32 protein-coding genes are annotated in these 41,490 nt (G+C 63.7%); 18 read left to right on the plus strand and 14 right to left on the minus strand.

The genetic code is table 11. The features are described 5' to 3' along the window. Positions 1 to 297, minus strand: a 297-nt coding sequence (locus VSR34_RS33350) for a hypothetical protein (RefSeq protein ID WP_342964659.1), incomplete at its 3' end; no start/stop codon positions are given. 85 nt (positions 298 to 382) lie between these two features. On the opposite strand from VSR34_RS33350, the gene VSR34_RS33355 reads away from it, so the two are divergent. Further along, positions 383 to 1,387 (plus strand): glycosyltransferase family A protein, encoded by a 1,005-nt coding sequence (locus VSR34_RS33355; RefSeq protein ID WP_154671266.1) that lies wholly within the window; start codon positions 383 to 385, stop codon positions 1,385 to 1,387. A gap of 244 nt (positions 1,388 to 1,631) precedes the next feature. Next, the gene (gene argG / locus VSR34_RS33360) at positions 1,632 to 2,966 is read left to right on the plus strand and encodes an argininosuccinate synthase (protein WP_028231156.1); all 1,335 of its coding nucleotides are present in this window, start codon (positions 1,632 to 1,634) and stop codon (positions 2,964 to 2,966) included. Positions 2,967 to 3,216: 250 nt separating this feature from the next. Here the strand turns inward: argG and VSR34_RS33365 are convergent, their stop codons facing one another. Beyond that, on the minus strand, positions 3,217 to 4,599 hold the full coding sequence (locus VSR34_RS33365) for a replication initiation protein (protein WP_028231155.1): 1,383 nt from the start codon (positions 4,597 to 4,599) through the stop codon (positions 3,217 to 3,219). A gap of 1,339 nt (positions 4,600 to 5,938) precedes the next feature. Between VSR34_RS33365 and VSR34_RS33370 the strand changes: the two genes are divergently transcribed. Both VSR34_RS33370 and VSR34_RS33375 read left to right on the plus strand, forming a co-directional pair. After that, complete coding sequence (locus VSR34_RS33370; RefSeq protein WP_028212302.1) at positions 5,939 to 7,147, plus strand: AAA family ATPase; 1,209 nt, start codon at positions 5,939 to 5,941, stop codon at positions 7,145 to 7,147. Then, entirely contained in the window at positions 7,144 to 8,139 is a 996-nt protein-coding gene (locus VSR34_RS33375; RefSeq protein WP_028231154.1) for a ParB/RepB/Spo0J family partition protein, read from the plus strand. Before VSR34_RS33370 ends, VSR34_RS33375 begins: the two co-directional genes overlap by 4 nt. 1,760 nt (positions 8,140 to 9,899) lie before the next feature. Here VSR34_RS33375 and VSR34_RS33380 read toward each other — a convergent pair. Continuing rightward, positions 9,900 to 10,556: a TetR/AcrR family transcriptional regulator gene (locus VSR34_RS33380; protein WP_342964660.1), complete on the minus strand. Its 657-nt coding sequence runs from the start codon at positions 10,554 to 10,556 to the stop codon at positions 9,900 to 9,902. Between the two features lie 15 nt (positions 10,557 to 10,571). Next, on the minus strand, positions 10,572 to 11,573 hold the full coding sequence (locus VSR34_RS33385) for a LysR family transcriptional regulator (RefSeq protein ID WP_051390918.1): 1,002 nt from the start codon (positions 11,571 to 11,573) through the stop codon (positions 10,572 to 10,574). 220 nt (positions 11,574 to 11,793) lie between these two features. Here VSR34_RS33385 and VSR34_RS33390 point away from each other — a divergent pair, with 220 nt between their 5' ends. The 4 genes from VSR34_RS33390 (at position 11,794) to VSR34_RS33405 (ending at position 18,219) form a co-directional block, all read left to right on the plus strand. Next, positions 11,794 to 13,044, plus strand: coding sequence for a DNA repair exonuclease (locus VSR34_RS33390; RefSeq protein WP_342964661.1), 1,251 nt, complete (start codon positions 11,794 to 11,796; stop codon positions 13,042 to 13,044). 3 nt (positions 13,045 to 13,047) lie between these two features. Beyond that, complete coding sequence (locus VSR34_RS33395; protein WP_342964662.1) at positions 13,048 to 16,518, plus strand: AAA family ATPase; 3,471 nt, start codon at positions 13,048 to 13,050, stop codon at positions 16,516 to 16,518. A gap of 248 nt (positions 16,519 to 16,766) precedes the next feature. Next, positions 16,767 to 17,288: an H-NS histone family protein gene (locus tag VSR34_RS33400; protein ID WP_051390917.1), complete on the plus strand. Its 522-nt coding sequence runs from the start codon at positions 16,767 to 16,769 to the stop codon at positions 17,286 to 17,288. Between the two features lie 133 nt (positions 17,289 to 17,421). After that, positions 17,422 to 18,219, plus strand: a complete 798-nt coding sequence (locus tag VSR34_RS33405) for a sulfite exporter TauE/SafE family protein (protein WP_028231152.1) — start codon at positions 17,422 to 17,424, stop codon at positions 18,217 to 18,219. Between the two features lie 34 nt (positions 18,220 to 18,253). Here the strand turns inward: VSR34_RS33405 and VSR34_RS33410 are convergent, their stop codons facing one another. Both VSR34_RS33410 and VSR34_RS33415 read right to left on the minus strand, forming a co-directional pair. After that, positions 18,254 to 19,579 carry an MFS transporter gene (locus VSR34_RS33410; RefSeq protein ID WP_342964670.1) on the minus strand — a complete coding sequence of 442 codons (1,326 nt, stop codon included), beginning with the start codon at positions 19,577 to 19,579 and terminating at the stop codon, positions 18,254 to 18,256. Positions 19,580 to 20,028: 449 nt separating this feature from the next. Beyond that, entirely contained in the window at positions 20,029 to 20,937 is a 909-nt protein-coding gene (locus tag VSR34_RS33415; protein ID WP_028231150.1) for a LysR family transcriptional regulator, read from the minus strand. A gap of 106 nt (positions 20,938 to 21,043) precedes the next feature. On the opposite strand from VSR34_RS33415, the gene mdlC reads away from it, so the two are divergent. From mdlC to VSR34_RS33440, 5 genes are all read left to right on the plus strand, one after another. After that, entirely contained in the window at positions 21,044 to 22,681 is a 1,638-nt protein-coding gene (gene mdlC / locus VSR34_RS33420; protein WP_028231149.1) for a benzoylformate decarboxylase, read from the plus strand. 47 nt (positions 22,682 to 22,728) lie between these two features. Next, entirely contained in the window at positions 22,729 to 24,180 is a 1,452-nt protein-coding gene (locus tag VSR34_RS33425; RefSeq protein WP_028231148.1) for an aldehyde dehydrogenase, read from the plus strand. 9 nt (positions 24,181 to 24,189) lie between these two features. Beyond that, complete coding sequence (locus tag VSR34_RS33430; protein ID WP_028231147.1) at positions 24,190 to 25,113, plus strand: 2-dehydropantoate 2-reductase; 924 nt, start codon at positions 24,190 to 24,192, stop codon at positions 25,111 to 25,113. A gap of 135 nt (positions 25,114 to 25,248) precedes the next feature. Continuing rightward, a complete protein-coding gene (locus VSR34_RS33435; protein ID WP_342964663.1) occupies positions 25,249 to 26,646 on the plus strand; it encodes an MFS transporter in 1,398 nt (465 codons plus the stop codon). Positions 26,647 to 26,896: 250 nt separating this feature from the next. Then, positions 26,897 to 28,033 carry a porin gene (locus tag VSR34_RS33440; protein WP_028231145.1) on the plus strand — a complete coding sequence of 379 codons (1,137 nt, stop codon included), beginning with the start codon at positions 26,897 to 26,899 and terminating at the stop codon, positions 28,031 to 28,033. 126 nt (positions 28,034 to 28,159) lie between these two features. Here VSR34_RS33440 and VSR34_RS33445 read toward each other — a convergent pair whose 3' ends face one another. Further along, a complete protein-coding gene (locus VSR34_RS33445; RefSeq protein WP_342964664.1) occupies positions 28,160 to 29,380 on the minus strand; it encodes a polysaccharide pyruvyl transferase family protein in 1,221 nt (406 codons plus the stop codon). 173 nt (positions 29,381 to 29,553) lie between these two features. On the opposite strand from VSR34_RS33445, the gene VSR34_RS33450 reads away from it, so the two are divergent. Next, positions 29,554 to 29,979 carry a transcriptional repressor gene (locus VSR34_RS33450; RefSeq protein ID WP_342964665.1) on the plus strand — a complete coding sequence of 142 codons (426 nt, stop codon included), beginning with the start codon at positions 29,554 to 29,556 and terminating at the stop codon, positions 29,977 to 29,979. A gap of 325 nt (positions 29,980 to 30,304) precedes the next feature. Here VSR34_RS33450 and VSR34_RS33455 read toward each other — a convergent pair whose 3' ends face one another. Then, a complete protein-coding gene (locus VSR34_RS33455) occupies positions 30,305 to 30,589 on the minus strand; it encodes a DUF3303 family protein (RefSeq protein ID WP_028212285.1) in 285 nt (94 codons plus the stop codon). A 383-nt stretch (positions 30,590 to 30,972) separates the two neighbouring features. Here VSR34_RS33455 and VSR34_RS33460 point away from each other — a divergent pair, with 383 nt between their 5' ends. Next, on the plus strand, positions 30,973 to 31,203 hold the full coding sequence (locus tag VSR34_RS33460; RefSeq protein WP_154671265.1) for a hypothetical protein: 231 nt from the start codon (positions 30,973 to 30,975) through the stop codon (positions 31,201 to 31,203). Positions 31,204 to 31,710: 507 nt separating this feature from the next. Next, positions 31,711 to 32,145 (plus strand): PRC-barrel domain-containing protein, encoded by a 435-nt coding sequence (locus VSR34_RS33465; RefSeq protein ID WP_028212284.1) that lies wholly within the window; start codon positions 31,711 to 31,713, stop codon positions 32,143 to 32,145. Positions 32,146 to 32,261: 116 nt separating this feature from the next. Here the strand turns inward: VSR34_RS33465 and VSR34_RS33470 are convergent, their stop codons facing one another. The 6 genes from VSR34_RS33470 to VSR34_RS33495 form a co-directional block, all read right to left on the minus strand. Then, positions 32,262 to 33,116: a DUF1989 domain-containing protein gene (locus VSR34_RS33470; protein ID WP_028212283.1), complete on the minus strand. Its 855-nt coding sequence runs from the start codon at positions 33,114 to 33,116 to the stop codon at positions 32,262 to 32,264. A 35-nt stretch (positions 33,117 to 33,151) separates the two neighbouring features. Then, positions 33,152 to 34,255 (minus strand): TAXI family TRAP transporter solute-binding subunit, encoded by a 1,104-nt coding sequence (locus VSR34_RS33475; RefSeq protein ID WP_028212282.1) that lies wholly within the window; start codon positions 34,253 to 34,255, stop codon positions 33,152 to 33,154. A 60-nt stretch (positions 34,256 to 34,315) separates the two neighbouring features. Next, positions 34,316 to 35,110, minus strand: a complete 795-nt coding sequence (locus tag VSR34_RS33480; protein ID WP_342964666.1) for a hypothetical protein — start codon at positions 35,108 to 35,110, stop codon at positions 34,316 to 34,318. A 691-nt stretch (positions 35,111 to 35,801) separates the two neighbouring features. Continuing rightward, positions 35,802 to 36,563, minus strand: coding sequence for a YoaK family protein (locus VSR34_RS33485; protein WP_028212280.1), 762 nt, complete (start codon positions 36,561 to 36,563; stop codon positions 35,802 to 35,804). Positions 36,564 to 36,690: 127 nt separating this feature from the next. Then, positions 36,691 to 37,182, minus strand: a complete 492-nt coding sequence (locus VSR34_RS33490; protein WP_342964667.1) for an LEA type 2 family protein — start codon at positions 37,180 to 37,182, stop codon at positions 36,691 to 36,693. 163 nt (positions 37,183 to 37,345) lie between these two features. After that, a complete protein-coding gene (locus VSR34_RS33495) occupies positions 37,346 to 38,224 on the minus strand; it encodes a LysR family transcriptional regulator (RefSeq protein WP_342964668.1) in 879 nt (292 codons plus the stop codon). A gap of 97 nt (positions 38,225 to 38,321) precedes the next feature. On the opposite strand from VSR34_RS33495, the gene bla reads away from it, so the two are divergent. Next, complete coding sequence (bla, locus tag VSR34_RS33500; protein WP_342964669.1) at positions 38,322 to 39,203, plus strand: class A beta-lactamase; 882 nt, start codon at positions 38,322 to 38,324, stop codon at positions 39,201 to 39,203. Positions 39,204 to 39,403: 200 nt separating this feature from the next. Continuing rightward, positions 39,404 to 41,146, plus strand: coding sequence for a methyl-accepting chemotaxis protein (locus VSR34_RS33505; RefSeq protein WP_028231141.1), 1,743 nt, complete (start codon positions 39,404 to 39,406; stop codon positions 41,144 to 41,146). Positions 41,147 to 41,490: the final 344 nt, after the last annotated feature.

A 41,490-nucleotide genomic window follows, 5' to 3' on the forward strand; every position in this document is an offset into this window, starting at 1 on the left:
GCATCTATATGGCTGGATGCTTTGCTCTTCTCTGATCTGTGCGTTATTAATCAGTGATCCAAAATGAATGCTTGCTGATGGCCCAACCCTCGCGGCGCGTCGCGACACGAACTCCGCGCCGACACGCTCGCCACCGCTCACCCGGCTGAGACGGGCCGCCGCCGGATTTTCTTTCCGATTCCTCAGAGGAAAACCGGGCGTTTTTGCGCGATGCCCGACAGGGCGGGCGTTGCGGGCTGCCGTGCGCAAGCCGCGTTCCTTGCGATTTATTTTCGATTTCTTTCGGGTTTTTTTCATTTACCGTCGGTGGCCAACGGATGAAGTCGCCAGCGTGAACCTGCTTGCGCCGACTTCTTCGCCTACTCAAGACCGGGGCTCGCTCATGACGACAACAACGAAAGTCTCCATTTGTTTGCCGACGTGCAACCGGCCCGAGTTGCTCGTTCGCTGCATCGAATCGTGCCTGATGCAAACGCACACGAACATCGAGATCGTGATCGGCGACGATTCGCACGACGATCGAACGGCGCAACTGGTCACCTCCCGTTATGGCGACGACCCGCGCATCGCCTACCGGCGCAACGTGCCCGCACTCGGACAGGCGCCCAATGTGGCCAGCCTCTTCGAGCGCGCGAGTGGAGACAAGATCCTGCTGATCCACGACGACGATTACCTGCTCGTCCACTGCATCGAGACACTGCTTGCGCAGTGGTCCCGCCACCCGGATCTGGAAGTCGCGTTCGGCGATCAATACGAAACCGATCATGACGGGCGCATCATGCACGCGGCGAGCGAGCGCATGAACCGCGCCTATCACCGCACGCCGAGTGCTGCGGGGCTGCAAGATCCACCGGGTCGCGCGGGCATCGTGCAGATGTTCCCCAACAACGGCTGGCTCGCCAACGCGGCGCTCGTCAAGCGCATCGGCTACGACGACCGCTACGGCACCTGCTGCGATTACGTGTTCGGCACGCGGCTTTGTCTCGCGGCAAAGCGCGTGTGCTACGTGAACGAATACGTCTCGTGCTACCGCATGACAGATGCTTCGGTCTCCCAGGCAACGCGGCGCAGCATCAATGCCTCGTCGATTTCGGCATGGCAGTTTCTCGAGGGCCTCGCGCTGCCGCCCGACCTCGAACCGGCGCGCAGGCTCGCCAGGCGCCGGCTGGTGCCGATCGTGGTGTCCCTGCTCGCGCGCAATCGCGAGGCGCGCGCCGGGCTGCAACTCGCGCTCGGCAATCTCTATGCTTACCGGTTCGGCTTGAGCCCGCGGCTCTACTACCACTTGCTGATGATCTGGAAAGCCACGCGCCGGCCCCGCGAGGAACCGGTCGCGCCGAGGGGCATCGACCATGGCGTCGATGCGTCGAGAACGCGGATGCCGTAGCGCGAACGTCGGACGAGGCGCAAGCGCTCCCATCGTTGAGAGCGTTCTGTGCGCGATCGAGGCTGCCCGGGAGAGGCTGTGCCGAAGCCGCCGCCCCAAATCGGGGCTAGCGGCCGTGGCCCTTTTATTTGCGTAGAAATCGCGGCGAAAGCCGCCAGGCTTGCCGAATGGCCGGGGATACAAGATACTTGACGATTCGACCGAATTCCCTCCGCATTCTCGTTCTACCGGGTCCTTTCTCATCATGAGCACAATTCTTGAAAGCCTTCCGACCGGCCAAAAGGTCGGTATCGCGTTCTCCGGCGGCCTCGACACCAGCGCCGCGCTGCACTGGATGAAGCTGAAGGGCGCCGTGCCCTACGCCTACACCGCGAACCTCGGCCAGCCCGACGAAGACGACTACGATTCGATCCCGCGCCGCGCGACCGAATACGGCGCCGCGGGCGCGCGCCTGATCGACTGCCGCGCGCAACTCGTGGCGGAAGGCATTGCCGCCCTGCAATGCGGCGCGTTCCACATCTCGACGGCCGGCGTCACGTACTTCAACACCACCCCGATCGGCCGCGCCGTGACGGGCACGATGCTCGTGGCCGCGATGAAGGAAGACGGCGTCAACATCTGGGGCGACGGCTCGACCTACAAGGGCAACGACATCGAGCGCTTCTACCGCTATGGGCTGCTCGTCAACCCTGAACTGAAGATCTACAAGCCGTGGCTGGACCAGCAGTTCATCGACGAACTCGGCGGCCGCGCGGAAATGTCGGAATTCATGCGCCAGTCGGGTTTCGCATACAAGATGTCGGCCGAGAAGGCCTACTCGACCGATTCGAACCTGCTCGGCGCGACGCACGAAGCGAAGGACCTGGAAAGCCTGGAAAGCGGCATCAAGATCGTGAACCCGATCATGGGCGTGGCGTTCTGGCGCGACGACGTCAAGATCGACAGGGAAGAAGTCACGATCCGCTTCGAGGAAGGCCAGCCGGTCGCGCTGAACGGCCAGACTTTCCCGAATGCCGTCGAACTGCTGCTCGAAGCGAACCGCATTGGCGGCCGTCACGGTCTGGGCATGAGCGACCAGATCGAGAACCGTATCATCGAGGCGAAGAGCCGCGGCATTTACGAAGCCCCGGGTCTGGCTCTGCTCTACATCGCGTATGAGCGCCTCGTCACGGGCATTCACAACGAAGACACCATCGAGCAGTACCGCGAAAACGGCCGCCGCCTCGGCCGCCTGCTGTACCAGGGCCGCTGGTTCGACCCGCAGGCGATCATGCTGCGCGAGACGGCCCAGCACTGGGTCGCGCGCGCCGTGACGGGCGAAGTGAAGGTGGAGCTGCGCCGCGGCAACGACTACTCGATCCTCAGCACGAAGTCGGACAACCTCACGTACCAGCCGGAGCGTCTGTCGATGGAGAAGGTCGCTTCGACCTTCTCGCCGCGTGACCGCATCGGCCAGCTCACGATGCGCAACCTCGATATCGCCGACACGCGCGATAAGCTGCGCGTCTACTCCCAGGTGGGCCTGCTTGCGCCTGGCGCGGCTTATACGCTGCCGCAACTGAACGACGACAAGAAGTAAGGCGTCGTCGCTCCGCGAACAAAGGGAAGGCTCTGTGCCTTCCCTTTTTTCATGGATACGCGGGGATGCAATGGTGGTCCGGGTTACCCACAGATTCTGTTGGCAAGCTTGTGGAGAACGCTTGGGACGACTACCTCAAGCCCTTGATCCATCGGGTGTTTCCCGCCGGGTGATCGCTGGAGGCAGCGCGTGCCCGGCCTGCGCATAACACGCCTGCCGCCAGATCAGGCGCGAGGTGTATTGAACACACTCACCCGGTGGCAAGCTGCTTCATCTTCCCGTAGACGAATTGTCCGAAATACCACGACAAATCGGAATGGTTGAGGATGTTGGCATCGGAGAGCGCGCCCGCCTCGAGCTTCAGGCGGCGCAGCATGAGCTTGCCGGCCTGCGAGGCGATGTAGAGCCGCACCAGCTCCTTGCGGGTCTTGTCGTCGGCCGATTCGAAGTGATCCCGGCCTTGCCTGACCTCCTCGTTGCGCTGCGACCTCGCCTCTTCGTCGCGGGCCGCGATGCTCTGCTTCACGGCCGTGGTCGCCTCGGTTCTCGCGATCTCCTTCGCCGTCGCCGCGACGGCCTGCTCGCTCTGGATCGCCACCATCTTGCGCTCGGCCTCCGAGACCTGCCAGTTGTGGCTGAGCGCCTTCATCAGATACCCCGCCGGGCTCTTGGTCACCTTGCCCTGATTAAGCCGGAAACGCGTGTACTCGATGGCCTGCTGGATGCGCTCGTCGGTCCAGCTCATGCGGTGCTCCGCGATCACGTCGAACTGCTTGTTCGAGAGGCCGAACTCCTCCTTGAGCGTGAGCAGCAGGTCGTGCGCATCGGGCTGCCGGCTCAGGAGCGCCGCAACCGTGTCCTTGCGCTTCATCCGGAAGCGGATCTTGTTGATCTTGCGTGAGGTTTCCGAGTCGGCCCGGGTCTCGTAGCTGAGGTCGATATCGGAAAGCTCGTTGATCTGGCGGACTGCCGGATCGAGGTACTTGGGCCGGAAATGCTTGAACTCCGACGCGCTCGTGCCGAGTTTGCCCGGCCAGCGCCGCATGACGTCGAGTTCGATCCAGTCGGTCAGCCCGGCCGCCACGAAGGGCAGCACGTAGTCGTAGATCGCCCGCGCGTAGGTCTGCGAAAAGGACGCCGTGATGCACAGGTTGAGCCAGTGATGTTTGTCGGGACCGGTGATGTGGCGCAGCATGAGCGGCGGAATGCGGAACTGGATGCGCCCCTTGCCGATCTTCACGCTACCCATCAGCTGCTCGGAAATCCACTGGTCGTCTTCGCTGGGTGCGCGGTCGGGCGGCGTGTCGGTCACCTCGATCAACACGCGCTGGGCTTCCTTGATGACGCTCTGCAAATGACGCACGTTGCGGCTCTCATAACGCATGAGCCACTTGAAGTAGTTGAGGTCGACGTCGTAGATGTCGCGCGGCGCGGGCTCCTGGGCGGCAATGAAATAGGCGGCGTCGATGAATCGGCGCGACGACAGCCCAAGCCCATTGATGGCGACGAACACATTGTTGCGCTGAAAGCCGATCTCACGCGTACTCTCATTGATCGGCTGGCCGGACATCTCCTCGAAGAGTCCCAGCGACATCTGCTGTGTAGTTGTCCTGCGCCCGCTCTCCTCCGACATACGCCCGCTCTCCCGTCGACATTGGCGGGCACTCTATCATTCCCTAAACACAAGTCAACACAATAAACGTTACCTCAAACAGGCGCCTAAACCAGCGTGCGCACAACAAACGTACCTTGCTGCACAAATATCTCCACACCCCCGCACACAAAACGGGACGTGCAAGCACATAAACCGCTGCTTCGAGCACATAGAACGGTGCTTTTGCGGGCTAAGTATCTGAGCGGAAAGAGTTTGGCTCTGTACGTTAGTTGGTTGGTGGGTTTTTTATGTTTAAGTAAACAAACAAACCGCGCGGCAGAAAGAACGGCTCTGCGCTCAATTTGGCGCGAGGCGTTTCGGCTCTGTGGCCGAAAAGACGGGCGCTTATTTCCCGGAACCCCTATGGCTACAGGCTTGCAACGAGGCGGCCTGCCGAGCCCACGGCGTTGTCTACCAGACGGAGCGCTCAAACAGGTAACGATTTCTGTGCAGCTGTGAGGGCGAAGGTAGTGGTTTATGTGCGCACCGGCTTCGGGTGGCAACGCAAAGACGCGTGACAGGTCGAAAGCCGCCGGAGAGGAATGCCGAGGGCGCTCTTTTCAATCAGCACTTTGCAGGGTAACGGTTTTTGTGAAATATCGGCCGCTCGGCAAGGCAACGGTTTTTGTGCGCGTGCTACGGGAGGCCCGGGGTAACGGTTTTTGTGCGCGCGGATCGCCACAAGCCCCCGGGCGCCTCGTTTATCGAGGTAACGGAAATTGTGCAGGCGCGTGACGTCGCGGTTCCGATTCCCCGGAACAAGCGAAACCGGCTACCGCTGCAGCACCAGAGGACGCGAAAGTAACGGTTTTTGTGCATTGTGGGTGTACGAGCGCACACGCCGGCCTTTCGCGCGGGCAGGTGGTAACGGTTTTTGTGCACTTCTGAAGCGACAGGGAGCCGGTAAAACATTGGGAGCACAAAAACCGTTACTGTTTCGCGGGCGGCTGATCCTTTTGAAGAACCGCGCCGTGAAAACCGCACAAAAACCGTGACCCTCGCAGGCGCACGTGACCCCTCAATACCTGGGCGACGCCGCAGCCGGATCTGCACAAAAAACGGGACCTGTGACAGGTTTGATGAAAGGCCCTTCGAAGAGGCGGCGTACGCTCAAAAAGCACGCAAGCCGGGCGCACCATGGATCATGGTCGCAATGCCGGTGCTAACGCCGCTGGCCCTGCTGGCCTGCCCAGTGGCCTACGGGACCTTCCAAGGCCTTTTGAGAGGGTATTTGTTTCATATCGCCCTCAATTAGTGTGTTTTCATACACTTTTGCTGTATTCTACGCTTTATCCAAATTCTGATAAAAAGCGTATTAATGGCAAAGACTATCGAGTTACCGTCGATCGATCGACGCGTGGATCTTTCCGCGATCACCGAGTTCGCCGAAGAGGCCGGCCGTCTTTCTGAGGAGCTCAGGGAGATGATGCTCGCACCGCGGCCGCGAAAGGCGGCGCCCACCTTCACGTCCGCGCAGGTCGCAGAGCTCTGCGGCATAGATCGCATCAAACTGAACAACTTGCTCGCCACCCGGGAGGGGCTCCCACAAGGTGTGGCGCAAGGCTCGGGGCGAAGCCGGGTCTTCACCCTGGCAGAAGCGCGAACCTGGGTCCAGCAGGTTTCCGATATCTACCAGACGCCGCTCCATACCGGCGTGCGCGATGCAGACGGCAAGGTGCTTCTCGTCGCGAACTTCAAGGGCGGGTCGACGAAAACGACCACGACCATGTGTCTCGCCCAAGGCCTGACCTTGCGTGGGCGCAAGGTGCTGCTCATCGATCTGGATCCTCAGGCGTCGCTGACGGAACTCTGCGGTCTCTATGCCGAAAAGGAAGTGACGGAGGACAGCACGGTCCTGCCGTTCATCTATGACCCGCACATGGAAGGCGGCCTGACGAATTTCGTGCAGGAAACCTACTGGGACGGCCTCGACGTCATTCCCGCGCACCCTACGCTCTTCTCCGCGGAATTCCACATTCCTGGCACCGTGATCAAGAACCCGGGGTTCAAGTTCTGGGACCTGTTGCGCCAAGGGGTGGAGTCGCTGCGCAAGCAATACGACTACATCATTCTGGACACGGCACCGTCGCTGTCTTATCTGACGATCAACGCGCTCATGGCCGCGGATGCAATGGTCATGCCGCTCGTCCCGGAAAGCCTGGATTTCATCAGCTCGGTTTCGTTCTGGAGTCTCTTTTCCGACCTCGCGCATACCATCATGGAGCGCGGCGACGAAAAGACCTACGACTTCGTTTCTGTGCTGCTTTCCAAAGTGGACTATGGTAAGACGTCGTCGGCGCCAGTCGTGCGTTCGTGGGTGCAGCGGACTTACAAGGACTGGGTGAATGCGCTCGAAGTGCCGGCGAGTTCGGCAATGAGCAACGGCGCGTTGGCAATGGCGACGGTGTTCGATATCAGCAAAGGCGACCTCGCCGACAAGACGGTTGCACGCGTGCGTCAGCCGCTCTCGGATTACGTGCGGTGGATCGACGATCTTTACGTAGAACAATGGAGGGCGGGCAAGTGAGTTCATTCCGCGACAAGATGGCGGCGAAGACCGCTGAACTCGGCTCTTCTTCGGAGCGGCCGGCCCCCGAACGCCCGGCTGCCGTCGCACCGGCCGAGCCGCGCCGCAGCAGCGCGTTCAAGACTGGACCCGGAATGCTCGGCGCATTGGCCGTTGCTCAGCAACGCATTCAGGAACTCGAGAGTACGAGCGATAAGCTCATGTTGCCGGTGAGCGCGATTCAGCCGAATCCGTGGCAACCGCGCAAGATTTTCAGCGACGAGGGCCTCGCATCGCTCGCGGAATCGATACGCGAAGTCGGGCTCGTCGAGCCGGTGGTCGTTCGCCGGGCGGAGAACGGCTATCAGCTGATCGCGGGCGAGCGACGTCTGCGCGCGCACGCGCTGATTCAGGCGCAGGAGATTCGTGCCTCCGTTATCGAGTGTTCGGACCAGGACATGGCGGTGTTGGCGCTCGTGGAAAACGTCGGTCGCGAAGACCTCACCGATTACGAGATCGGACAGTCGCTGCGACGGGCCGAGCGGGAGTTCCCCACTCGCAAGCGCATGGCCGAGGCGCTCGGTATGTCGCGCAAAGGCCTGTACCGCTTTCTGGCGTTCGAGAACCTCCCGGATTTCATGCGAAAGGATCTTGATTTGAATCCGCGATTGCTCGGCGGCTCGGCAGCGGACGAGGTCGTTTCGGCGATCAAAAAATACGGGTCGGCGGGTCTCGCAGCAGCACGTGAGTTGTGGCCGGCCGTTGTCGCTCGGACACTGGACCAAGGGAAGCTGGCCGCGGCGATCGGGGCACAAGCGAGCCGGGGCGGTTCGACCGAACGCGTCTCAGAGCGCAGCATCGAGAAGATTTTTTCGGGGAAGAGCCACGCCGGGAGCATTACCAAGGATGCCAACAGCTTTACGGTGAAGCTGAAGACCGGCGTGCTGTCCGACGCGCAGGAAACGCAGATTCGGGAACTGATTAGTCAGTTGTTCAATGTGAAACCCGGCTGAACCCCAGTGGGGTTGTCGGTTGAATGGGGAGCCCGCTTCGGCGGGCTTTCTTTTTGGCTGTGCGTGTGTCGAGTTGACACACCGTGCCGGGGGCTGCGGGACGTTGTTATCGTCCAGCGGATCGAGTTCGCGTCTTGAGATCGACATCGACATATCCCGTGCCAGCCAATACGTCTGTTGCTCATGGGCCACCGGCTGGTGTGTCGAGTCGACACACTATGATCGGAATGCCCCGACTCGCATGACCATGAGCCATGCATGCCGCGTGTGGACATCCGACTCCTTCGAGTTGAGAAAAACAGTCGGCTGAACGCTTTCCTGTCCCAAACCGCTTACGGTGAGCAGCTGCCGGCGTTACCCCTTAGCCGCTTCCCTATCTGATGACGGACCTCGAAGACATAGACGTCCGGGCAAGTGTGTCGAGTCGACACACGGTAGGCCGACCGCGTTCTCGCCGGACGGAGACGACTCCCGTTGACGTGCCCAGCGCGTAGGGCGTCGCGCAGAACTGCCGGTGCACAAGGGCTTCGCGCGCAAGGGCCGACTAACGTGCGTGAGGAGGCTAAGTCGACAGGAAAGGGATGCACAAGGGCAACCCTGAACTGCGCGTTAGTCGCTGCCTGCAGTGTGTCACGTTGAAGCTATCAACTCTCGGCCTGTGTGGGGACCTCGCGCTAGTTGCACCTGCACCGCCCATACGGAACGATGCCGCGACGCACGGCAATCCACCGGTCTGTGCGATCGAATGGTTCGGCGATGTGTGTCGAGTCGACACACATCTGTGCAACCCAAAGTTTCATGGTTTGTGGACAGCGAACCCGGCAACGACGCCCGATCGCTGTCCACTGGCGGACCTCCAGCAGCAGGCGAAAAAGGCTGGTGCCGCAGGCTCAACGCTTCACCCCTTCTTCGAGCCAAGGATTCACGAATGCTGGTCCCAGGAGATCGCATGCGTCGTCCCCTCTGCATCCGTTGCCGTCCAGAGGGAACCGGTAACCCAGCCGGCCGCAATTCCTACGCCGACTCGCGAACGTTGGCTTGATATTAGTCGCGGCGTGAAGCGTGTATGGGGTCGATGAGTTTGTCTACGCGCTCATCGCTACGTGAGCGTAACGTACGCGATTTTTCCGCAGGGGCCGGAAGTAGCAGCTCCTGAATTGTCTCATTGCCAGGGCAGGGCAGACCCCAAGCTCACCGGCGGGAAACCGCAGTGGCGATGGCGAACTGCAAGAGCGCAGGGTAAACCCCCGGAATCGCTTGACAAAAGCAATGCAACTAACAGAATGAATGCCAATGTGAGCGCACTTTCGGCCGGACAAGGCATATGGCCATGCCGGCGAGGCTCCCGGACCATCTCTGACGAACGGCACTGGCGAATACTGTCACGCGGGAACCCAGGAACAAGACGGACCTGAACGTACGCATGCCGCGACCCCCGCGTCCGAAGAGCTGGGAAAACAGGGGAGTGGAAAAAATGGCGCCGATGTGATGAGCACCGACATCCGCAGTAGGGCCGCGCTAGCCGTGGAACATTTTTCTAAAAAGACCAAAACGGCCCCAAGCCTTATCGTGCAACCCCTACGAGCCAGAAACCAACCAAATTCTCGTAGTTGTTTCACGACACTACCGACTCTCCGACCCCCAAATGCCGGAGAAACTATCGCCGGCAGGCTAAAACCCGCACAACCCTCGATCGTTCGTATATTTCCATACGTATTTTGTAGTTCAATCGATATCTTCGGAAGACGCGGCGGCCCGGTTCACCCGAGCATATTCAAAGCCGTTTGCAGCACGACGCGCTTGTACTTCGCCTGCTGTTTCGGCAACGCAGAGAACACCTGCAGGAGATGCCCGTAGGCAACCGTTTTACTAATGCCGTTCATCAGCATAAAGAACAGCACGTTTGCATCGACCACTTTGAGTGCCCCGCACTTTCCGGCATCGGCGAGCAAAGGAACCAGCACGCGATGATAGGGGCGCACCAGGCGCTCGACGAGCAGCCCGAAGCGCATACCTTCCTCAGTGGCGGCCGTCGCAAAGAAAAGGCCGATGTCCGGCTCGTCGAAAACTTTGTCGATGTAGATTTCGAGCGCGCGCTCCACGCGCTCACGCGCCCCAAACGGCGACATGCGTAATGCCGCCGTCGCCGCGATCATGGGCGAGGCGTGTTCGGCGATCTGTTCGACCACCGCGGCCCAGAGCGCTTCCTTGGAGCCAAAGTGATGCGCGAGCAACGCCGCATCGACGCCGGATTCGCGCGCGATCTCACGCACGCTCGTAGCGTCGTAGCCACGCTTCGCGAACATGCTGCGCGCGTTGCGCAATAGCGCGTCCGGCCCGACGGAGCTGCCATGCGCGGGGCGTCCGCGCGCTCGTTTCTTCGCTGGCGTCGTGTGCGAGGTGGCCGCGCTCTTCATGCGTCTCAACGGTATCTATCTGGAAGGAGGGTCAATCGAGCGCAATGCGCGGTTCACGCCAAATAGCCCATCGCGCGGCTGCCGCGCTTGCGCAGCCTGGAGCGCCTCTTCGTGCCCGGCGATCTTTTGCGGCACAGTGTCTCGCAGGAATTCGACCAGCGTCTTGATCTTCGCATCGAGATACTGGCGCGACGCGTAAAGCGCGTAGATGTTGTGCGGCACGGCGCGTACGCTGGGCAGCACGTGCGTCAGGCTGCCTTCGCGAATGCCCTGCAACGCGGTGGGCACTGGCAGCATGGCCAGACCCATGCCCGCCTGCACAGCCTGGGCGAGCGCTTCGGGCATGTTCACCGTGAGCGGCGCCGGCTTGGGCGTGCGCAACGATTCGCTTCCGGCATCCTCGAACAGCCACTGTGTCGCCGGCATGTCCGGCAGATTCAGTTGCAGGCAGATGTGATGTTCGAGGTCCGCGAGCGTGCGTGGCGTGCCGTGCCGCATCAGGTAGCTGGGCGACGCGCACAGCACCGGGCGCGCGAGTCCCACGCGTTGCGAAACGAGCGAGGAGTCTTTCAGGGTCTGCGCGACGACGATCGCGACGTCGAACTTCTCTTCGAGCAGATCGGGCGTGCGCTGCGAGAGCACGAGATCGACCGGGACGTCTTCGAACTGCGCCGTGTATTGCGCGAGCAAAGGCGTGAGGTAGTGCTGGCCGAAACTCGACGTGGCGTGAATACGCAGCCTGCCTGTGGGTTGCGCGCTCGCGCCCATGGCTTCGGCGTCGGCCAGTTCGAGCTGGTTGAGAATGCGCTCGCAATGCGAGAGATAACGGCGACCCGCGTCGGTCAGCGAGATCTGCCGCGTGGTGCGGTTAAAGAGCCGCGTCTGCAGGCTCGACTCCAGTTCCATGATGGCGCGCGACACGGCGGCGGTGCTCAGCGACGCGCGCGCCGCGGCTTTGGCGAACCCTCCCGCCTGAGCGACCCTCACAAACATTTTCAGGCTGCCGAGCTTGTCCATCTGATCCGTGTGGCTTGCGGACAATGCGCCGCGCTGGTTACACGCTGGTCACACATATTCAACGGTCGATGAAATAATTCTACCTCGCGGCCAGCCGCCGTGTCAAAGCAGCGCGCGTCGCCGAAGCTGACCGATCGCGTCGATTAGAATTGGCCCGCACCGATGGGCGGGAATCGCCCTTTCACCATACTGCGCCCGGAATCACCAGAGAGGACACGTCGTGAAGTTCATCCACGCGGCAGACATACACCTCGACAGCCCCCTGCATGGGCTAAGCGCCTACCCCGACGCACCGGCCGGCCATTTGCGCAACGCCACGCGCGAGGCGTTGCGCCTGCTCGTCGATCGCGCGATCGACGAAGAAGTCGCCTTCGTCGTGATCGCCGGCGATCTCTACGATGGCGACTGGAAGGACCACAACACGGGCATCTTCTTCGGTCAGCAAATGGGCCGCCTGCGCAAGGCGGGCATTCGCGTATTCGCGCTGTGGGGCAACCACGACGCGGAAAGCGAAATGACAAAAAAGCTCACGTTACCCGACAACGTCGTGGTGTTCAGCCATCGCAAACCGGAAACGCATGTGCTGGACGAATTGAAGGTGGCGCTGCACGGCCAGAGCTTCAAGGACAAGGCCGTGGTCGACAACCTCGCCGTGCGCTATCCTTCGCCGCTTTCCGGCTACTACAACATCGGCGTGCTGCATACCGCGCTCGAAGGCTATGCGGCGCACGCGAGCTACGCGCCATGCACGCGTTCCGAATTGCATGCGAAGGGCTACGACTACTGGGCGCTTGGTCACGTGCACGAATTCCAGCAGTGGTCCGAGCAATCGACGATCGTGTTTCCGGGCAATCTGCAGGGTCGGCACATACGCGAGACTGGCCGCCGCGGCGCGGTGCTCGTGACGGTGGAGGCAGGCCGTACGCATGTCGAACGTCTCTATCTCGACGTGCTGCGCTGGGAATCGGTGCTCGTCGACGCAAGCGACTGCCTGAGCGTTGCTGATCTCTCGCGCAAAATCGGCGCGTCGCTCGAAGCGCTGCTGTCCACCGACCCGCACGTGCCGCGCGCGGTGCGCGTGACGGTGACCGGCAAGTCGCCGGCGCACGGGCTCTTTTTCGGACGCGCCACGCAATTGCGCGCCGAGGTGCTCAACCAGATCGGCATCATCGGCAACGACAGACTATGGCTGGAAAAGGTCAAGCTCGAAACCCGCGCTGCGGACATGGCAGCCGCGCAGAACGAGCAGTTCGAAGCGCTCGCTGATCTCAAGCAGATTCTCGAGGCCGCTACGCAAGACCCCGATTTTCTCGCGATGCTCGAACGCGATTTGCGCGCCTTCGTCGGCAAGGTACGCAGCGAGGTGAAAGAAGACGCGCCGCTGCTGGAACTCGCACGCGACGGCAAACTCGCGGCGCTGGTGGAGCAGGTCGGACCTGCGCTGCTTGCGCGCCTTTCCACGGGAGAATGACCAGTGCGTCTCAAGCAACTCGAATTGATCAAATATGGGAAGTTCACCGAAACGATCTTGAGCTTTCCGCATGCGGTGCACGATTTCCATGTCATCGTGGGACCGAACGAGGCGGGCAAGTCCACGGTGCGCACGGCCGTGTCGGAGTTGCTGTTCGGCATGCGCCTGCAAACCCCGCTTGATTTTCTGCATGGCACGCCCGAGCTTCGGCTTGGTGGCGTGCTGGAAAACGGCGCGGCCGAGCAACGGTTTCATCGCGCACGCGGGCGCAATTCGCTGCGCACGCCGCAGGACGACAAATTGCCCGATGACTTTCTCGCGGCATTTCTCGATGGCGCAAGCAAGGAATTCTTCGAACAGATGTTCGGTCTCGATCATGCGCGGCTCATCGAGGGCGGCCGCAGCATTCTCGACGCATCGGACAAGCTCGGCCAGGTGCTGTTCGAATCCGCCGCTGGCGTGGGGAGCCTCGGGCCCGTGCGCGAGGAACTGGAAAATCGCTCTTTGGAACTCTGGGCGCCGCGACGCAGCAGCAGTGCCTATGCGCAGGCCGAAACGGCGTTTACCGAAGCGACGGGCGAACTGAAAGCCGCGCAGGTACGCACACGCGACTGGGTCGAGAAAAAGGAGGCGCTCGAAACGGCCGAAAAGGCGATCGAGCGTTTGCGCGCCGAACAGCGCAGTCTCGAATCGCAGCGCTCGAAGCTCGAGCGGGTGCGCCGCCTCGCGCCCTATATGGAAGAGCTTTCGCTCAAGCGGAACGCACTGGCTGCGTTGGGCGAAGTCGTCGATCTGCCGCCCACGGCGTATGCCGAGCTGTTGAAGGCGCAAGCCGACATCGCCGCCGAGCGCAAGGTACTGGAAGCGCGCCAGGCCGATCTCGCAGGCAAGGAAGCCTCACGCCGCGCGATCGAGCCCGATCGCGCGGCACTCGCGCTGGCTGCGGAAATCGATGCGCTCGACGCGCTTCGCGGCGAATGCATCAACTATCCGCGCGAGCTTCTGGTGTGCGAAACGGAGATCCAGAGCCATCTCGACGTCGCGTTCGCAGCCGCCGCTCAACTGGGCTGGCCTGCCGAAGAAACTGCCTTGCGCGCTGCATTGCCGGGTGCGCTCGCGCTCAAGACGGTGACGAACCTGCTGCGCGAACACGCGCTGCGCGACCAGGCGCTCGCAACGGCACGCGAGGCGCGCGACGAACAGGCGCGCAAGCGTGCTCAGGTACAGGACCTGCTGGCGAGCCTGCCTTGCATCGACGTGCCGTTCGCGCTGCAGGCGGCGCTCGACACGGCGCGCGAGTTCCGCAATAGCGCGGCGCACGAAAACACGCTCGAGCACGAAGTCGCGCAGGCGCAACGTGCACTCGAGGAAAAGCTCGCGCTGCTCGGGCAATGGCGCAAGCCTGTGCCGGTGCTGCGCGCGCTGGACCTGCCTTCGGCCACGCGCCTCGCCGCGCTTCAAAAGGAAGAAAGCGAGCACGCGAGCGCGTTGGCCGCCGCGCGGGAAACGGTGGCGGCGGCGCGGGAGGAAGTCGCGCGCCTCGAATTGCAGGAAAAGCATTTCACGCAGGGCAACAGAATCGTGATGACCGCGGAAGTGCAGGCGGCGCGCACGCGCCGCGACAGCGCGTGGGACGAGGTCAGGCAGGCACGCGTGAGTCTCGCCGACGGTGCGCCCATCGTGGACGATGCCATCCGGCTTGCCGACGAACTGGTCGACGCGCAACTCGGAACCTCGCAGGCGGCGGCTACGTTACTCAATCTGCGCCAGCAACTCGAAGCATCGCGTGCGAACTTGCAGCGCAAGCTCGCGGCCTTGAATGAGCGCGAGCGCGATCTCGACAACTTTCACGCGGCCTGGACGCAGAGCGCGAACGCCGCGCAACTGCCTGGCATGCGGCTTGCCGATATGGGCGCGTGGCTCGCGAATCGCGAAACGGCGCTTGCCGCGCACAGCGAACGCGAGCGCCGCGCAAGCGAACTGGAAACGCGCCGTGCCGCACGCGTGGCCGCGCACCGGACGTTGCTCGAAGCGCTGCGACCCGTTGCGTTGGCGAACGAAGGCGACGCACTGGCGACTTTGATCGGCGCGGCCGAAGCCTTCGTTCAGTCGGCGCAAAAGAGCGCCGTGCAGCGCGAAAGTCTGGAAGCGCAGTTGCGCGAGGTCGAACGTGCGAACGAATCCGCGCAATCCCGGCTGGCGATCGAGCAGGACGCCTACGAAAAGTGGCAGACGCAATGGCGCGAGGCGCTCGCACAAGCGAATCTCGGCGCCCGGGCGGCGACACTCGCGGCAGCCGAAGGCGCAGTCGAACTCGCAAATGCCATTGCGGTCGCCTTTTCGGATGCCGAAGCACCGCGCAATCGCATTCGCGCAATTCGCGCGCAACTAAAGACGCTCGAATCCGACGCGCGGCGCCTCGCCGGGTTGCTCACACCGGAGCAACCCGCTTCGAATGACGGCATCGAAGTGGCTCGCCAACTGGCCACGAGACTCGCGAAAGCGCGCGAGACGGCGAAAGCGCTCGCCGAGGCCGACGCGGAGGTACAGGTCGCGCGCACACGCGTGGCCGACGCCGTTGCGGCAGTAGCAGGCGCGCAGGCGCGCATCGAGCCCATCCTGAGCCTCGCGGGGGTCAGCGAAATCGACGCGGCACTACCGCTTGCCCAGCGCTCGGATGAGCGCCGCGCGTTGTCGAACGCGATTTCCGCCGCGCAAGACATGATCGTGCGCGAAGGCGACGGTCTTTCGCAGGAAGCGATTACGGCTGAAATCGAGCAGCAGCCCATGACCGACGTGCCCGCGCTGCTCGCAGCGGTGAAGCAGCAGCTCGAAGCGGTCGACCGGGCGCTGGCCGAGTGCCTGCAGCAGCAGGTGAAGGCCGCGCAGGATTTCGAAGCGATCAACGGCCGCGCCAATGCCGCGCTGGCGGAGGCAAAGCGCCAGGAAGCCCTGAGCGCAATGGGCGAAGCCGCGGAGCAATATCTCGAAGCCGCGACCGCGTGCCGTCTGCTCAAGTGGGCAACGGATCGATATCGCGACCAGAAGCAAGGGCCGATGCTGCGCCGCGCAGGAGAAATATTCAGCGGACTCACGCTTGGCGATTTCGCGCGGCTCGTGGTCGATACCGAACGCAATCCGCCTGCATTGCATGGGCGCCGCGGCAACGGCAAGGCCGTGGAGGTGAGCGGAATGAGCGAAGGCACGCGCGACCAGCTTTTTCTCGCGCTGCGCATCGCGGCGCTCGAATTGCAGCTGGCGAACAAGGCGGCGCTTCCGTTTGTCGCCGACGATCTCTTCATCAATTTCGACGATGCGCGCGCAAGGGCTGGGTTCGAAGCGTTACAGAATCTTTCTCAAAAAACGCAGGTGTTGTTTCTCACGCACCACGACCATCTTTTACCTTTGATTCGCGAGGTGTTTGGCGCGGGCGTCAATGTTGTCGAATTGCAGCGCGCCAGCGTTGCGGCGTAGCAGCGAACGTCGTCCAGCGAGTATCTCGCGAAGTGAGAATTTGCGGGGGCTTTGTTTGCCTGAGAATCAATGTTCTGATCAGGAAATGTGTTTTTTAGTGCGAATCAGTCGTTTGAAATTGCCAGCATGCGTCATTTGACTTCATAATCACGTTGCCTTTCGCGACGCCCCGGGCAAGCAGGATCGCATTTCGATCTGGCGATGTTGGATGAAGGGTGTCCGTAAAAACCGTGAATAAGGAGGTGTGAATGGTCACCCTGGATGCAATTCAATCGAAGATCGCGAAGCTGCAAAAACAGGCCGAATCGATCGTGCAAAAGCAAACGTCGGTCGGTCTCGCGAAGATTCGCGATCTGATGGCCAAGCATGGCCTGAGCCTGGCCGACATCGAGAGCTTCGTTGGCAAGAGGCGTGGCCGTAAGCCGGGCGCGAGCGCCAAAACGGCCACGAAGCGTGCGGTTGCGGCGAAATACGCCGATCCGAAAACGGGCGCAACGTGGACGGGCCGCGGCCGCGCGCCGCTGTGGATTCGCGACGTGAAAGATCGTTCGAAATTCCTGATCGACGGCAGCGCGGCAAACGGCGCGGCCACAAAACCGGCCGGCCGCAAGGTCGCTGCGAAGGCCGCACGGAAAACGCGCGCCAGTTCGACGGCGGTGAGCAAGAACGCTGGCAAGCGTGCCAAGGCCGCGCCCGCAAAAAAAGCGGCGCGTAAGACGGGTGGCCGAAAGTCCGCTGCGACATCCGCGCAGGTTGCGACGGCTGCCTGAATAAGCAGCGGAATAGTCGCCAAGGCGGAAATCGCTTGCTAACGAGTGGCCGCGCCGTCGTTTCGACGTCCGCGGCCACTTTCACATGAGCGGCGCCAAAAGACGCGCGCCCACCTTCCCAATATCCAGATCGATGTCCGGCCTTTCTTTTTCCTCGGGCTTACTCGCGCCCCATCTGCAATCGCTCGACGTGTTTCAGTGGGTCGGCATCGCGCTCGCGCTCGTGCTCGGTGGAATGGTAAAGGGCGTGACCGGCATTGGCGTGCCGCTCGTGGCCATGCCCATCGTCACGCATTTTTTGCCTGTCAAGGAAGCGGTGCTCCTGCTTTCCATGCCGATCATTCTCGGCAATATCCCGCAGGCGCTCGAGGGAGGCGAAATGTTGCCGACCTTGCGCAATATCGCGGCGCCGCTGATTGGCACGGTGATCGGCAATGTGGTCGGGGTATCGGTGCTGATCTCGCTGGAGCCGCATCATGCCCAGGCGGCCTCGGGCGTGGCATTGATCGTGGCGGCCGCGCTGCTGCTCGTCTCACCGCGCCTCACACTCTCGCCCGCGCTCGTGAAGCCCGTGGGTTTCGCGCTGGGCTTCGGGGCGGCGCTCATGGAGAGCATCGCCGCGGTGCCGGGGCCGCTGCTCGCCATGTACCTGATCGCATCGGGCGCGACGGGCCGCGCCTTTACAAAGCAGATCGCGATCATTCTCGTCGTCTCCGTCATCACGCTCATTACGACGTTCAGCCACGGCGCGCATGCCAATCTCGCCGACCTCGCGATTTCGGCCCTGGCGAGCCTGCCCGCCATCGCGGGCATGCTGTTGATCCGTCCATTGCGCGACAATCTGCATCCGCTTGCATTTCGTATCGTCGTGCTCGTGTGCGTGCTGGCCGCGGCGGCCCAAATGATCATCAAGTCACACGTGCTGTTCTGACCCGCAGATCGTGGGGCGGCGCCGCGCACGCAGGTCAGTGGCTGATGACTTCGAGCGAGAGCCCGCGTGTGACAGGCCCGAGCAGAATCATCACGATACCCACCAGCATCGAAGCCCCGATAAACACCGCAACGCCAGGCACACCGTAACGATGCAGCAGGATGCCGATGGCGAGCCCCGCGAACGCGGCGGCAATCCGGCTCCACGAGTACACGAAGCCCACGGCGCGCGCCCGGATGCGCGTCGGGTAGAGCTCGGCCTGATAGCCGTGGTAGGCATACGACATCACGTTCGAAGCGAGCGTGAAGAACACGCCTAGCACGATCAGAACCCACGGCTGCGTTGCCTGAGCGAATAGCGCGATGACCACGGCCATGATGAGCAGGCCGCCGACGATCTGTGTCTTGCGCTCGAATTTGTCCGCGAACCACACGCCGAGCAACGGCCCGAACGGATTGGCGATGGCGATCACGAACGCATACGCGAGACTCTGCGTGATGTGCACGCCGCGCGCGATCAGCAGCGTCGGCACCCATGCCGCAAAGCCGTAAAAGCCGATCACCTGCGCCATGTTGAAGATCGACAGTATCACCGTGCGCCGCAGATAAGGCGCACGCAGCACTTCGCCGAGCGAGCCGCGGCCGGCCTTTTCGAGCGAGATCGCCCCCAGCGGCGGCAACGCGGTGCCCGTTTCAGCCACGACGCGGCGCTCGATGTCCGACACGATGCGTTCGGCTTCTTCCACACGGTCGTTGCGCGCGAGCCAGCGCGGGCTTTCCGGAATGCTACGGCGCAGGAACCACACCGCCACTGCGCCCACAGAACCGATCAGGATTACCACGCGCCAGTAGTCGAGACCGATGGGATGCGTGTCCTTGAGGATAAAGGCGAGAAACGCGACCACCGGCACCACGCTGAACGTGATGAACTGGTTGACGGCATATGCGCGGCCGCGTTCGCCGCTCGGGATCAGTTCGGAGATGTAGGTGTCGATGGTCACGAGCTCGATGCCAATGCCGATGCCCGCGATGAAGCGCCAGATGTTGAGCGCCTGGCCGCTCGTCTGGAACGCCATGATAGCCGTGCAGACGATGTACCAGATGAGCGACCACGTGAAGATCATGCGCCGCCCGAAGCGGTCGGCTACCTGGCCGAAGGCGAGCGCGCCAACCCACAGCCCGGCGAAGGTCGAGAACACGAAGGTGCCGAAGCCCGCCACCTTGAGCGGCCCGAGCGCCGAAAAGAAACCGAGCGACTCCGGCGTGAAGAGGCCCGAATGCACCATGCCAGGCGCGACATAGCCCGTGAAGAAGAGATCGTAAAACTCGAATACGCCGCCGAGCGAAAGCAGTATCACCATTTTCCAGACAGTGCGCGACGGCGGCAGCCGGTCGAAGCGGGCGGCAATTTCCGCCGATTTTTCGATGGACATCCCGATCCTCATTACGTTTTGAAAGCTTGTTGGGAAAGTTGTGCGCGCATCGTTCGGATGGCGTGCGCGGCGCGCGGACGAGCGCGTGCCTTGCGACACGCTCTCATATCAAGCAGCTTATTGATGCGGCGGCGCTCAGGCACCTGGTTGAAACCCAAACCGATGCGGAGCAAAGCGCACGGCCCGCAAACGCGCGCGAACTGCGCGGCAGTGTGCTTGCGCCGACGCGAGTGTGAAGCCGTGTTGGGCTGCGGGCTCGACGAGCATCGCGATGGGCGAGCGCGGTGCTGCACAACATGGGCACGTTCGTGGTGATCGCGAACGCGGAGCGGCTGCTCCGCGACGAGTGACGCTGCCGCGAGAGGTAAAAGGTCCGGCTACTGCGGCACCGCCGTCAACGTGCGCAACTGCTCCAGCAGCTTCACCGCCGGGCTCGGCAGAATGCCGTGCCGCCGGCGAAACGCCGTGAGCGTGCGCCGGCCCTCCACGCCGGGCATCTCGAGCGTGTCGAACACGCCCGCCTTGCTTTCGGTGACGTACATCGTCGATGCCATCCAGCTCAGGAATCCTGAACGCGCGACGAGGCTCTTGAGGGCCGTAATCGAGCGCGTTTGCACCACCACGTTCGGCAGACCCAGCCCTTGCCCGGCGAACGCCTGCTCCATGTGCTCGAACGGCGCAGTGCCGCGCGGCGGAATCGCCCATTGCTCGTTCAACGTGTCCGCGAGCGTGAGATCGGGCTTCGCGCGCAACGGATGATCGTGTGCCGCGACCACGTAGCTGCAATCTTCCCAGCGGCAATCGCCGATGGCCGCGATTTCGTCGGTATCCGGCACGGCCATGCTGAGCGCGAGGTCGATCTCACGCTTGACGAGCGCGTCGGCGAGCCGGTCCCAGACGCCTTCGAGTATTTCGACGCGTAGCCCCGGCCAGCGGCGCAGCACACCGCTCACCGCAAGCGGCAGCACGAGGCTCGCGATGCTGCCCACGGCGCCCACGCGAATCGTGCCGCGCGCGAGGCCGCGCATGGCGTCGATTTCCTCGCGCGCCTGTTCGGCTTCGCGCTGCAGCAGGATGGCGTGTGGCAAGAGCGCCTCGCCCACCGCTGTGAGGTGCATGCCGCGCGAGTGCCGCTCGAAGAGCGGCGCACCTACCTGCTCCTCGAGGCGGCGGACCGCGCGCGAAAGCGCGGGCTGGGTCACGTGCAACGTTTCCGCCGCGCGCCCCAGACTGCCGGCGGAGACGATGGTGGCGAATGCCTGGAGTTGCTGGAGGTTGTAAGTCATGCCCAAAGGTAATGCCTTTAGGCGAAATGCGCAATTTGCGGTTACCCGTAGCGTCGCGATAATGGCTCTCCATTGAATGACGCGCTTTTTCGAAAGGAGGCCTTGGATGACTGGCAGCGCGCCTCAGCAGCATGTTCAAGATTCCACCGCGCCCGGCAACGCCTGGACCGTGCGCCACGCGGTCATCGACTTCGCGCGCCGCGTGGGCATGACCTCGATCTTCGCGAACCCCGGCTCGACCGAACTGCCCATGTTCCGCGACTTCCCCGCCGATTTCCGCTACGTGCTCGGCCTGCAGGAGGCGGTCGTGGTCGGCATGGCCGACGGCCACGCGCAGGCCACGGGCAACGCGGCGCTCGTAAACCTGCACTCGGCGGCCGGCGTGGGCAACGCGATGGGCAACATTTTCACGGCGTTTCGCAACCGTACGCCGCTTGTCGTCACGGCGGGCCAGCAGGCGCGCTCGATCCTGCCGTTCGACCCGTTTCTCGCCGCCACCCAGGCCACCGAGCTGCCCAAGCCCTATGTGAAGTGGAGCATCGAGCCGGCGCGCGCGCAGGACGTGCCGCTCGCCATCGCGCGCGCCTATGCGATCGCCATGCAGGAGCCGCGCGGCCCGGTGTTCGTGTCGATCCCCGTGGACGACTGGGATCAGCCGGCCGAGCGCGTTCCCGAGCGCGCGCTCGCACATACCACGCGCCCCGAGCCCGCGATGCTGGCGAACATCGGCGCGGCGCTCGATGCGTGCGCGCGGCCTGCCTTCGTGGTGGGCGGCGCCGTGGATCGCGCGGGCGCGGCTGAGGAAGTGGTGCGCCTCGCGGAGCGCCATCGCGCGCGCGTGTTCGTCGCGCCCATGACGGGCCGTTGCAGCTTTCCGGAAAAGCATCCGCTGTTCGCGGGCTTTCTGCCGGCCATGCGCGAACGTATCGTCGAGCTGCTGGGCGGACACGATCTTGTGTTCGCGATCGGTGCGCCCGCCTTCACCTATCACGTGGAAGGCCATGGTCCGCACGTGCCGCCGGGCGCCGCGCTTTGCCAGCTGATCGACGATCCCGGCACCGCTGCGTGGACGCCCGAGGGCATGGCCGCCGTGGGCAACGTTCGGCTCGGCGTGCAGGATCTGCTGGCGCGGCCCGCGCCCGCCCTGGAGCGCGCGATGCCCGCCCGGCGCGCCGTGCCGCCTCGCGCCGTGCCGCCCGCCGAGCCGGGCGAGCGCATGTCGGTCGCCTACGCGCTACAAACGCTCGCTGGAGTGCGAGAAGCGGGCACGACCGTGGTGGAAGAAGCGCCCAGCGCGCGCCCGGTGATGCAGGCGTATCTGCCGTTCGAGCGCCCGGGCACGTTCCTCACGATGGACAGCGGGGGCCTTGGCTATGGCATGCCGGCCGCCGTGGGCGTGGCGCTCGCGAAGCCGGGCGAGCGCGTGATCGCGCTGATCGGCGACGGTTCTGCCATGTACTCGATCCAGGCGATCTGGAGCGCGGTGCAGCTCCAGCTGCCGATTACCTTCGTTATCCTGAACAACACGCGCTACGCGGCACTCCAGGATTTCGCGCCGGTGTTCGGCTTCGGGCCGACCGACCCGGTGCAGGGCACCGACCTGCCGGGGCTCGATTTCGTGGGAATTGCCGCGGGCATGGGTTGCCCCGGCGTGCGCGTGAGCGACGCGGGGCGATTGCGCCAAACGCTTGCGGCTGCGCTGACGGGGCAAGGCACAATGCTGGTCGAGATGATCGTCGCCTGAAGGGTGCGCGCGCAACCAATTGACTGAGATCAGGGAGTGAACAGGACATGCAAACCGTATCCATGCTGATTGACGGCGAAGCAGTGCAGGCACGCAACGGCGCGACGTTCGAGCGCCGCAACCCGCTCGATGGGACGGTGGCGAGCCGCGCACCGGCGGCCACGGTTCAAGACGGCGTGTCGGCAGTCGACGCTGCTGCGGCCGCGTTCCCAGTCTGGTCGGCCATGGGACCCGGCGAGCGCCGCGCACTCCTCACGAAGGCCGCGCATGCGCTCGAAGCGAAAGCCGAGGCATTCGCCGCGGCGATGGCCGCTGAAACCGGCGCGTCGGGCATCTGGGCGGGCTTCAACGTGCATCTCGCCGCAGCGGGGCTGATCGAGGCCGCGGCGCTCACCACGCAGATCGGCGGCGAACTGATCCCCTCCGATGTGCCCGGCAGCCTCGCCATGGGCGTGCGCCAGGCAGCTGGCGTCGTGCTCGGCATCGCGCCGTGGAATGCGCCCGTGATTCTCGCGGTGCGCGCCATCGCGCTGCCGCTCGCTTGCGGCAACACCGTCGTGCTCAAGGGGTCGGAAATCTGCCCGGCCACGCACGGCCTGATTATCGCGGCCATGCAGGAGGCGGGCTTGCCGCGCGGCACCGTGAATTTCGTAACCAACGCGCCCGCGGACGCCGCACAGGTGGTCGAAGCCATGATCGCCCATCCGAAGGTGCGCCGCGTGAACTTCACCGGCTCCACGCGCGTGGGCCGCATCATCGCCGAAACGTGTGCGCGTTATCTCAAGCCCTCGGTGCTCGAACTGGGCGGCAAGGCACCCCTCGTCGTGCTCGACGACGCCGACATCGAAGCGGCGGCACATGCGGCCGCATTCGGCGCGTTCGCCAATTCCGGGCAGATCTGCATGTCTACGGAGCGCATCATCGTCGACGAAAGCATTGCCGACGCCTTCGTCGCGCGTCTTGGCGAGCGGGCACGCGCGTTGCCGCTCGGCGACCCGCGCAAGGGACCGGTGGTGCTCGGCTCGGTGGTGGACATGAGCACCGTCGAGCGCTGCAACGCGCTGATCGACGACGCGCTCGCCAAAGGCGCGAAGCTCGTCTGCGGCGGCAAGGCGGAAAGCACACTGATGCCGGCCACGCTGCTCGACCACATCACGCCGGAAATGCGCATCTATCACGACGAGTCGTTCGGCCCCGTGAAGGGCATCGTGCGCGTGCGCAGCGAGGATGCCGCCGTGGCATGTGCGAACGACAACGCGTACGGGCTTTCCTCGGCGGTGTTCAGCCGCGATACGGCGCGCGCATGGGGAGTCGCGCAGCGTATCGAATCGGGCATTTGTCACATCAACGGTCCGACCGTGCACGACGAGGCACAAATGCCGTTTGGCGGCGTGAAGGAAAGCGGCTTTGGGCGCTTTGGCGGCAAGGCGGGCATTGCCGAATTCACCGAGCTGCGCTGGATCACGATCCAGACCGCACCGCGTCACTATCCGCTCTGAGGTCGCGCCATGCATATCGCCATCCTCGGCGCGGGCGCGATGGGCTCGCTCTTCGGCGGGTTGCTGGCCGAAGCGGGTCATCGCGTCACACTGCTCGACGTCGACGAAGCCCATCTGCGTGCGATCAACGAGAACGGCCTGCAGCTCGCGACCGACGCGGGCGAGCGCATCGTCACGAATCTCGCGGCGATGCGGCCCGAGGCGGCGACGCAGCCAGCGGACCTCCTGATCGTCTTCACCAAGACGCTGCACACGCAGGCAGCGCTCGGAGCGGCGCGCACGGTGCTCGCGCCGCAAACCGCGCTGCTTTCGCTGCAGAACGGGCTGGGCAACGCGGAGCGTCTCGCGCAGTTTGCGGACCCCGCGCGCGTGATGATCGGTGTGACGACGTGGCCCGCCGACAAGAACGGTCCTGGTCGCGTGAGTTCGCACGGCACGGGCGTGATCCGCTTGATGAGCGCGGACGGTGCGGGCTCGCCGATGCTTTCGCGCACGGTCGAGGCGCTCAACGAGGCGGGCCTCGCCTGCACGGCCGACGCTGACGTGTGGGCCGCGATCTGGGAGAAGGTTGCGTTCAACGCGGCGCTCAACAGCCTGTGCGCGGTGGCGGGCTGCACGGTTGGCGAACTCACGAACGTGGCGGACGGCGAGGCGCTCGCGCTCAAGATTGTCGTGGAGGTCGCAGCGGTGGCGCATGCGCATGGCGTGGCCGTAAACGAGTCGCACATAGCCGACAACGTGCGGCATGCGCTCGCGCATCACCGCGTACATCGTCCTTCGATGCTCCAGGACGTGCTGGCGGGGCGCAAGACCGAAATTGAGGCCATCAACGGCGCGGTGGTGGAGGCTGCTCGCCTGCGGGCCATTGCGGTGCCGCACACTGAAACGCTGTTGCACCTCGTGCGCCTCATCGATGCAAAGGACTCCAGATGAATCACGAAGTCATGCCGATACATCCTGACTTTTGCGCGAAACGGAAATGCCCGTAGACGTACGCGCCGCGCATACTTTGCGACATGACTACAAACAAATGACTGCACACTGACAACGCAGCAAAGGAGACGCTTCATGAATTACGCCACGCCCGCCCCCGCTTCGGGGGCGACGCCGCTCGAACCGGCCGCCGTCACCGGCAGCACTGTCGATATCGGCCGCACGCTCGACGAAGGCCCTTACGCCACGTTGCAGAAAATCGCCGTGGTGCTGGCGGCCTTGTCGATCGTCGTCGACGGCTTCGACAGCCAGTTGATCGGCTTTGCGATCCCGGTGCTCATCAAGGAGTGGGGCATTACGCGCAATGCGTTTGCGCCTGTGGTGGCAGCGGGGCTGATCGGCATGGGCATCGGCAGCGCGTTCGCGGGCTTGTTTGCGGACCGTTTCGGGCGCCGCTGGGCCGTGGTGGGCAGCGTGCTCGTGTTCGGCACGGCAACCTGCGCAATCGGACTTGCGCCCAACGTCGCGGCCATTGCCGCGCTGCGTTTCATCGCCGGTCTTGGCATTGGCGGCGCGTTGCCCAGTTCGACCACGCTGACGGCCGAATTCACGCCCGCGCGCCTGCGCACCTTTGCGGTGACGGCGACGATCGTGTGCGTGCCGCTCGGCGGCATGCTGGCCGGCCTCTTCGCGGCGCAAGTGCTGCCGCCCTATGGCTGGCGCGGGCTGTTCGTCGTGGGCGGTGTGCTGCCGCTCGTGCTGGCGCTCCTGCTGCTCGTGGCGCTGCCCGAATCGCCGCGCTTTCTCGCGCGTCGCCCGCAGCGGTGGCCGGAACTCGTGCGGCTGCTCGGCCGCATGGGGCGCGAGGTCGCCTCCCATGCGAATTTCACGGACGCGCGCGAGCAAAGCGCCGAAAAGCACGTGGGCTTTAGCGCGCTCTTTCGCGACGGTCGCGCGCGCGACACCGTGGCGATCTGGTGGGCGTTCTTCATGTGCCTGCTCGCCGTGTACAGCGCGTTTAGCTGGCTGCCCACCATGCTGACGAGCGAAGGGCTGAGCGTTTCGCTGGCCGGCTATGGACTGAGCGCGTACAACCTGGGCGGCGTGATCGGCGCGCTGCTATGCGCGCTAGCCATTACGCGCTTCGGCTCGCGCGGGCCGCTGCTGCTGTGCTGCGCCGGCGGCGCGGCGAGCGCCTGGATGATGCTCGGCGTGGGGGCGACCCAGCACACCGGCTGGCTGATTACCGGGCTCGGCCTGCACGGACTGTTCGTCAACGCAGTGCAGTCCACCATGTACGCGCTCTGCGCCTACGTCTACCCGACCAGCGTCCGCGCCACCGGCACGGCCTCCGCGCTGGCCTTCGGCCGCGTGGGCGCGATCCTGAGCGCCTTTGCGGGTGCCGCGGTCATCACCGCGGGCGGTGCGGCGGGCTATCTCGCCATGCTCGGCGCTGCGATGGTGGTGGTGCTGGTTGCGCTTGCCGTGGTCGGCCGCCATATCCCGAAGGGCGTGGCGCAGCGACGGGGTTGAGTGGCTGAGCGCCCGGGAGGCCGCCGCGGCACGTGCGGCTTCCCGGGCGGCCCTTCCCGGGCGGCCAGCTCCTGACAGGCAAGCGGCCGCATCGATTCCTCCGGCTGCCGGATCCATTCAATCAAGAGTCCTAAAGAATGACGCGCTAGCGGCGGCGTGGCCCCACGTCGGCCGAAACGCGCCCAATCGACAACAACGTCCGGCTGGCGGCGAACCCGCAAGACCGGCATATCAGGAGACCCTGGAGATCATGAAACTTCGGATCGCAGCAGGGCTGGCGTTCGCCGGCCTGAGCGCATCGGCGTTCGCGCAGAGCAGCGTGACGCTGTACGGCATCGTGGACACCGGCATCGAATATGTCTCGCACGCGAACGCAGCGGGCGACAGTGTGGTCCGCATGCCCGGCATCACCGGCGAAATGCCTTCGCGCTGGGGCGTGCGTGGCAGTGAGGACCTGGGCGGCGGCTTGTCGACCATCTTCGCGCTGGAGAGCGGTTTCAATATGCGCGGCGGAACCTTGAACCAGGGGGGTCGCCTGTTCGGGCGCCAGGCGTGGGTGGGCCTGAGCAGCCCCTATGGCAACCTGACGTTCGGGCGCCAGTACACGATGACGTTCTGGGCGATCGCCGACGCCGACCTGCTCGGCCCCGACATCTACGGCGGCACCGCTTCGTTCGACCAGTACCTGCCGAGTTCGCGTAGTGACAACACCATCGTTTACAAGGGCAGCTACGCCGGCTTCACGCTCGGCGCAACGTGGTCGTTCGGGCGCGATTCGGCCGGAACCGGCAATTCACCGGGCCAGGGCACCTGCGCCGGGCCGGTGCCGGGCAGTTCGCAGTCGTGCCGCGAATGGTCGGCGATGCTGAAATATGACCGCAACGGCTATGGCGTGGCGGCTGCCTATGATGAGCAGCGCGGCGGCCCCGGGGCGGCGGCGAACCTGTACGACGGCACGCCGACCTTCGCGTTTACCAACCCGGGTGATACCGATGTGCGCATCCAGCTCAACGGCTATGGCCATATCGGGGCGCTGCGCATTGGCGGAGGCTGGCTGGGAAGGCGTGTCGATACGGTTTTGGCCGAAACGCCCAATGTGCATTCGGATCAGTTCTACCTCACGGCGCAATATCCGGTGACGGCTGCCTTTATCGTCGATGGCGGCGTGTACCGCATCGTTAACAGCGACCACGATACGCGCGGCACGATTGCGGCGCTGCGCAGCACGTATCAGCTCTCGAAGCGCTCAGCCGTTTATCTGCAGGGCGCGTATTTGTGGAACAGCGCGAAGGCGGCCTACACGGTAAGCCAGGGCGGCGGCGGTACAACGCCCGCGCCGGGGGCGGGGCAACTGGGGATCATGGCGGGCATCCGGCATAGCTTCTGACGCGGCGCCCCGGGCGGTGCGTCCCGAGGGAGGCGGCCAGGCGTGAAACGAGGCCTCTTGAATCGACTGCGATTTATCACTAACCCTGGCAATGCGGCGCTGCTTTCAGTGCCGGGGCCAGTGAATTCAAACTGAGGAGTGAAGCAGGAAACCGGCCCGATACCGCCGCGCGAGTTCGAGCGCCGTGTTCCGCAGCGTCTCGAAATCGGCGGCCATCGCACGATCAACCGCATGGGCAAGCCCATCGAGAGGCACCGTCCCGGCGAGCCCCGCTGCCTCCCAGGTCGCCGCGTACGCCGCGAGCTTGCGTGACGATCCGAAATGATCAGGATGGCTGATGTTGACGCGTGGTAACGCATAGGCCATCGCCACAATGCGTCCATGCAGACTGCTGCCGCAGTAAGCCCGGCTCCCCGCGATCAGCGCGCAAATGTCCCAGAGGTTCAGCGAAGCGAACACGCGGGCCGTCGCCACACGCAAGCGTCCCGCCAGGCGCTCGTACACCTCGACGTCATCGTGCCACGGCGCGGCGCCTGCGCGAAACAGCACAATGCCCATGCCGAGCGCCTGCGCGACACGCTCGAGCTGGACGGCCAACGTGTCGAGCGTCGCGTCGTCGCCGAAGTCGGCGCTGAATTGCACCGCCGCGTAACCGTGCGGGAACGCTTCCCGCACTTTACGCATCGCCTCGTTTGCGGCGTGACGGCGTATCGTCGCGCCGAACAAGGCGGCGGTCATCACGGCGGGGTCGGGGATGAGGCGGGCGTTGACGCCCATTTCAGCGAGCCGCGCCAGGGTTTGCCGCTCGCGTACGGTGATGGTGTCGGCAGTTTGCAGCGCGGCCAGCACATCCGCACGCAACGCCGTGTCGCGTACATCGAGATCGACGCCGCCCACCGCATTGAACGAGAGATGCTGCACACGCACACCCGCCAACGCGGACTTCGAGAGCGCATAAGGCGCGAGCGAGGCCACGCCGACATGCCTTCGTGCCCATGTACGGGTGTCGTGCAACCATTTGCCTTCCTCTTCGATGAGCGCCTGCACGCACTGCGCTGGAGCGAGCATGACGGCGGCTTCCCACGCGTTACAGGTCAATAGCTCCCCGCCGACGTGAATCACGTTGACGGCGCGGCCGCGTGCAAATGTCGCGATACGCGCGAGCGCGACGGTGGCCGGTCCGCCGTCGCCGTGCGGATCGCGCGTGGCGAGGCCGGCGAAGAGCAGCTCTCGGCGCGGCAGCATGCGTGCGACTACCTGCGCGATCAGCAGGTCGCCGAAGTTGTGCCGGTCGAACGCGCCGAACAGAACAGTGGGCGTGGGGTCCGCAAGCGATTCCCGCTCCATCGGCTTTCCTGTCTGCGGATTGAAATAAAGTCCGGATCCAGAGCCGGTCCCGGTCTATATGGCAATGCAGCAATCAGACGCCGATCCGCCGCCGGGGCGCCTGTCGTCCTCGACATAAGGAAACCTTAAGCATCCGACGCGGAAACTGTCGGCTTTGCCGACGCGTTTTTCCTATGAGAACGGTCTATTCTGAACTGAAGAGCGCGCGCCTGCGCCCAACGTCAAGCCGCGTGGCCGTGCTGAAAGTATTCCATGATGCTCCGCACGAACACCTGACCGCCGATCAGGTTTTTCGCAGGATCGCGAAGGACGTGGAGCAATGCAGCCTGGCGAGCGTGTATCGCGCGCTTGCACAGCTCATGGAATCATCGCTGCTGGCCAGCACCTGGGTCGGCGAAACGCGCGTGGTGTACGAGCTTGGCCGCGGCGTTCCACACGCGCACCTCGTGTGCGAGAGTTGCAAGACCGTGGTCGATATCGACGAGCCCGCGCTCGAGGAACAGCACGCCGCCATCGCAGCGAGCAAGCGCTTTCGTTATATGCATTCCAGTCTTGTCGTTTTCGGGCTTTGCGAGCAGTGCGCGCCGGCCACCTCGTAAACTGGACGCGGCGGCCCTGCGCGTACCCCAGCGCGCTCAATGCACCCCTGAGCGGCGGGAGACAGCTTCATCCCTCTCCGTATATCGCCGCTTTGCAGCGAGGCCTTGCGCCTTGATGGTCTTACCGAATGAATCATTCGGCTCAAGGAGTTCCGGATTACTGACGGAATCAAAAGCAAAATCCTGCAGCACGGGTGAGCGAAATTCCAGCCTTGTCTCGCGCACTCACCGTAGCCCGCACGATCCGGCGCCTGCGTCGGCAGAAGGACTCAGGGGAAATAGTCCCCGCGCTCCATTGACTAGCAGGGACCATTTGCGGGAATTGTTACTTCGATTGCGATTGCCGGGCGGCGAGGATGGCGCCCAGTTCCTCATCGGTAGCAGCGGGTGTTGCGGACATCGTGAATAAATCGCCCCACTCGAGCATCAATTCTCCGAGCGCGGTCGTGTCGTTCACTTCGACGATCGCAACGCCCTTCAATTCACCGACCGCATGCCAGCGACCGAGTAACGTGACGTTTTCCGGCGGCCTGCCGCCGGATTGCATGAAGCGCTCAATTGCGGCCTGTTGCGCTGCTGGTTGCCCTTGCCACTGAACGATGAATTTCATGAAGAACCTCCGTTCTCGATGTGCGGAGCAGTTTATTCACGGAATGTCGGCGCTGTGAATGCGGCCCCGCCGACGCATCGTCATCAGTCATCCGGGCCGCCGTGTGAGTGCCATGACTTCTCACCGAATGACATGCGACGCTCAAACCATGATAGGGCAGACCCTCGCAAATTCAACGATCGCGTTGAGTCGTCGCCGCCATGTGTCGCAAGGCGGCATTTGGCCGCTCAGTGTTCGTTTCGTATGATATTCAGCGGATTCGTTATCTCCATCAAACGATGGAGGCAGTGTCTTTCGGAGGCGGCTAGCCTTAACGTGCCGGGTTGCAGTTAAAACCGAGATCATAAAAATAAGTATGACCAAACATCGCATTGGAGGCCATTATGAAAGTGCTTGCATTGTTGTTGGTCCTCGCCGTTGTGGCGCCGTTAGCCAATGCAGAGCAGGGTGACGCGGAAGACAGAGCGCTCACTGCACAGATGACGCGCGATGCGCAAACGGCACCACCATTGGCAAATTCGGGCTATGGTGATGTTGGAAAGGCAAATGTCGAGTCGGGACTCCCAAAGTCAAAAGAAAGTAACGACACGACCGACACCGGCAGCGGTCAGTAAGCCATAGGGGCTGTTCTCGTGGCTCGGCTTCGCGAATGGCCATCAATATGGAAGAGGATGCATTTGGCGCTTTCGAAAGACAAGGCAGAGAAAAGCTTGCCCAGGGGCATCACTCGTATTACGCAGCCTTGACGAATCAGTCGATTGATCAATTGCTTGACGTACTCGATCTTCAACCCGGCGCCCTTCGTACAGCAACCCCAGCATTCAACGCGGCACGACCCTGGCATACAACGAGGCAACGGCGACGCGAGTCACGAAGGACGTGGCGCAGTGTGTCGCGCTGACGCTTAAGCCAACGCGCTCCCCGTAGCACCTTGAGCATTTTGCGGACGGCGCAGGCGCACTCCAAGGTGCGCTTCGTTCTAATTCGCGATTCCGCACTCGCCAACCACCTTGAGCGCATAGCGGCGCCATACCGGCTAACATGGCGTTCCGCCTGCGGTTTCGCACTCGCGCCGCAGTGAACCGCAGGCCGAACCAACCCGAATAGAGGAGCGAAACACGATGCTTTTCCGCAAGACAATATTGACCGTGGCCGCATTTGGCGCCGTGGCGGCTAGTGCCAGCGCGAATGCGCAGATTGCAGGCTCGCAGCCCCTGAGCGTTACCGTCGAGCAGTCGCAGGCGCTGCTCGAAGGCTGGAGCGTGAAGAAGAGCGTGCTCGGCAAGCCCGTCTATAACGACGAGAACGTGAAGATCGGCACGGTGCGTGATCTGATCGTGGCGCCGGACGGTTCGGTTTCCGCGGCCATCGTTTCGGCTGGCGGATTCCTCGGCGTCGGCTCTCACGACGTCGCTGTGCCGATCGCGTCGCTCGACGTGCGTCAGGGCAATCTCTACCTGCCCGGCGCCACCAAGGAAGCCCTCAAGGCTACGCCCGCATTCCAGTACGCGAAGGTCGAATCGCCGCCCAAGCCGAAGAAGACCGACAAGCATTAAGCGCAATCCGCTTCGCCGTTATCACGGCGCACACGGTCGCGTCATATGAACACGCAACCTGTGGACGCATGGCCCTGCACGCCATGCGTCGCTCGAACAGCTGGCGCTCTCCCGTTTCAACAACCTCGCTTCCAGTCGGGCTGCTGCAACGTCATGCCGTGCAGTCCGCGATATTCGGCGACGGCAGGCGAGGACCAGCCCGCAAGCAAAGCGGGCGCAAGCCGGTAGACCTCGATGCCGAGCGGCCGGCAGACCTCCAGCGGGTCGCGTGCGTCGGGTCCCCACATCGGCAGCGAGAGGTCTCCGCCAGGGCAGGTCGAAAGTGCGCAGAGCAAGTCGATCTCGGCGAAAAACTCGAGATAGTCGCCCTTTTTCGCCGGGCACGCCTTCATGAAGTACTTGTCCTCCAGATTCAGGCCGGTGCACTGGAATACGTTGAGCACGTCGTGCACGTCGTATTCGGTGAGACCGTAGGGTGCGATCGCGCGCGTGAGATTGGAGTGGCAGTGGAAATGGAAGTCCTCGCCCGTCAGCATGCGGTTGACATACGGATCGCAGCGCGTGCCGAGCAGGTCGTGGACGCGGCCGCCGTGCTCGTCGACGCCGTAGTTCGCGAGGCTGTCGTCGGTGATGGTGACGAGCGGACGCAGGAACGGCAGCGTGGACCACAGGCGGTCGAATGTGCTCACGTGCGCTTGCTGGAGCTGGCGTGTGCGAGAAGCCCACATGCGCTCGCGTGGATCGTGCCGGTTCCAGAGGTTCAGGTCGGCGACTTGCGGGCCCTCGATGGTCACGATGCGGAACACGTGACCCGCGGGTACCGTCCAGGCTTGCCCCGATCGTATCGGCACGACGATCGATTCGATCAGCTCGCGCTGGTCTTGCTCTTCGGCGATGCGCCGGTAGAAGGGCTTGTTTACGTCGAGCGCGGAGCCTTTCGTCGACTGATAGGCGGCGGGATAGTTGAGCATTGCGTCGGACTCCTTTTCGAATTGCGCAGGCGGAACTACTTGCCGCAAAGCAACAGCAGGCGCTCCTGATCCGAGCACGGGCGTCCATTGATTTTCTGCGTGGCGGCGGCGCCTTGCGGCGTGGCCGAGCCTCCGGCCGTCTGCATGGCGGCACGATGCGCGAAGCATGCCTTGAGTCGCCGCTCGACAGGCGGATAGTATTGCCATCCTTTGCCGAGGGCGGGCAGTTCGAGTTTCACCTGCTTCCATTTCGGGTGGCCGTGTTCCTGCAAGTTGTCAAAGTTCTCGCAAAGCGAATCGGCAAAACGTTTCAGGTTGCCCACCGTACCGCGCAGATTGTAGTCATAGGTGACGAGAAACGCCTTGACCGTCCATGTGGGCACGTCCTCTTTCAGCCAGTTGGGGTAGCTCGAAACATGTATCGTCGCGGGGAAGTAGGTTTGCTTCGCGCGCGCGGTTTCAGGGGCGTTCGGATCGACGCGTAAAAAGCGGATCTGCTGCAACAGATCGGGGTTCATGTCGGTGAAGAGCTTCGCCGGCTGACCGGCCACGACAATCGCCACGTCGATCTTCTTGACGATGAGCGCAGCAAGCGCGTCTTCATTGCTGAGGTGCTGCGCGTTCTGCTCGGGAATCGGCTCGCCGAACATCAGACGGTACAGCGTCGTTGCCGATTGCGCAGTACCGCTGCCGATCAGGCCGACGCTGATCACCTTGTCCTTGATCTCATTGATCGATTTCATCGGCGAGTCGCTTCGGACGACAAAGTAAATCTCCTCGTCGTAGAGCGGCATGATGAGCCGCAGCGGACGAATCGTCGTGCCTGCATCTTCGTTGCCGGCATTGGCCATATCGACGTAGGCCTGGTAGACATCCGACTGAACGAGCGCCAGCTTGACGCCGGGCTCGAAGCGCATGCGCTGGACGTTTTCCGCGGAGCCTTTGGATGGAATCACTTCGAGGTCGATGCCGGCCGGCTGCGCAACCCATTTCGCCAGGTCCTGGCCGATCTGGATGTAAGTGCCGCGCTCCGGGCCGGTCACGATCCTGTAGTGCGCATCCGCCGATGCGGCGACGGCGAGCGTCGCGAAAAGCAGGGCGCCGAGCCCGGTGAGCGCTGCCAGAATCGTTTTCAACATGGTCTCTCTCCCGCCTTGAATGGGTGTTAGGGAAGACATCGTTATGTTATGGAATCCTGCTCAATGGGCGACGCCGGGCGGCGCGGTGGGCTTCCATCCGTTTTGCACGATCGCCCGTTCTTGCGCGTCGACGCCGTTGTCGTTGCTGACCTCCCCTGGCGTAGCCGGGGCAGTGTTCGTCGTGGCGGTCGTGGTGGTCGTGGCGCTTGTCGCGTTCGTTACGTCCGGCAGCGGCGGTGGCGTGGCTGATTCCCAATCTTGAGAGGAAGGCAGCCGCACGGTGCCCGCAGCGTGCGGCAACGGCGCCGCCGCAGCCCCTCGCGCGTGTTTCGTTGACCCTGGCAAGCTGGGCGAACTGGGCGGTGGATTGAGCGGCTTCCAGGCCGTCGCCAGGATGGCGCGCTCCATCATCGACCGCGCATCGACGCTGCTGGAATCGATGGCGAGCGCCTCCGAAGCCTGTTGCTGCACGCAGGCCCAAGCACGCTGCGTCGCACATTGTTCCGCGTTTTGCAGCGCGCTGTCACGCCGTTGCTCGCGCGCCGCGATGTCGCGTTGTACCGCGCGTGCCTCCTCGTTGCCCGCGTCCCGCGTGAGCGCGGCATTGACCGCCGCTTTCGCGTCGAAGAGATTATTTTCCGCAAGGCTGGTGCGCGCGACACGCAAGCTATCCGCCACATCCGTGAACTGCGGCTCGGCGCGCGGTTTGGACGCGCCGGGTTGCACTCCCGTTTGGGCATTAGGGGGCGTCACGTCCATCTGTTGTTGCGGCGAGTAGGGCGAAACGGAGCCGCCCGAAGCGTGCAGGGTTTGTTCGCTAACCGTGCCCTGCCGCTCGCGGTTCATGCCGAACAACATATAGACGCCATACGCGATAGCGAGAAGGAAACCGACAAGGAAAACGCCCCTCGGGAAAATCCATCGCCGAACCTGCGGGAGCGGCAACGCGTGCGAGAGAGACGAGGCATGCTGGTGGTCGGGCGTCGCTGGCGCTTCATCGGATGGGGGCAAGCCGGCCGGCCACAGCTTCGCGGCCGCAGGCACGGGAGGCGCCGCGGCAGCGGGACCGAGAGCGCTGAATGTCGCTTTGGGGTGCGTGCCGAGCGCAACGGTGTCGAGCGGACGGTCGGTGCCACAGTAAGGGCAGTAATCGACGTGCTGGTAGAGCACGCCGCCGCAGCGCTTGCATGCAGCGGGGAACCTCTGGTCGCGATTAATCTGAGCGGACATGTCTTCGTCCCACCGGTATGGCGATGCCATTTCGGCATGCTCAGAATCGTCGTTGAAGCGATCGGCCAGGCCGCGCGGAACTCACGATCTGCATGCGCACGAGAGCGGCGGGGCTGGACCGAGCGCCGCCGCGTGAGGAAAATATGGGTGATTTCCACCAGCGCGTCAATCGCCCTTGTTGCCTGGCGCACATAGGCGATGCCGCGTTTGCGTTTTAACGCCTTTAAAATGGGGATTTTTCGGCGCATGCACGTTTCGCGTGCACGGCGCTTTTATGTTTGTTTTCGAATACGCGTGGTGTGACCCTGCAATCCGCTCATCCCAGCTCGCGTAGCGGCAGGCGCCGTAGATCGTCGGTGACCGGGACGCCGGCCAGGACGACGAGCAGCATCGACAACGGCACCCCCGATGCGAATCCGAAATGCCGGAAGGCAAGGGCGCCCACTATACCGCCGAAGACGAACATGCCGAGCAGCGATGCCAGCACGCGCACGCGCTGCATGTCCGCGGCAACGTGGTGCGCGGCCGAGGTCGGCACGCCCCAGTTCCAGTACAGCGCCTTGCCGAGTTCGATGCCCAGATCCGTCACGATGCCGGTTACATGCGTCGTCCGGATCTCGGCTTGCGAAATTTTCGTGATCATGGCGTTCTGTACGCCCATGACGTAACAGAGCAGCGCGACGGTGACCGGCACGAACAGAAGGCGATGCACCTCGAGATTCGCGCCGAGCGCGGCGAAGCACAGCAGCAGGGCGGCTTCGAGCAGCAGCGGCACGGCGTAGACGCTGAGCGCGCCGCGGCGGCGTCCCCAGTTGATCAAGATGGCTGAAGTCGCCGCGCCGCACGCAAAGGCCAGGATGGCGCTGAGCGCGGAGAGCGCGAGCCCGGAATTGCCGAGCGCGACGTTGTCGGCCAGGGACGAAACAATGCCGGACATGTGCGACGTGTATTGCCCGACAGCGAGAAAGCCGCCCGCATTCGTGGCGCCGGCGATCCAGGCCAGCGCGCGGCCGAGCCTGAGGTTGGTTCGGTCAGTCCGTTCGATCGAGGTGAAACTGCGAAGGTAGGGGATGGGCACGGCGGCTTTCCGGCGGGAGGCATCGGCGATGCATAAGTGTACGTCGCGTGTCCTTGTCGGCAACGTACTATCCGCTACATTCAGCCTGCGGTGAGTTGCCGCAGGGGCGTGGCAAACCGGCAAGCGGTCACGGGCCCATCAGGCTTTGTGTGGGCAGCGAGAGTTTGCCATGGTCGACGAAGCGGGCGCCGCCCCCGATTCCGCCTGCGAGGCGCCCGCGAAGCTCGTACGGGAAACTGCCCGAATTCGCGCTGCCCGCGAGGGCGAACGCCTGGCGCACGGCGGCAAACGCCGGAACGGTCAGCGGCACGTCGATCACCGTTTCGCCGAAGCGGGGCACTACGCCGCTCTGATCGCTGACGCCGCTAGCGAAGGACTGCCCGTTCAGATCCAGTTGCAGCGAGACGCCGCTGAACTCGACTGGCGTGTCGTTGGGATTCTGGACGCGCAGCTTCACGTTGAAGCGCATCTCCATCCCTTCGCCCTTCAGGGGGTCGATGCCCGCTACATTGACGCGCAGCGGCTCCTGCCCCATTCCCGCACAGCCGCCCAATCCGGACAGGATGCACAAGAGCAGGCACAGCAGGGCAGCCGAGCGATGGGCAAGGGAGGCTGGCATGGCGAGTACCTCGTCCGGGGAGTCTGCGGGTGTCGGTTAGTGTAGCGTCGTTCCGTTTCAGGCAAACCGAAGGGGCCTTTGCGGCTCGTCGCCCATCGTCGGCCGCTGTTTCAGAAAGTGCGCGAACGCTCTCGAGCGCGTTGCCTGCCGGAATCGACCGGATTCACGATTCCTCGCCGCCGCCGGCTTCTTTCACGATCCATTGACTGAACACACGCATGGCCGGTGTTGCCGTTTTTCCCTTTTGCGACGTGAGCCAGTAGCTGCCCGCCTGGACCTCGATATCGAATGGCCGCACGAGGCGGCCCGCGGCGAGATCGCGTTCGAACATCGAAGCCGGGGCCAGCGCGATGCCCGCGCCTTGCATCGCCGCTTCCACCATGAGCCGCGACGAATCGAACACCGGCCCGCGCACCGGGCGCGGCACGAGTCCGGCCGCTTCGAACCAGAGTGTCCAGTCGTCCGCGCGATACGAGCGCAGCAGCTTTTCGCTGGCGAGATCGGCGCACGTATGCAGGCGCTGCGCGATGTCGGGTGTGCAGAGCGCGCTAAGCGGCGCGTCGAACAGCTTCCTCGCGCGCGAACCCGGCCAGGTGCCGTCGCCAAAGCGTATGGCCAGGTCGAGGCCTTCTCCGGCGAGATCGACCAGATTGTTGTTCGTCATGATGCGCAACTCGACGAACGGATGCGCCTCGTGAAACGACTTCAGGCGCGGCATCAGCCAGCCTACCGCGAAAGTGCCCACGACTCCCACGGTCAGCACCTCATGAAAGTGGCCGCCCTCGAACTGCCGCAGCACGGCCTCGAAGCGATCGAACGCATCGGTGAGCACGGGGCGCAGCGCCAGGCCTTCGTCCGTGATCGCAAGGCCTCGCGGCAAACGCTTGAAAAGCGTTGCGCCTAGACGCTCCTCGAGCATTCTCACCTGCTGGCTCACCGCCGCCTGAGTGACGTTCAGCTCGCTCGCCGCGCGTGTGAAGCTCAGGTGGCGTGCCGACGATTCGAAGGCGCGCAAGGCATTGAGAGGCAGATACGGTCGCATGATCGAGCAATAAGATTTTCTGGGGTTTCGAGCAACTTATCATCGTTTGTCGGTGCGTGGCGAATACGCAATAGTGGCGGCTGCTCAAGGAGAAGCCATGATCACGAGACGTAGATTCACCATGACGATGTTGGGAAGTGCGATAGCTGGAGTTGCATCTGAGGCATTCGCCGCGGGCGCGGCACGCGCCGATGCGTTCGAAAAGCAGCTCGCCGCCATCGAGGCGCAGGTTGGCGGCCGGCTCGGCGTGGCGATGCTCGACACCGCAAGCGCTCACGTGCGGGGATGGCGCATGCACGAGCGCTTTCCGATGTGCAGCACGTTCAAGCTGCTGCTCGCATCGGCTGTGTTGGCGCGCAAGGATCATGGCGAAGAAGACCTCGCACGCAGGGTCGTCTATTCGCCCGCGCAGGTCGTGTCGTATTCGCCCGTTAGCGGATCGCGCGCGGGTGGCGAAGGCATGACGGTTGCCGAATTGTGCGAAGCCGCGCTCACGCGCAGCGACAACACGGCGGCCAATCTGCTGCTCGAGAGCGTTGGCGGGCCGTCGGCGATCACCGCATTCGCACGCGGCCTGGGCGACCCGCTCACGCGGCTCGACCGCAATGAGACGAGCCTCAACGAAGCGATACCCGGCGACCCGCGCGATACGACCACGCCTGCCGCGATGGTCGCGAACCTGCACGAGCTGCTGCTCGGTGAGCGTCTTTCGGCGGCGTCGCGCGAACAACTCATCGCGTGGCTCGTCGCCAACCAGACCGGCGACGCACGCTTGCGCGCGGGCTTGCCGAAAGAATGGCGCGTGGGCGACAAGACCGGCACCGGCGACAGAGGCACCGCTAACGATATCGCCATCGTCTGGCCAACCGGGCGTGCGCCCATCCTGGTCGCCACGTATCTCACCGGCGCGACGCGTGCGAGCTCGGCGCAGCGCGACGCGGCAATTGCGAAAGTGGGGGCCTGCCTGGCGAATTGTTGAAAGTAAGGGCGGTGCAGGCGAGCGATTTCTGAGTCAGATCGTGATGTAAAAGGCGATCGTTTGGGTTCCTAAATAAGAATAAAAGACCGAACGTTCGCTGCATCGCGCGCCATCCTTACGCGCCGTTATATTTGCAACAGTGTCTCAATTTTTCTGCGCCGTGGTCGTCAATAGGGGTGACCTCTCACTACGGCGTACTCATGTCATTCCTCACAAGAATCAAGATCGGCCCGCGTCTCGGCGCAGGCTTTGCCATTGTGTTGCTCCTGCTTGGCGCGGTTGGCGGGATCGGGCTCATTCAGACGTCGCGCGTCTTCGATGGCACGCAGGAGATTGGCTCGAACTGGCTGCCTAGCGTCGAGACACTCGGCAACTTGCGCAATCAAGCGCAGGACGTGCGGCGCATCTCCCTGCGCATGCTGCTCACCAGCGACGCCAGCGAGAAGGCCTCACTGCGTGACCGGCGCGCGCAGATGATCAGCCAGTTCGGCACGCTGTACGACAGCTATTCGAAGCTCGTTTCCACCGGCGACGAGCGCCGCCTCTCCGACTCGATCGGCACCGCATGGTCGCAGTATCTCGAAGAAGACAAAAAGATCGATGCCCTCGCCATGACGGCCGATGGCGGTTCGATCGATGCACGCGCAGCAGTTTCGACCGCGTCGGCGAAATCGTTCCAGGCGCTGATCGACCTCATCAACCAGGACGTGACCCTCAACCACAACGGCTCGACTGCCGAAGTCGCCGCCGCGAAGACGGCTTACCAAAGCGCATTCGCATGGACGGTTGGCCTGATCGTCGTTGCAATTGGTTTTGGCGCCGCGATCGCGCTCTTCATCACGCGCTCGATCACGGGGCCGATCGCACGAGCGGTGGAAGTGGCCGAGACCGTTGCGCGCGGCGATCTGACCGCGCGCATCGAGGTGCATGGCAGCGACGAGGCGAGCCAGTTGCTCGGCGCACTGCGCCATATGAACGAGCGGCTCGTCGATCTGGTGGGCCGTGTGCGCTCGGGCAGCGAAGGCATCGCGACGGCCTCTGCGCAGATCGCGGCGGGCAACACCGATCTGAGCCAGCGCACCGAAGAACAGGCTGCTTCGCTCGAAGAAACGGCGGCGAGCATGGAGGAGCTCACGGCGACCGTCAAGCAGAACGCCGACAATGCCACGCAAGGCAACACGCTGGCGGCCCAGGCATCGCAGACAGCGACGCGTGGCGGCGAGGTGGTGGGTCGCGTGGTCGATACGATGCGCGAGATCGCGAGCAGTTCCGAGCAGGTCTCGCAGATCATCTCCGTGATCGAAGGCATTGCGTTCCAGACCAACATTCTCGCGCTCAACGCGGCCGTGGAAGCGGCGCGCGCGGGCGAGCAGGGCCGCGGCTTCGCGGTCGTGGCCGGCGAAGTGCGAACGCTCGCGCAACGCAGCGCGACGGCGGCGCGCGAGATCAAGGAGCTCATCATCGTTTCGGTCGATCGCGTGAACAACGGCACCGCGCTCGTGGATGACGCGGGCCGCACGATGGGCGAGATCGTGCAATCGGTCAAGCGCGTCGCCGACTTGATGAACGAGATTTCCGCGGCTTCGGGCGAACAGCGCACGGGCATCGAGCAGGTCAACCAGGCTGTCACGCAAATGGACGAAGTCACGCAGCAGAACGCCGCGCTCGTCGAGGAAGCGTCGGCGGCGGCGCAATCGATGTCCTCGCAGGCGGCGGCGCTGCGCGAACTCGTCTCGGTGTTCAATATCGGCTCGGCGGGTCGCCAGGCGGCAGCGAGCGTTGCGTCGACGGCGCCGGTCGCTGCGAGGGCGACGGGCAAGCGTGCCGTGTCTTCGAAGCCTGCTGCCGCGCGCGCGCCGTCCGCTCCCGTTGCGCCTGCGCCAAGGGCGGACCGGCGCGAACCGGTTGCGGCGACATCGGACGATGACTGGCAGACTTTCTGATGGCGCTCTGAAGTAAATCGCGCAGACGCTTTTTCAACGCCCCGGTCAGCATAACCGGGGCGTTTCGCATCGGGCGGCCGCTTCGCGGCTCGCGCCGCGTCGGCCTTACATTTGACCCGACGCCTTTGTTGTATTTCCCCTACAAGGCGTGAGTTGCTCTTCCGTAATGAGAATCAGTCGCATTATTATCTCGACTCTTCCGCTGACCGGGGCCGGATGACAGCACCCCCGGGACAGCGCCGGTTGAACGCAAGAAGAAGGGAAAGCATGGCTTCGGGGAAGCGCGCGCCACAGACGCGCACGCAACAATGGCGCAAGACTTGTGCACACGCAATCATCACCTC

Origin of the sequence: Paraburkholderia sp. JHI2823, from assembly GCF_038900695.1 — a bacterium.
Taxonomy (GTDB): domain Bacteria; phylum Pseudomonadota; class Gammaproteobacteria; order Burkholderiales; family Burkholderiaceae; genus Paraburkholderia; species Paraburkholderia mimosarum.

Excerpts from the sequence above, each read along its gene's own strand:
- VSR34_RS33470 (WP_028212283.1), bottom strand. The coding sequence starts at position 33,116 with ATGCTCAACTATCCCGCCGCCTATCAGTCGACGAAAGGCTCCGCGCTC.
- argG (WP_028231156.1), top strand. The coding sequence starts at position 1,632 with ATGAGCACAATTCTTGAAAGCCTTCCGACCGGCCAAAAGGTCGGTATC.
- VSR34_RS33380 (WP_342964660.1), bottom strand. The coding sequence starts at position 10,556 with ATGAAGAGCGCGGCCACCTCGCACACGACGCCAGCGAAGAAACGAGCG.
- VSR34_RS33505 (WP_028231141.1), top strand. The coding sequence starts at position 39,404 with ATGTCATTCCTCACAAGAATCAAGATCGGCCCGCGTCTCGGCGCAGGC.
- VSR34_RS33445 (WP_342964664.1), bottom strand. The coding sequence starts at position 29,380 with ATGGAGCGGGAATCGCTTGCGGACCCCACGCCCACTGTTCTGTTCGGC.
- VSR34_RS33440 (WP_028231145.1), top strand. The coding sequence starts at position 26,897 with ATGAAACTTCGGATCGCAGCAGGGCTGGCGTTCGCCGGCCTGAGCGCA.
- VSR34_RS33435 (WP_342964663.1), top strand. The coding sequence starts at position 25,249 with ATGAATTACGCCACGCCCGCCCCCGCTTCGGGGGCGACGCCGCTCGAA.
- VSR34_RS33425 (WP_028231148.1), top strand. The coding sequence starts at position 22,729 with ATGCAAACCGTATCCATGCTGATTGACGGCGAAGCAGTGCAGGCACGC.
- VSR34_RS33370 (WP_028212302.1), top strand. The coding sequence starts at position 5,939 with ATGGCAAAGACTATCGAGTTACCGTCGATCGATCGACGCGTGGATCTT.
- VSR34_RS33365 (WP_028231155.1), bottom strand. The coding sequence starts at position 4,599 with ATGTCGGAGGAGAGCGGGCGCAGGACAACTACACAGCAGATGTCGCTG.
- VSR34_RS33455 (WP_028212285.1), bottom strand. The coding sequence starts at position 30,589 with ATGAAATTCATCGTTCAGTGGCAAGGGCAACCAGCAGCGCAACAGGCC.
- VSR34_RS33430 (WP_028231147.1), top strand. The coding sequence starts at position 24,190 with ATGCATATCGCCATCCTCGGCGCGGGCGCGATGGGCTCGCTCTTCGGC.
- VSR34_RS33490 (WP_342964667.1), bottom strand. The coding sequence starts at position 37,182 with ATGCCAGCCTCCCTTGCCCATCGCTCGGCTGCCCTGCTGTGCCTGCTC.
- VSR34_RS33475 (WP_028212282.1), bottom strand. The coding sequence starts at position 34,255 with ATGTTGAAAACGATTCTGGCAGCGCTCACCGGGCTCGGCGCCCTGCTT.
- VSR34_RS33405 (WP_028231152.1), top strand. The coding sequence starts at position 17,422 with ATGTCCGGCCTTTCTTTTTCCTCGGGCTTACTCGCGCCCCATCTGCAA.
- VSR34_RS33460 (WP_154671265.1), top strand. The coding sequence starts at position 30,973 with ATGAAAGTGCTTGCATTGTTGTTGGTCCTCGCCGTTGTGGCGCCGTTA.
- VSR34_RS33385 (WP_051390918.1), bottom strand. The coding sequence starts at position 11,573 with ATGGACAAGCTCGGCAGCCTGAAAATGTTTGTGAGGGTCGCTCAGGCG.
- VSR34_RS33465 (WP_028212284.1), top strand. The coding sequence starts at position 31,711 with ATGCTTTTCCGCAAGACAATATTGACCGTGGCCGCATTTGGCGCCGTG.
- VSR34_RS33415 (WP_028231150.1), bottom strand. The coding sequence starts at position 20,937 with ATGACTTACAACCTCCAGCAACTCCAGGCATTCGCCACCATCGTCTCC.
- VSR34_RS33450 (WP_342964665.1), top strand. The coding sequence starts at position 29,554 with ATGAGAACGGTCTATTCTGAACTGAAGAGCGCGCGCCTGCGCCCAACG.
- VSR34_RS33355 (WP_154671266.1), top strand. The coding sequence starts at position 383 with ATGACGACAACAACGAAAGTCTCCATTTGTTTGCCGACGTGCAACCGG.
- VSR34_RS33495 (WP_342964668.1), bottom strand. The coding sequence starts at position 38,224 with ATGCGACCGTATCTGCCTCTCAATGCCTTGCGCGCCTTCGAATCGTCG.
- mdlC (WP_028231149.1), top strand. The coding sequence starts at position 21,044 with ATGACTGGCAGCGCGCCTCAGCAGCATGTTCAAGATTCCACCGCGCCC.
- VSR34_RS33400 (WP_051390917.1), top strand. The coding sequence starts at position 16,767 with ATGGTCACCCTGGATGCAATTCAATCGAAGATCGCGAAGCTGCAAAAA.
- VSR34_RS33410 (WP_342964670.1), bottom strand. The coding sequence starts at position 19,579 with ATGGTGATACTGCTTTCGCTCGGCGGCGTATTCGAGTTTTACGATCTC.
- bla (WP_342964669.1), top strand. The coding sequence starts at position 38,322 with ATGATCACGAGACGTAGATTCACCATGACGATGTTGGGAAGTGCGATA.